The sequence below is a fragment of the Rhizobium sp. 768_B6_N1_8 genome (assembly GCF_051811225.1).
Classification (GTDB): domain Bacteria; phylum Pseudomonadota; class Alphaproteobacteria; order Rhizobiales; family Rhizobiaceae; genus Rhizobium.
The window spans coordinates 4,096,536-4,152,233 of record NZ_JBPWPV010000001.1 but is presented as its reverse complement, the minus strand read 5'-3'; the positions used below and the strand labels follow the sequence as shown (position 1 = coordinate 4,152,233).

Here is a 55,698-nt window from a genome sequence, read left to right as displayed (position 1 = left end):
ACCCTCGTCGACGAGCTCCTGAAACAGTCCGGTTCGTTCCGCGAGAACCAGCGCGTTGCAGAACGCGTGATGGACTCGAACGATCTCGAAAAGGAGCGCGGCATCACCATTCTCGCCAAGGCGACCTCGGTGGAATGGAAAGGTGTCCGCATCAACATCGTCGACACCCCCGGCCACGCCGACTTCGGCGGTGAAGTCGAGCGCATTCTTTCGATGGTGGATGGCGCGATCGTTCTCGTCGACTCCTCCGAAGGCCCGATGCCGCAGACGAAGTTCGTTGTCTCGAAGGCATTGAAGGTCGGTCTTCGTCCGATCGTCGCGATCAACAAGATCGACCGTCCGGATGGCCGCCATGAAGAAGTCATCAACGAAGTCTTTGATCTCTTCGCCAATCTCGATGCGACCGACGAGCAGCTCGACTTCCCGATCCTCTACGGTTCCGGTCGCGATGGCTGGATGAACGTCAACCCGGAAGGTCCGAAGGATCAGGGTCTCGCGCCGCTTCTCGACCTGGTGCTCAAGCATGTGCCTGAGCCGACTGTCGAAGAAGGTCCGTTCCGCATGATCGGCACGATCCTCGAAGCCAACCCCTTCCTCGGCCGTATCATCACCGGCCGCATCGCATCGGGCTCGATCAAGCCGAACCAGGCCGTCAAGGTCCTCGGCCAGGACGGCAAGCTGATCGAAACCGGCAGAATTTCCAAGATCCTCGCCTTCCGCGGCATTGAGCGCACGGCGATCGAAGAAGCGCATGCGGGCGACATCGTCGCGATTGCAGGCCTCTCCAAGGGTACCGTCGCCGACACTTTCTGTGATCCGGCCGTCTCGGAAGCCATGAAGGCGCAGCCTATCGATCCGCCGACAGTCACCATGTCCTTCATCGTAAACGACAGCCCGCTGGCGGGCACCGAAGGCGACAAGGTGACGAGCCGCGTCATCCGCGACCGTCTCTTCAAGGAAGCCGAAGGCAACGTCGCCCTGAAGATCGAGGAAGCCGAAGGCAAGGATTCGTTCTACGTGTCCGGCCGCGGCGAACTTCAGCTCGCCGTTCTCATCGAAACCATGCGTCGCGAAGGCTTCGAACTTGCCGTATCGCGTCCGCGTGTCGTGATGCACAAGGATGAAAGCGGCCAGCTTCTGGAGCCGATCGAGGAAGTCGTCGTCGACGTCGACGAAGAACATTCCGGTGTCGTCGTGCAGAAGATGTCCGAGCGCAAGGCCGAAATGGTCGAGCTGCGTCCGTCGGGCGGCAATCGTCTTCGCCTGCGTTTCTACGCACCGACCCGTGGCCTGATCGGCTACCAGTCGGAGCTACTGACGGATACGCGGGGCACGGCGATCATGAACCGCCTGTTCCACGACTACCAGCCCTACAAGGGCGTCATCGGTGGCCGCGTTAACGGCGTGCTGCTCGCCAACGCTTCCGGCGAAGCCGTCGCTTACGCAATGTTCAACCTGGAAGATCGCGGCCCGATGATCATCGAGCCGGGCGAAAAGGTCTATGCCGGCATGATTATCGGCATCCATTCGCGCGACAACGACCTTGAAGTGAACGTCCTGAAGGGCAAGCAGCTCACCAACATCCGCGCCGCCGGCAAGGACGAAGCGGTGAAGCTGACGCCGCCGATCCGCATGACGCTCGATCGCGCGCTCTCCTGGATCCAGGACGACGAACTGATGGAAGTGACGCCGAAGAACATTCGTCTGCGCAAGATGTATCTCGATGCCAACGACCGCAAGCGTTTCGAAAAGTCGAAGGCAGCTCTCTAAGAGCCTCGGCTACTCCTTTAAAACCCCGGCCTTCGCGCCGGGGTTTTTTATTGTGCGCTGCGTCGATTCCGACTTGTGACAATCGTTAAAAAAGCGTTAAATTTTGCCTGTCGTCCACATATCAAGTCTGTGGGCAATCGATCACAATGCGGTCGACGCATATGGTTAATTGCCTCCGGCAGGACCAGAGTAAGCGTTATGAAGACGTTGTCGATCGATGTCCGGCGGGCTGAACCGCATGATGCCCGAGCCATTTCGGAAGCCCATCGGCTTTCCTGGCAGCATACTTATGCGGGCATCATTCCGCATCGTGCTCTGAACCAGATGATCGAGCGCCGCGGTGAAAACTGGTGGCGCAAGGCAACTCGCGGCCCGGCGACATTGCTCGTTCTAGATGTGGCGGGGACCGTCGCTGGTTACGCGACCCTCGGCCTTAATCGCGCACGCGCGCTGCCTCAGGAAGGCGAAATCTACGAGCTCTATTTGCGTCCGGAATATCAGGGTATCGGCCTCGGCAAGCTGCTTTTTGGCGAAGCCCGGCGGCTTTTGAAATCTCTGGGCTGCAACGGCCTGGTCGTCTGGTGCCTGGAAGAAAATGAAACGGCCGCCGACTTTTATCGCGACCATGGCGGTATCGATTTCTGCGAAGGTATAGAAAATTTCGACCATAAGCAGATTAAAAAGATCGGCTTCATCTGGAACTGATCGCGGCTTCACAAGCGGCCCATTTCATACTGCAAATATTCCACCTTTGGATGTCTTCGCATATTAAGCATTGCTTGCGAGGCATGTTGCGTTGCGAGATGAAACCGATTAACTGGCTTCGAAGCAATTCAATCTTGCGGGAGTTTCCTATGCGCATCGATGCCGTTTCAATCGGTAAGAATCCACCTGAAGACGTCAACGTTATCGTCGAAGTTCCCGTCGGCGGTCATCCGATCAAGTATGAAATGGACAAGGAAGCCGGTACGCTGGTTGTCGATCGCTTCCTCTATACCCCGATGACCTATCCGGGTAACTACGGCTTCGTGCCGCACACGCTTTCCGAAGACGGCGACCCGATCGACGTGCTGATCGCCAGCACCCGTCCGCTGGTTCCGGGCTGCGTCATCAACGTCCGCCCGATCGGCGTTCTGAAGATGGAAGACAATTCGGGCAAGGATGAGAAGATCATTGCCGTTCCGTCGCCGAAGCTGACGCAGCGCTATGACAAGGTCAAGGATTACACCGACCTTCCGGAAATCACGCTGAAGCAGATCGAACACTTCTTCGAGCACTACAAGGATCTGGAACCCGGCAAGTGGGTAAAGATCTTCGGCTGGGGTGATTACAAGGAAGCCGGTGAGCTCATCCTCGAAGCGATCGAACGCGCCAAGAAGGAAAAGGCCTGAGCCTAGCTTTTACGCAATTTCGGACGCAAAACCGCTGCACAGTTTTGCTGGAATTGCTTTAGCCGAACAGCCCTTCGAGCTTTTTCATCACATCCTCCGGGTCGCCATCGATCCGGAGGATTTTTTTGCGCGACGTATCGCCGGAAGCAAGGCTGACCGAGGACTTAGGAATACCCAAAGACTTGGCGACGAGCGCTATCATTGCCTTGTTGGCTTTTCCCTTTTCCGGTACGGCGGTGACGCGCGCCTTCAAGAGCATGCCGCCTTCGCCATCTGGTTCGATGCCGTCGACGGCATCCCGCCCGCCATTCGGCGTCAGCCGTACAGCAAGACGGATGTGATCACCGGAAAGCCTCCAGGGGGGGTTCAAGCGACCAGCGAGAACAGGAAGGGCCTGATCGGATTGTTGAGTATGGCCTGTATGAATAGGATGATCAGCAGCAGGATAATCGGAGAGATGTCGATGCCACCCAGATTGGGCAGAAAGCGGCGTATGGGCCGCAATGCAGGTTCAGTCGCGTTATAGAAGAACATACCCAACTGGTTCACAAACTGGTTGTTCGAATTGATGACGTTGAATGCGTACAGCCACGAGAAAATGGCGCTGGCAATGATCACGTACCAATAGAGGTTCAAAGCCACATTGATGATTAGAAATATGGCTTCAAGAATTCCCGCCATTACCGTCTCCAGTTCGTTGTTGACAGATATGTAGACATTGGCGATTAAACGAGCAAGGGCCGTGTGGAGACGCACGGCAAATCATGTTTAACGGGTCGCTCCGCAGGCAATTCCGCACCCGCTTTCTCGGAAAAGCTTCATGTCGCTTTCGCCCACCGGAGACCGTTTTGCCGCGTTCCGGCATCCGTCCTATACACGCTTCTTCTTCGCGCGGTTCCTGCTTTCCTTCTCACAGCAGATCGTCAGCGTCGCGGTTGGCTGGCAAATGTACGACCAGACCGGGAGCGCCATCTATCTCGGTCTGATCGGGCTTGTGCAGTTCCTGCCGTCTCTTGTGCTCATCCTCGTCACCGGCTCGGTGGCGGATCGGCATAATCGCCGCGCCATCGCCTCGATCTGCTCGCTCGTCAGCGCGATCTGCACGCTCGCGCTGCTCGGAATGACGATCACCGGCAGCTTTTCACCGATCCCGGTCTTCATCGTGCTTTTGGTCTTCGGCATCGAGCGGGCGTTCATGACGCCGGCCGTGCAGTCGCTTGCGCCGAACCTCGTGCCGGAGAAGGATCTCTCCAATGCGATCGCATGGAATTCGTCCTCCTGGCAGCTGGCGGCCATCACCGGCCCTGTGCTCGGCGGTCTGCTTTACGGCGTCAGCGCTTCGACGGCCTATACGGTCGCCGTCATCTTTTCTGCGCTCGGTGCGATCCTGCTCTACATGATCCCCAAGCCGCCGCAGAAGACGATGGGCGAGGCCAGGAACTGGGACATGATCCTCGGCGGCTTCCGCTATATCCGGGAAGAAAAGGTGGTGCTTGGCGCCATCTCGCTCGATCTATTCGCCGTTCTGCTTGGCGGCGCTACCGCGCTGATGCCGATCTTTGCGCGCGATATCCTGACGCTCGGGCCGTGGGGTCTCGGCCTGCTTCGCTCGGCGCCGGGCGTGGGCGCCATCATCATGGCGATCTTCCTTGCCGCCTATCCGCTGAAGCATAAGGCCGGCATATACATGTTCATCGGCGTGGCGATCTTCGGCCTCGGTACGATCGTGTTCGGCCTCTCGACCAATACCGAGGTGTCCATCGCTGCGCTTGCCATCATGGGCGCTGCGGACATGATCTCGGTCTATGTCCGTGAAAGCCTGATCGCGCTCTGGACGCCTGATCATCTGCGCGGCCGTGTCAACGCGGTCAATACGGTGTTTGTCGGCGCATCCAACGAGCTCGGGGAATTCCGTGCGGGTACTATGGCAGCGGTTTTCGGCGCCGTCCCGGCCGTCATTATCGGTGGCATCGGTACGCTCGCCGTAGCCGCCATCTGGGCAAGCGGTTTTCCGAAACTCAGGAAGATCGATACGCTCGACGCGCCTATACGAGAAGCGGTGTAGCAGCTGCTGCCGTTTTGCCCTCGAAGACGATATCCAGGAAGTCGCCGAGCCACGCTTTAAGCGGCGCATCGAACAGCATGCGGCCTTCCAGATGCTCGCGTCCCTGCTGCGCGTTCGGCAGGATGAAGCGGTGCGCGCCGTGCACGACCCAGCGATGCATCATCACCCGTGTCAGCTCCGCATGGAATTGCAGGCCCCAGGCATTGTCGTTGTAGCGGAAGGCCTGGTTGGGATAGGCGTCGCCGGATGCCAGCAACTCGGCGCCATGCGGCAGTTCGAAACCTTCCCGGTGGAAGTGATAGACCATTTTCGGCCAACGCATCAGCCGCCGGCCTCTCTCGGTCGTATGCAGCGGATACCAGCCGATCTCTGTCGACCCGTCACTATTGGCGGCGACCTTGCTGCCGAGATTGCGAGCCAGCATCTGTGCACCGAGGCAGATGCCGAGATAGGGGCGATTTTCCCTGAGGGGGACATCTAGCCAGTCGATCTCCGCCTTGACGAATTCGTCTGGGTCATTGGCGCTCATCGGGCCGCCGAAAATCACTGCACCGGCATGGTTTTCAAGGGTGCAAGGCAAAGGGTCGCCAAGGACGGGGCGACGGATATCGAGATCATAACCTTTCTCGACGAGAAGCTGGCCGACACGACCGGGGCTGGAACGCTCCTGATGAAGAATGATGAGAATGGGGCGCCTGTCGCGTCTCATGCTTCTGTCAGTCAGTGTCATCCTGCACCACCTGTGCGTCCGTGACCCTGGCGGCCGCCTCCTGCCGCTTCTGAATGCGCTCACGGGAAGACACACCCAGGAGATCGGCAATCCGCCAGATCACATGGTCTTCCATTTCGCTTCGCTCGCCATCGGCATAGACGATATCCCAGAGAATACCGATCAGCTCCAGACGCTGCTCGGTATTGAGATGTCTCTTAAGATCGGAGGTGAAGCGGAAATAATCAACCGCCGAGCTTTCGGCTTCCAGCCCCGCGGCCATCAGCGCATCAAGCTGTTTGCCGTCGAGCGCATATTGCTCCTTCAGGAGTTTGCGCAGCCGCTTCTTTTCGCTGTCCTTGATCTGGCCGTCGGCCTCCATGACCTGCATACAGAGTGCAGCAACTGCGATGCGTGGGTCATCGGGGGCGAAGCCTGCCTTAGGGCGGTCGGCGGTCAGATTCTGGAAGAATGCCTGAAAGCGTTCGAACATGCGGTTTTTTGTTCCATTTTAGAAAAGGCGGAGCCGTGTCTTGGGTTCCGGTTCCACCTTGGGGTCGCGGACGCCCGGATCATCCGGCAGGCCGCCAAAGAAGGGTTTAGGTTCAGACGTAGCAGGAACCGGCCGGGAGGCGGACGGTTCGGCAGTTTTTGCCGGTGTGGGTGCCGAAGTTGCCGGGCGCACGGCTTCGGCAATCGTCGCTGCCCGTTCCAGCTCGATGATGCGGTGGTCGTTGACCACGCTTTCCGGCCGGGTTTCGCGCAGCGGCGGTAGTGTCTTCAGCGCCGTTTCGATAGAGGCGGTCGAACCTTCCTCGACCGGTCCTTCGAGCTGGCCGAAAGGTGCCTTCCATTCGAAGGCGTCGAGACGGCCGGTCACCGGCGAGACCGGCAGCCATTTGTCGGAAACGAAACCATCGGCAACCCAGGCCGGATCACGCGGCGCCTTCAGTGCCTGTGCCAGCCAATGGCGCACGCGACCCTGATCGCCGGTTTCCGCTTCCTCGATATCCGCAAGCAACAAGAAGGCCGCCTCGCGGGGCTCGATACGGGCGGCAGCTTCCGCCTTGGCGCGGGCCTTGGAGAATTCCCGTGCATCGAGCGCCGCCTGTGCGACGACGAGGAGAGATTCGACATTGTTCGGCCGCATGCCTTCCAGCCGCTCGGCGCGCTTCAGGCGGTCGAGCGTTGAATCCCCGCTGCGGGCGCGGACATAGACGCGGCCAATCTCGGGATGCGGTCCAGCCTTCCAGGTCTGTTCGAGAATGGTGGCAGCCTTGCGGATACCGCCTTCGCGGAAAAGCGCCTTTGCGGCAATCAGGGCGGCAGGTACAAAATCCGCCGACAGCTTCAGTGCCTGTAGGGCATCATCGCGGGCGCCGGCGGGATTGCTTTCCAGCTTGTCATCGGCACGGGCAGTCAGCAGCACAGCATGCAGGCGGTTTGCTTCGGCTTTTTCGACAACCTTGGCGGCCTTCTGCTGTTCCAGCAGACGGATGGCGTCGTCCCAGCGACCGGACTGACTGCGATATTCGAGCGTCGCCTGCGCGGCCCATGGCAGGTAAGGCGCGTTATCTGCGGCCTTTTCGGCGTACTGGCGGGCAGCTTCGTTGGCACCGAGGCGTTTGGCCTCCAGATAAAGACCACGCAGGCCAAGTTCGCGCGTTTCAGGATCGTTGGCCATGGCCTCGAATTTGGAACGGGCTTCATCATAGCGGCCTTCGATGAGAGCGGCCTGTGCTTCGAGAAGATTGATCAGCGGCTCTTGGTCGGCGCGGATGAGGCCGCGCGAGCGGGCGGCCATCTTGCGCGCGAGCAGGGCGTTGCCTGCGCCGGCGGCAATGAGGCCGGTCGACAGGGCCTGGTAGCCGCGATCGCGTTTGCGAGCGCGGAAAAAGCGCGTCACCGAATGCGGAGAGGTCCAGATCAGGCGGACGAACCACCAGGCCACCATGACGGCAGCGATCAGCGCAATGATGGCGCTTGCCGCGACGATCAGTCTGGTCTGGTAGATCTGGCCTTCCCAGATCAGCGATAGATCGCCGGGGCGATCGGCAAGCCAGGAGAAACCATAGGCGAGAACGAGGACGAGGAGCGCGAAGACAACCAGGCGGACCATGCTCATCCTTCCTTGCCGGTGCCGGAAATGGCCTTGGAGAGAGCACCGCCAACGAGATCCTCGACGCGGATACGAGCTTCGAGTGATTGCTTGAAGGCGGCGGAAGCCTGTTTTGCGGTCGCAGGCAGGCTGTTCCATTCGGTGGCTGCACCGGGCAGGTCGCCGTTCTTCACCTTGTCCTCCATGCGCGCGGCGATCGCTTCAACGCTTTCGCCTTCGACATTGCCGACGGGGCGGACCGAGACCAGAGATTTGGCGCTCGACATAAGCCGGTCCGACCAGCTCTGGTTCGGATCGGGCTGGTTGACGGATTCGACGATGGCGTTGGCGACATCGGGAACCTGACGGATCAGCTCGGCGCGTGATGGCACACCGGTCTCGGCAAAGCCGCGCAGATCAGTTGCAGCGGGATCATCGGGTGCTACGCCGGCAAATGTATCGAGTTCGGCGATGAAGGGGCCGCCACGGTCGATCGCGGCCTTGAGAGCTGCGGCTGCTATGGCGCGGGCAACGGCGACATCCTCGCGCGGTTCGTTCAGCTTCTTTTCGGCTTCGGCAAGGCGGCTCGTAATGTCGGCACCGTTTGAGGCCTGCTGTTCGGTGGTCTGCGCAAGGCTCGTCTTCAACTGATCAATCTGAGCTGTCAGATCTGCAATCTTCTGGTTGAGTGCTTCGACATCGGCCGAGTCGGTCGATATGCTGGGCGCCGGTGTCTGAGGGGCCGTTTCGAGAGCTGCGATACGCTTTTCGAGGGCACTGTTATCGACGGCTGGCGCCGGATTGGCGGCAAGGCTTGCGACCGATTGCTTGAGGCCTTCGATCTCGCCGGAGAGGTCGGCCACTTCGGCAGAGTTCGTCTGCTGGGTGGAGGAGCCCGGCAGATAACCGGCATATTGAATCGCGCCGGCGCCAAGCAAGGCGACAAGGCCGCCGAAAATGCCGGCGGCAATCAGGCCCGACGTGACCACGCCCTTCTGTGGCGGAGGCGGCTGTACCGGTTCCGATGGCAGGGGCTCCTTCGGGAGGGGCTCTTCTTGCGCGCCGGCAGCGCGGTCGCTCTCGTGTTCCGACAGCGGTTCACCGCCGGCTTCCGCAGCGGCTACGGCTTCGGCGACAGGTGCGTTATCGGCTGCTTGTGCGGCTTCTTCGGCAGGCTTTTCAGAATCAGCCGCCGAGGCGAAGTCCTGCGCGTCCAGGTCAATCGTGACCGGCTTGTCGGAGCTCTTCGAGTGGCGTGGCGGATTTCCCGATACCATGAGGTCCTCATTATCCTGCATTGCAACGAAACTAGACAGGGATGGCAATTAAGGGAAGAGGTTAGATCAAATTTGGGCGGCTAAGGCCTTCTAAGCAGCGACAAAAGGCTTTTTTCATCCGGCATCGGCGAAATCTCCAGGACTGTCCTCAAAACGGATGGAACAGCTTCTGCTACAGTGTTGCTGAGACAAATGAGACGGATTTTCGGCAGCTGCAGCAAAAGGGACTCTACCTGCGGGATATGAAAGAAATTTCCGGCCGTGTGGCGGGAATAGAAAAGAACAGCATCAGGAGGGTTGTTCGCCAGGAGAGCTGCGACGGTCTCGGGGCTGGGCGCGACAGGCTCCATCCGGTAACACTCGGCCACCGAGAAATACCGCCCGAGCTCCCTCAGACGCGTCTCGAAGGTCTCGGCGCGCGGACTGCCGGCGAGATAGAGAAGCCTATCGACCTTGTTTGCCGCGATCAGCTCGGCCAGCTCGCGGCCGCTGCCCGACGATGCTGTGACAGAATGAAACCCCAACTTGCGGGCCTCGTCGGCCGTCGTTTCGCCAACGGCAAAGAGACGGCGCGAAAAGTGAGGTGCCAGCGCCTCCCCCAGAGACTGCAAGGTGCGCACCGTTTCGGCGCTCGTTATGGCTATCGCCCCGATGGTTGTTTCCAGAGCCTGCCGAGCGGCCGCCATGTCGTGGACGGGACGGGTGAGCGGCAGCAATAGTGGCTCGTGACCCAGCTCGCGCAAACGTTGAGCGGTGCGCTCGCCCGAATGCGCTGGACGGGTGACGAGCACGCGCATGCAGGCTAGCTCCAGTCCTCGAAGAAGCTGCTACCGGCCCTTGCGCGCACGTCCTGTCCGGCGCGAGTGCCAAGTGCAGCGGCGTCGCGGCGGTTGCCGTCGATGGTGATCGCATGCTGGTGGCGGCCGTCAGGAGTGAGGATGAGGCCCGAGAAGCGGATCTGATCACCCTCGCAGACGGCGTAACCGCCGATCGGCGTGCGACAGGAGCCATCGAGGGCGGCAAGGAAGGCGCGCTCGCAGGAGACTGTGTCGAAGGTCGGCGCATCGTTGATCGGCGCCAGCAGCTCGTCGATCCTTGTGTCGCCGATGCGGCTTTCGATGCAGATCGCGCCCTGGGCAGGTGCCGGTGGGAAGCTGTCGGGGTCGAGGATATCGGTGATCACCTCGACCTTGCCGAGGCGCTTGAGGCCGGCAAGCGCCAGAAGCGTCGCATCGACCTCGCCTTCCTGCAGCTTACGCAGGCGAGTGTCCACGAGGCCGCGGAAAGTGATGACGTTGATGTCCGGCCGCATGCGGTGGATCAGGGCCTGGCGGCGAAGCGAGGACGAACCGACGGTCGCGCCATGCGGCAGATCGATCAGTTTCGGCGCGGTGCGGCCGATCACGGCATCGCGAATATCTTCGCGCGGTAGATAGGCCGAAAGGTAGAGGCCTTCCGGCAGGTTCGTTGCCATGTCCTTGCTCGAATGCACGGCGAAATCGAGGTCACCGGACACAAGCTTTTGCTCGAGTTCTGCCGTGAAAAGTCCCTTGCCGCCGATCTCGGCCAGCGAGCGGTCGGTGATGCTATCGCCCTTGGTGGTCAGCACGACGATCTCGAACATCTCCTGCGGCAGATTGTGGGCTGCCATCAGCCGGTCGCGGGCTTCGTGTGCCTGCGCGAGCGCCAGCGGGCTGCCGCGTGTGCCGATCCGGAAAGGTTTTGTTTGCATCCGCTTTGATCCGTTGTTACCGGAGTTCTCGTAAACAGGTTTAAACCCTATCGCAATCAACGAACAGGTTTCATGGCTCCCTTTCTGCGCATCCTCGGCATCGAGACAAGCTGCGACGAGACCGCCGCTGCGGTCGTCGAGCGCGATGCGGAAGGCCGCTCCAACGTGCTGTCGGACGTCGTTCTTTCCCAGCTGGACGAGCATAGTGCCTATGGCGGCGTGGTGCCGGAGATCGCCGCGCGCGCCCATGTCGAAGCGCTGGACGAGTTGATCGACGAGGCCCTGAAGCGCGCCAACGTGTCGCTCTCGGATGTCGATGCGATCGCCGCGACTTCAGGGCCTGGCCTGATCGGGGGGCTGCTTGTCGGGCTGATGACCGGCAAGGCGATCGCCAAGGCAGCCGGCAAGCCGCTTTATGCAGTCAACCATCTCGAAGGCCATGCGCTGACGGCGCGGCTGACAGACGGTCTTTCTTTTCCCTATCTCATGCTGCTGGTTTCCGGTGGCCATACCCAGCTCATCCTCGTGCGCGGCATCGGCGAGTACGAGCGCTGGGGCACGACGATCGACGATGCACTGGGTGAAGCCTTCGACAAGACGGCGAAACTGCTCGGCCTTCCCTATCCCGGCGGGCCGGCAGTGGAGCAGATGGCGCAGGGTGGCAATGCCGATCGTTTCAATTTTCCGCGGCCGCTCGTCGGCGAGGCACGGCTCGATTTTTCGTTCTCGGGCCTGAAGACGGCTGTGCGGCAGGCGGCGACCGAGATTGCGCCGCTGACGGATCAGGATGTCGCCGATATCTGCGCCTCGTTCCAGAAGGCGATTTCCCGTACGATGAAGGATCGCATCGGCCGCGGCCTGCAGCGGTTCAAGACGGAATTTCCAAACCTCCCGGAAAAGCCTGCGCTGGTGGTGGCTGGTGGTGTCGCAGCCAATCTGGAAATCCGCAGCACCCTTCAGGCGCTCTGCGACAAGAATGGCTTCCGCTTCATTGCGCCGCCGCTCCGCCTCTGCACCGACAATGCTGTGATGATCGCCTGGGCCGGGCTGGAGCGCATGGCGAAGGGTGTTGCGCCTGACGATCTCGATGTGCAGCCGCGTTCGCGTTGGCCGCTCGACTCCAGAGCCGTGACCATGCTCGGATCCGGAAAGCGGGGAGCCAAGGCATGAGCGAGCGCATCGCCGTCGTCGGATCGGGTGCTTTCGGAACGGCGCTTGCGGCCGTGGTCGCCCTGACCGGGCGAAATTCGGCGATCCTTGTTGGCCGCGATCCGTCGCTGATCGAAGACCTCAAGGCGGAGCGGCTGCATGATGCTGTTCTGCCTGGCATCCCACTGCCGGAAATACTGGAGTTCTCTGCTGAGGCGGATGCAATCGGCGATGCGGGCATCGTGCTCTTTGCCATGCCGTCACAGGCGCAGGCGGATGCCGCGCGGCAGTATGGTCCTTACCTGGCTAAGGACGCTATTGTGGTCACCTGCGCGAAGGGGATCGAACGGCCGACCGGTGCGCTTCTGACCGACATGCTGGAGCGGGAATTGCCCGATCATCCGGTTGGCGTGCTCTCGGGTCCAGGCTTTGCCGCTGATATCGCCAAGGGGCTGCCGACAGCCATGGCGATCGCTGCGGCTGACATGCAGGTTGCCGAGCGGCTGGCGCAGGCGATTTCCGGCCGCACCTTCCGGCTCTATGCCTCGGCAGACCGCATCGGCGTGCAGCTTGGCGGAGCATTGAAGAATGTACTGGCGATTGCCTGCGGTATCGTCGAAGGCCGCGGTATCGGCGATTCGGCGCGTGCGGCGTTGATTGCCCGCGGGCTTGCCGAGATGTCGCGCTTCATCGTCGCCAAGGGCGGCAATGCCGATACGGCGCGGGGGCTTTCCGGCCTCGGTGATCTGGTGCTGACGGCAACCAGCCATCAGTCGCGCAACCTGCGTTTCGGCATTGCACTCGGGCGCGGCGAAAAGGTCGACCCTTCGCGCGGCGAGTTGGTGGAAGGGGCTTTTGCTGCAGCGGTTGCCTCGCGGCTTGCCGAAGAGCTCGGCGTCGAGATGCCGATCACCGATGCGGTTTCAGCGATCATTGAAGGTAAGCTCGGCATATCCGAAGCCATCGAACAATTGATGACACGTCCGATTACGACCGAATAGGAGACAGACATGCTTTTCGCCCTTCTCTGCAAGGACAAGCCCGGCCATCTCAACGTGCGCATGGAAACGCGCTCGACCCATCTCGATTATCTCAACAAGCTGAATGCCGAAGGCAAGCTTGCCATGGCCGGCCCGTTCCTCGATGCCGAAGGCAAGCCGAACGGCAGCCTCGTGATGGTCCATGCCGAAACAGCTGATGATGCCAAGGCACTCGGCGCTGCCGATCCCTATGCACTCGCCGGCCTGTTCGAAAGCGTCGAGGTGAAGCCCTTTAACTGGGTCTTCAACAAGCCGGAGGCTTAAGCGGGATGGCGCACTGGCTTTATAAATCCGAGCCCGCAGCCTGGTCCTGGGAAAAGCAGAAGGCGGCTGGCGAGAAGGGTACCGAATGGACCGGTGTGCGCAACTACCTTGCGCGCAACAATATGCGGGCCATGCAGATCGGCGACAAGGGGTTCTTCTATCATTCCAATGACGGGCTGGAGATCGTCGGTATCGTCGAGGTCTGCGCGCTTTCGCATCCGGATTCGACGGCGAAGGGCGACGATCGCTGGGATTGTGTCGATATCCGTGCCGTCGTGGATGTGCCGAAGCCGGTGACGCTGAAGGATATCAAGGCAAACGAAAAGCTGTCCAAGATGTCGCTGGTCACCTCGATGCGGCTTTCCGTGCAGCCGGTGACGGATGACGAATGGGCCGAGGTCTGCCGCATGGGCGGTTTTGACAACCCGCCGCGCTGAGCAGCTTTGAAAACCGACCCGGAAACCTTCATCCGCGCCAATACCAGCCTGCTTGCGCCGCCGCATGTGCCGGAAATCCGGCTGTACCTGGCCAGCGAAGCCCACGAGCTCTGGCTGAAGACGGAAGACGAGCTGGAGGCGATCGGCCTGCCGCCGCCTTTCTGGGCATTTGCCTGGGCGGGCGGGCAGGGGCTGGCGCGCTATGTTCTCGATCACCGCGAAACGGTCAAGGGAAAGCGCATACTGGATTTCGCGAGCGGTTCCGGATTGGTGGGAATTGCCGCAAGCCAGGCAGGTGCGGCCAAGGCGACGGCCTCCGATATCGATCCGTGGTCACAGACGGCGGTGCGGCTGAATGCGGCCGCCAATTCGGTCTCGCTGGACTTCACCGGGGCCGATCTTATCGGTCAGAATGTCGATGCGGATGTGGTTCTCGCCGGCGACGTTTTCTACGACAAATCCTTCGCCGGTGCGCTGGTGCCTTGGTTCGAGACGCTCGCGGCCGGAGGCAAGGACGTGCTGGTCGGCGATCCCGGGCGCGCCTATTTGCCGAAAGACAGGCTGGAATTCTGCGCCGTCTATGAAGTGCCCGTCACCCGGGCGCTCGAAGACAGCGAGGTCAAGAAGACGACTGTCTGGCGGTTCAGGCCCTAGGGCCGGATAACACAGACATTGGCCTCATAAGAGCAGGGGTCATCGGCGATGCCGACATCGATCACCTTGGCCTTCGGGGCAAGGTTACGTTCCGGCGCAGCCAGACGATAGTACCCGTCGCCGCCGACATAGGTTCCGCCATCCGTCTGGTAGGCATAGGACGATCCGGCGTAGAGGCCGTTGCTCCCGTAGTTCTGGTCATAGCTCTGGGGCTGGGACGTAATGACGACGATGTTGCTGCGGCCATAGCGACTTGTCCCCGGATAGTTGAACTGCTTCAGAAAAGGGGTGCGCGGGTGATAGCGGATGACGTTGTCGCGTGTGAAGTGCAAGCCGCTATCCCAGTGGGTGCGCCTGCCGAGGAAGACGCCGTCATTAAAGCCGCCATGGCGCGGAAAGCGATGATCGAAGTGGCGCTCTCCGGCTGCTGCAGGCAGCGCTGTCAGCACCGCAAGGAGAGCAAGGATGGTCTTGGACAGACTGCGAAACATGGACCAAACTCCGAAACGCTAACAAATCGTTAACGCCAGATTGCGCCAAAAGGCGGGGCTTGTCCACGCAGCCGTGCGGTCAGCTTAAAAATTGAGCGAAAGAGACGAGTTTCATCGAGTTGAAAACTTCCCGGTAACGCGAATCGATTAAATTAAAAGCAGGCAGCAATTATGCTTGTCGTCAGGGGTTTCGGTGATTAAACGTCGACAATGATGCAACGCACACAGAATTTTGTCATTCGTGTGGTTGACTGAGAAATGCCCCTGACATCAAGGGCAAAGAGAAGACGCCGCGAGGTTCTGATGGCGAATGTGACAAACCGGCCCCTGTCGCCGCATCTACAAATTTACAAGCCAATTCCCACCATGGTCATGTCCATCGTTCACCGCATCACCGGTGGCGCTCTGTACTTCGGCACGCTGCTGGTCGCCTGGTGGCTGATCGCGGCTGCCAGCGGCCAGGGCTATTATGACTGGGCCAACTGGGTACTCGGCAGCATTATCGGCAAGCTCGTCCTGCTCGGTTACACCTGGGCGCTGATCCACCACCTGCTCGGCGGCTTCCGCCACTTCATGTGGGACCTCGGACATGGTTTCGAGAAAGAATTCTCGACCAAGCTCGCCATCGCCAATATCATCGGATCGCTCTGTCTGACCGTGCTGGTCTGGGTGATCGGCTTCATCATTCGCTTCTGAAGGTCGCACTCATGGATATGCGCACTCCTCTGGGCAAGGTTCGCGGCCTCGGTTCCGCCAAGGAAGGCACCGATCACTTTTGGCGCCAGCGCCTGACGGCCGTTGCCAACGTGCCCCTCATCATCTTTTTCGCGATCTTCATGATCGTCTATGCGGGTGCGCCTTATGCCGACGTGGTTCGCGCCCTCTCGAACCCGTTCGTCGCCGTCATCATGGGACTGATGATCATATCCGGCACTATCCACATGAAGCTCGGCATGCAGGTCATCATCGAAGACTATGTTCACGGCGAGATCGGCAAGCTGCTGCTCCTGATGCTGAACACCTTCTTCGCGGTTCTGATCGCCGGCCTCTGTCTCTTCGCCATTCTGAAAATTGCATTCGTAGGATAACCGTATCATGGCAACGTCTTCACCCGCTCAGAATGGGAAGGCCTACACCTATGTCGACCATTCCTATGACGTAATCGTCGTCGGCGCCGGTGGCGCCGGCCTGCGTGCCACGCTCGGCATGGCCGAACAGGGCTTCCGCACGGCCTGCATCACAAAGGTATTCCCGACCCGGTCGCACACGGTTGCGGCCCAGGGCGGCATCGCTGCCTCGCTGCAGAACATGACGCCGGATAGCTGGCAATGGCACCTCTATGACACCGTCAAGGGTTCCGACTGGCTCGGCGACGTCGACGCCATGCAGTATCTCACCATGGAAGCGCCGAAGGCGGTCTATGAGCTTGAGCACTACGGTGTGCCCTTCTCGCGTAACGAGGAAGGCAAGATCTACCAGCGTCCGTTTGGCGGCCACATGCAGAATTTCGGTGAAGGCCCGCCGGTGCAGCGCACCTGCGCCGTTGCCGACCGTACCGGCCACGCCATCCTGCACACGCTCTACGGCCAGTCGCTGCGCAACAATGCCGAATTCTTCGTCGAATATTTCGCGCTCGACCTCATCATGTCCGATGACGGCAGCCGTTGCACCGGCGTGATCGCATGGTGCCTGGACGATGGCACGATCCATCGCTTCGCGGCCAAGATGGTGGTGCTCGCGACCGGCGGTTACGGTCGCGCCTATTTCTCCGCGACCTCGGCCCATACCTGCACCGGCGACGGCGGTGGCATGGTCGCCCGTGCCGGCCTGCCGCTGCAGGATATGGAATTCGTGCAGTTCCACCCGACCGGCATCTACGGTTCCGGCTGTCTGATCACCGAGGGTGCGCGCGGCGAGGGCGGCTACCTCGTCAACTCCGAAGGCGAGCGCTTCATGGAGCGCTATGCGCCGTCTGCCAAGGATCTGGCCTCGCGTGACGTCGTTTCGCGCTGCATGACGCTGGAAATCCGCGAAGGCCGCGGTGTCGGCAAGAACAAGGATCACATCTTCTTGCACCTCGATCATCTCGATCCGGCCGTGCTGCATGAGCGCCTGCCGGGCATTTCCGAGAGCGCCAAGATCTTCGCCGGCGTCGATGTGACCCGCGAACCGATCCCGGTTCTGCCGACCGTTCACTACAACATGGGCGGCATTCCGACGAACTACTGGGGTGAGGTTCTCAATGCCGACAGCTCCAATCCGGAACGCATCATCCCCGGCCTGATGGCCGTCGGTGAAGCCGGCTGCGCATCGGTTCACGGCGCAAACCGTCTCGGCTCCAATTCGCTGATCGACCTCGTGGTCTTCGGTCGCGCTGCGGCGATCCGCGCCGGCGAGGTCATCGACCGCGCATCGCCGGTGCCGGCGCTGAACATCGCCGCCTGCGACAAGATCATGGATCGGTTCGACAGTCTGCGTCACGCAAGTGGCGGCACGCCGACGGCCGTGCTGCGCGAGAAGATGCAGCGCGCCATGCAGGAAGATGCGGCGGTGTTCCGTACGCAGGAATCGCTGGAATCCGGCTGCCGTCGTCTTTCGGAAATCTGGGGCGAACTCAAGGACATCAAGGTCACCGACCGCTCGATGATCTGGAATTCCGACCTCGTCGAAACGCTCGAGCTGCAGAACCTGATGGCCAATGCCATCACCACGATCTACGGCGCCGAAGCCCGCAAGGAAAGCCGCGGCTCGCATGCCCGCGAGGACTATACGTCAGGTCCGTTCGCAGGTCGCGACGACGTCAACTGGCGCAAGCACACGCTGGCCTGGGTGAACGAGGCTGGTGATGTGAAGCTCGATTACCGGCCTGTCCACACCGACCTCATCGCAGACGGCATCGATCCCCATAAGATCGAGCCGAAGGCCCGCGTATACTGATCAGAGGAACCTGACATGGTTGAACTCGCTCTCCCCAAGAATTCACAGATGCGCGAAGGCAAGGTGTGGCCGAAGCCGACGGGTGCCAAGAACACCCGTGAGTTCCGCGTCTATCGCTGGAGCCCGGATGACGGCCAGAACCCGTCGATCGACACCTTCTACGTCGATGTCGACGATTGCGGGCCGATGGTTCTCGATGCGCTTCTCTACATCAAGAACAAGATCGATCCGACGCTGACGCTGCGCCGTTCCTGTCGTGAAGGCATCTGCGGTTCCTGCGCGATGAATATCGACGGCACGAACACGCTTGCCTGCACCAAGGGCATGGACGACATCAAGGGCACGGTGAAGATCTACCCACTGCCGCATATGCCCGTGGTCAAGGATCTGGTCCCGGATCTCAGCAATTTCTATGCCCAGCACCGTTCCATCGAGCCCTGGCTGAAGACGGTTTCGCCGACGCCGGCCAAGGAATGGAAGCAGAGCCATGAGGACCGCCAGAAGCTCGACGGTCTCTATGAGTGCATCCTCTGTGCCTGCTGCTCGACCTCCTGTCCGAGCTACTGGTGGAACGGCGACCGTTACCTCGGTCCGGCCGTCCTGCTGCAGGCCTATCGCTGGCTGATCGATAGCCGTGACGAAGCGACTGGCGAACGTCTCGACAATCTCGAGGATCCGTTCCGCCTTTATCGTTGCCACACGATCATGAACTGCGCGCAGACCTGCCCGAAGGGTCTGAACCCGGCCAAGGCAATCGCCGAAATCAAGAAGATGATGGTCGAGCGTCGCGTGTGAGTGCTGACGCTTCAGCCGGCATTGAAGATTTTGATTCCGAGGCGGTCGCCGAAATCCGATCGCGGCTCGCCTCGGTGAAACAGCATGGTATACGCATCGGTTTTGCGATCGAAAGCGGAAGCCGCGCCTGGGGCTTTCCCTCGCCAGACAGCGACTATGATTGCCGTTTCGTTTATGTCCGTCCGGTCGCTGACCATATCGGACTGGTCTCGCATCGGGATGTAATCGAGTTTCCGATCGTGGGTGATATAGACACTGGCGGCTGGGATCTGCGCAAGGCGCTGCTGCTTGCCCTCAAAGGCAATGCCGTTGTCGTCGAATGGGTAAAATCGCCAATCGCCTATGAAGAAGAGCCCGGATTTCGCAGCCGTCTTTCCAGCGTGCTTGACGAGATCATGCTGCCGCAGAAGGTCGCGCTGCATTATGTCGGTCTGCTGCGCAGTCACTGGCAGATGCATGGGGACGGGCCAATCAAGCTCAAGAAGCTGCTATATGCGATCCGTCCGGCAATTGCGCTCGAATGGATGCGCTCGAATGAGTTTCAGAAGCTGCCGCCGATGAACATGATGCAGTGTCTGGCGGCAGTCACCATCGATGAGGGCTTGCGCAAGGCGATTCATGAATTGGTGATCGTCAAAAGCCAGACGCGCGAGATGGGCGAGGGTCTGCCGCCCAAGCGTATCCAATCCTTTCTCGCGACATCAATTGAGCGTTATCAGGACTTCGCCGAGCGAATCAAACTTGGTCAGGAAGCGGACGGTCGAGCACAACACCTTGCTGACATATTTTATCAGCAAGAAGTCCGGCGAGCGGTCGGTTGAATTGTGCCGGCCTTGCTATAGGTGTCACGAAGGCCGATTTGCGTTGTGCTGACTTGATTAACCAAAGTGAAATACGGTAATTCGAACCTACAATTGAAATATCTCTGCGGTTGAGACGGACATTCGGGAGCTTGATGATGCAGTTGCGATATGTGGTGACGGGTCTAACGGCCGCTCTGGCCTTGGCGGGATGCCAGCGCACCTCATATGATTACAGCAGTAACAACGCACCTCCGCCGTTGACCGCGCAGCCGGTACCCTCCGTGCAGGGCGGCCAGCTTCCGCCGCCGGCCGGGCAGTTTCCTGCCGCGCCGACCTCGACGGCGCCGATGGCTGGTGTTCAGCAGGGTGGCGCAGCACCCGCGACCTCTCTTGATGTCACCAAGGAATCGATGGTCGGCAGCTGGCGTGTCAACGGTACCTGCGACATGTTCCTGACGCTCACCAATCTCGGCAGCGGATCGCGCGGCGGTACGCGCGGTTGTGTTGGCGAGCTGACGGCTATGGGTTCCTGGGAAGTTTCCGGCAAGCAGGTTCTGCTCAAGGACCGCAGCGGCAACCAGATCGGTTCCGTCTACAAGGTTGCCGACAACAGCTTCAATGGCCAGACCTCGACCGGGCAGCCGATCACCCTCAGCCGGTAACTCAATCCGGCGGGGTTCCGCCGGTTGCGCATAGGCGGACAAGCCCTCATGCAGCCAATGCCAGACTATTCGCTCAGCGTCACCGAGCAGCTCAAATCGCTGACAGCTTCGGAGACGTTGCAGGTTGATTCCGCCCAGATGGATGTGGCCAAATGCCTCGACCGGGTGCTTGCCGCTCTCAAGCAGAAGCGGCCTGCCTCCAAGAGCAGCGCGCTCGGCTGGCTGTTTGCGTCCAAGAAGAAGACGGAGAGCGGCATCAAGGGCCTCTATATCCATGGCAGCGTCGGGCGCGGCAAGACGATGCTCATGGACATGTTCTTCCAAATGGCGCCCTGCCGGAAAAAGCGGCGCGCGCATTTCCATGAGTTCATGGCCGATGTGCACAATCGCATCGCTGCTCACCGGCTGAAGCTAAAGAACGGCGAGACGAAGCAGGCCGATCCGATGCCGCCGGTCGCCGCTGCCCTTTTCGAGGAAGCGGAACTGCTCTGCTTCGACGAATTCACCGTCACCGATATCGCCGATGCGATGATCCTGTCGCGGCTGTTTTCCGAGCTTTTCGCGCGCGGCTGCGTGCTGGTGGCGACCTCGAACGTCGAGCCCGACAATCTCTACAAGGACGGCCTCAATCGCGGGCTTTTCCTGCCTTTCGTCGGTCTCCTCAAAAAACATGTCGAGATCGTCTCGCTCGATTCGCCGACCGACTACCGGATGGAGAAGCTGAACAGTCAGCCGGTCTACCTCATCCCGATCGACGAGCGCACCGACATGGCGATGGATGCGTCCTGGACGCAGGCGCTGCACGGTCGCAAGGCGCAGCCGACGGACATTGCCATGAAGGGGCGGGCAATCCATGTGCCGCTCGCCGTCGACCGCATGGCGCGCTTCTCCTTCTCCGATCTCTGCGAAAAGCCGCTGGGTGCTGCCGATTTCCTAGCCATCGCCGAACGCTTCGATACGATCTTCCTCGATCACATTCCCTTGCTCGGCCCTGAAAAGCGGAACCAGATCAAACGCTTCATCATTCTGATCGATACGTTCTACGATCATGGCACCTGCCTCTATGCTTCCGCCGCCGCCATGCCCGAAAATCTGCTCGTCGAAAGACGCGGCACCGAAGGCTTTGAATTCGATCGTACGGCATCTCGTCTTTTTGAGATGAGAAGCGCGGAATATCTTGCGGCGCATCATGAACGGCGGGCTGCCGAGTAACACTTTGGTGACAATTGATCTTACGTTTACGTAAGAATTTTAATATCTAAACGATTGAAATTGCTGCACCAAAAATAATGGATTGCCATTTTTTGGCTTTAGGTCTATGCGATTGCGGCATTGGGCGATGCCCGCGCGTCGCCCGACGGATTTTGATCGCAAAGGAAAAGCGAAATGGCGCGTAACAAGATCGCACTCATCGGTTCTGGCATGATTGGTGGCACGCTGGCGCATCTCGCCGGCCTGAAGGAGCTGGGCGACATCGTCCTCTTCGACATCGCCGACGGTATCCCCCAGGGCAAGGGTCTCGACATCGCACAGTCCTCCCCGGTTGAAGGCTTCGACGCCAATCTGACCGGCGCCAGCGACTATTCCGCGATCGAAGGCGCTGACGTCTGCATCGTCACGGCCGGCGTTCCGCGCAAGCCGGGCATGAGCCGCGATGACCTTCTCGGCATCAACCTCAAGGTCATGGAGCAGGTCGGCGCCGGCATCAAGAAGTATGCCCCGAACGCTTTCGTGATCTGCATCACCAACCCGCTCGACGCGATGGTCTGGGCGTTGCAGAAGTTCTCCGGCCTCCCGGCCAACAAGGTCGTCGGCATGGCCGGCGTTCTCGACTCTTCGCGCTTCCGTCTTTTCCTCGCCAAGGAATTCAACGTTTCCGTTCAGGACGTCACGGCCTTCGTTCTCGGCGGCCACGGCGACACTATGGTGCCGCTCGCCCGTTATTCGACCGTTGGCGGCATTCCGCTGACCGACCTCGTCACCATGGGCTGGGTCACCAAGGAACGCCTCGAAGAAATCATCCAGCGCACCCGTGACGGCGGCGCCGAAATCGTCGGCCTGCTCAAGACCGGTTCGGCCTATTACGCTCCGGCCGCTTCCGCGATCGAAATGGCCGAATCCTACCTCAAGGACAAGAAGCGCGTTCTGCCCTGCGCTGCCCACCTCACGGGCCAGTACGGCGTGAAGGACATGTATGTCGGCGTTCCCACCGTCATCGGTGCCGGCGGCGTCGAGCGCATCATCGAGATCGACCTCAACAAGACCGAGAAGGAAGCCTTCGACAAGTCCGTCGGCGCCGTTGCCGGTCTCTGCGAAGCCTGCATCAACATCGCGCCCGCCCTCAAGTAACTGGTGCGCTGAAGTTATCGAAATAGGGATAAACCCATGAACATTCATGAATATCAGGCCAAGGCTCTGCTGAAGGGCTATGGCGCGCCGGTCGCGCAGGGTGTGGCGATCCTCAAGGTTGAAGAAGCCGAGGCTGCCGCCAGGTCGCTTCCCGGCCCGCTCTACGTGGTCAAGAGCCAGATCCATGCAGGCGGCCGCGGCAAGGGCAAGTTTAGGGAACTCGGCCCGGATGCCAAGGGTGGTGTCCGTCTCGCCAAGTCGATCGATGAAGTCGTTGCGCATGCCAAGGAAATGCTTGGCAATACGCTGGTAACCGCGCAGACCGGCGAAGCCGGCAAGCAGGTCAATCGCCTCTACATCGAAGACGGTGCCGACATTGCTCGCGAGCTCTATTGCTCGCTCCTGGTCGACCGTTCGGTCGGCAAGGTGGCCTTCGTCGTTTCGACCGAAGGCGGCATGGATATCGAAGCAGTCGCTCACGATACGCCTGAGAAGATCCACACGATCGCCATCGATCCGGAAGCTGGTGTGACGGCTGCCGACGTTGCAGCGATCTCCAAGGCGCTTCAGCTCGACGGTGCAGCTGCCGAAGACGCCAAGACGCTCTTCCCGGCGCTCTATAAAGCCTTCGGCGAAAAGGACATGGCCCTGCTCGAGGTCAATCCGCTGATCGTCATGAAGGATGGCCACCTGCGCGTCCTCGATGCAAAGATGTCTTTCGATGGCAACGCTCTTTTCCGCCACGATGACGTGAAGACGCTTCGCGACGAGACGGAAGAAGACGCCAAGGAAATCGAGGCCTCCAAGTGGGACCTCGCCTATGTCGCGCTTGACGGCAACATCGGCTGCATGGTCAACGGTGCTGGCCTTGCCATGGCGACGATGGATATCATCAAGCTTTACGGCAAGGAGCCGGCAAACTTCTGCGACGTCGGCGGCGGCGCCGGCAAGGAGAAGGTTGCTGCGGCCTTCAAGATCATCACCGCTGACCCCAAGGTGGAAGGCATTCTCGTCAACATCTTCGGCGGCATCATGAAGTGCGATGTCATCGCCGAGGGCGTCATTGCCGCGGTCAAGGAAGTCGGTCTCAAGGTTCCGCTCGTCGTTCGCCTTGAAGGCACGAATGTCGATCTCGGCAAGAAGATCCTGAACGAATCGGGTCTGGCGATCACGGCGGCTGACGATCTCGACGATGCGGCCAAGAAGATCGTCGCTGCGATCAACGGTTGAGAACGGTCATGGCTTTCCAGTCCACGCCCAGTGCTGCTCATCTCCGCCTCGATGCCTTTGCCGGTGTCTGGGAGGGGGAAGAGCATGTCGCGGCTTCGGCGTGGACAAAAGAAGGCAAGGCCAGCGCTTCGCTTTCTGGCGAGGCGCTGTTCGGCGGATTTTTCCTCGAGCAGCGTTACTGCCAGATGCGCGACGGCGAAGTTTCCTTCGAAGCCCGCAATGTTTTCGGCTTCGATAGTTCGGACCAGAGCTACAAACTCTACCAGTTCGACAGCGTCGGTTTTGCTCCGCCCACGCCGGCTTCCGGCGCGTGGAATGGCGATGAACTCGTGCTGATCAAGACTTCTCCGCGCGGAAGGCAGCGCACCGCGTTCACATTTGAAAATGAAGACTGCTACCGGATGGGCGTCAGCTTTTCGCCTGCAGGCAGCGATACTTGGCAGGAGGTCGTCAGCGGCATCTATCGTCGCGCGTCTCTTACGTCTTCCAACCTCTTCTAGACAAAGGCCCCGCATGTCTATTCTCGTCAACAAAGACACCAAGATCCTGGTTCAGGGTCTGACCGGCAAGACCGGTACATTCCACACCGAACAGGCGCTTGCTTACTACGGCACGCAGATGGTCGGTGGTATTCACCCGAAGAAGGGTGGCGAAACCTGGACCGGCTCCAAGGGCGAAAGCCTGCCGATCTTCGCAACCGTTGCCGAAGGCAAGGAAAAGACCGGCGCCAACGCGTCCGTCATCTATGTTCCGCCGGCAGGCGCAGCCGATGCGATCATCGAGGCGATCGACGCCGAGATCCCGTTCATCACCTGTATCACCGAAGGTATCCCGGTCCTGGACATGGTTCGCGTCAAGGCTCGCCTCGAGCGCTCCAAGTCGCGCCTGCTCGGCCCGAACTGCCCAGGCATCCTGACGCCGGAAGAATGCAAGATCGGCATTATGCCGGGCTCGATCTTCCGCAAGGGTTCGGTCGGTATCGTTTCCCGCTCCGGCACGCTGACCTACGAAGCTGTCTTCCAGACCTCCAACGAAGGTCTCGGCCAGACGACGGCTGTCGGCATCGGCGGCGACCCGGTCAAGGGCACCGAATTCATCGACGTGCTCGAAATGTTCCTCGCCGACGAAGCCACGACCTCGATCATCATGATCGGCGAAATCGGCGGTTCGGCTGAAGAAGACGCAGCGCAGTTCCTCAAGGACGAGGCCAAGAAGGGCCGCAAGAAGCCGATGGCGGGCTTCATCGCGGGCCGTACGGCGCCGAAGGGCCGCACGATGGGCCATGCCGGTGCTGTGGTTTCCGGTGGCAAGGGCGACGCTGAATCGAAGATCGCGGCGATGGAATCGGCAGGCATCAAGGTGTCGCCGTCTCCGGCTCGCCTCGGCAAGACGCTGGTTGAAGTCCTCAAGGGCTAAACCAACTTATATACCCCGGGCGGAGGAACGGCATCCTGGCCTCCGCCCGGCTCTCCACTTACTCAATGCGGATGCGCCGCGGACAGGCGGCAATCGGAATGCGGCAGCCGGCGATGAAGCCGGCAAATTCATCTAAGTCAGGAGGCGGGCGGAAGCGTCCGCGTAACACCATGGCACGGCAAGAAGCCAACGAGCAATTTCAGATCACCTCGTTTCTGGATGGCGCCAATGCTGCCTATATCGAGCAGCTCTACGCCCGTTATGAAGACGATCCCAACTCGGTCGACGATCAGTGGCGGTCCTTCTTCAAGGCGCTGGAAGACGATCCTGCTGATGTGAAGAAGGCGGCCAAGGGAGCATCCTGGCGCAAGAAGAACTGGCCGCTGCAGGCAAGCGGCGATCTCGTCTCGGCGCTCGACGGCGACTGGGGCATCGTCGAAAAGGTCATCGAGACCAAGGTAAAGGCCAAGGCCGAAGCCGCCGGCCAGCCGGCAGGCGCCGCCGACGTGCTGCAGGCGACGCGCGATTCCGTCCGCGCCATCATGATGATCCGCGCATATCGCATGCGTGGCCATCTGCACGCCAAGCTCGATCCGCTTGGCATCGCCGCCCCGGTCGACGACTATCACGAGCTTTCGCCCGAAAATTACGGCTTCACGGCTGCCGACTACGATCGCAAGATCTTCATCGATAACGTGCTCGGCCTCGAATATGCGACCCTCCGCGAGATGATCGAGATCCTCGAGCGCACCTATTGCTCGACCCTCGGCGTCGAATTCATGCACATTTCCAATCCGGAAGAAAAGGCATGGATCCAGGAACGTATCGAAGGTCCGGACAAGGGCGTTGCTTTCTCGGCTGAAGGCAAGAAGGCGATCCTCGCCAAGCTCGTCGAAGCCGAAGGCTACGAACAGTTCCTCGACGTCAAGTTCAAGGGCACCAAGCGCTTCGGCCTGGACGGCGGTGAATCACTGATCCCGGCACTCGAACAGATCCTCAAGCGTGGCGGCCATCTCGGCCTCAAGGAAGCCGTGTTCGGCATGGCCCATCGCGGTCGCCTGAACGTGCTTTCCCAGGTCATGGGCAAGCCGCACCGCGCCATCTTCCACGAGTTCAAAGGCGGCTCCTATGCGCCTGATGAGGTCGAAGGTTCAGGCGACGTGAAGTACCATCTGGGTGCTTCCTCCGACCGCGAATTCGACGGCAACAAGGTGCACGTCTCGCTGACGGCAAACCCGTCGCACCTCGAGATCGTGGACCCGGTCGTCATGGGCAAGGCGCGCGCCAAGCAGGACATGAGTGCCACCGTCTGGGACGGCGACATCATTCCGCTGTCGGAACGCGCCAAGGTTCTGCCGCTCCTGATCCACGGCGACGCGGCCTTTGCCGGCCAGGGCGTCATTGCCGAAATCCTCGGCCTGTCCGGTCTGCGCGGCCATCGCGTTGCCGGCACGATGCACGTCATCATCAACAACCAGATCGGCTTCACCACGAACCCGGCCTTTTCGCGCTCGTCGCCCTATCCGTCCGACGTCGCCAAGATGATCGAAGCACCGATCCTGCACGTCAATGGCGACGATCCGGAAGCCGTGGTCTATGCGGCGAAGATCGCGATGGAATTCCGCATGAAATTCCACAAGCCTGTCGTGCTCGACATGTTCTGCTATCGCCGCTACGGCCACAATGAAGGCGATGAGCCGTCCTTCACGCAGCCGAAGATGTACAAGGTCATTCGTGGTCACAAGACAGTCCTGCAGCTCTATGCAGACCGTCTCGTTCGCGAAGGCCTGCTCACCGACGGCGAAGTCGAAAAGATGAAGGCCGACTGGCGCGCCCATCTCGAGCAGGAGTTCGAAGCCGGTCAGCACTACAAGCCGAACAAGGCCGATTGGCTGGACGGCGAATGGTCCGGCCTGCGCACAGCTGACAATGCGGACGAGCAGCGTCGTGGCAAGACCGCTGTGCCGATGAAGACGCTCAAGGATATCGGCCGCAAGCTGTCGGAAATCCCGGCCGGTTTTAATGCGCATCGCACGATCCAGCGCTTCATGGAAAACCGCGCCAACATGGTCCAGAGTGGCGAAGGCCTCGACTGGGCGATGGCCGAAGCGCTGGCTTTCGGTGCGCTCGTGGTCGAGGGCCACAAGATCCGTCTGTCCGGTCAGGATTGCGAACGCGGTACCTTCTCGCAGCGCCACTCGGTTCTCTACGATCAGGAAACCGAAGAGCGCTACATTCCGCTTGCGAACCTGTCGCCGACACAGGCCCGTTACGAAGTCATCAACTCGATGCTTTCGGAAGAAGCCGTTCTCGGCTTCGAATACGGCTATTCGCTGGCTCGTCCGAATGCGCTGACGCTCTGGGAAGCCCAGTTCGGCGACTTCGCAAACGGTGCGCAGGTCGTGTTCGACCAGTTCATCTCGTCTGGCGAACGCAAGTGGCTGCGCATGTCGGGCCTCGTCTGCCTGCTGCCGCATGGCTATGAAGGCCAGGGTCCGGAACACTCGTCCGCCCGTCTGGAGCGCTATCTCCAGCTCTGCGCGGAAGACAACATGCAGGTCGCCAACGTCACGACGCCGGCGAACTACTTCCACATCCTGCGCCGCCAGCTGAAGCGCGATTTCCGCAAGCCGCTGATCCTGATGACGCCGAAGTCGCTGCTGCGCCACAAGCGCGCTGTCTCGACGCTTGCCGAAATGGCTGGCGAATCCTCCTTCCACCGTCTCCTGTGGGACGATGCGGAGGTCATCAAGGACGGTCCGATCAAGCTGCAGAAGGATGCCAAGATCCGTCGCGTCGTCATCTGCACCGGCAAGGTCTATTACGACCTGCTGGAAGAGCGCGAAAAGCGCGGTATCGACGACATCTACCTGCTGCGTATCGAGCAGCTCTATCCGTTCCCGGCCAAGGCGCTCATCAACGAGCTGTCCCGCTTCCGGAATGCAGAGATGGTGTGGTGCCAGGAAGAGCCGAAGAACATGGGTGCGTGGTCGTTCATCGACCCGTATCTGGAATGGGTGCTCGCCCATATCGATGCGAAGTACCAGCGCGTTCGCTATACGGGTCGCCCGGCCGCCGCTTCGCCGGCAACGGGCCTGATGTCCAAGCATCTGTCGCAGCTCGCCGCGTTCCTCGAGGATGCGCTGGGCGGCTAACAAAAAAGGGGGAGCGCGATGGCATATTTCTTCATGAGACTTGTGCCGCCGCGCTCCACATTCCCGCATGACGGGACCGGGGAGGAAATGGCGGCGATGAAACGCCATGCCGAATATTGGCACCAGAACGTTCTTGCAGGATCGGCGATTGCCGTTGGTCCTGTCTTCGAGGGTGAAGGGGCTTTCGGTATCGCGGTCGTCGAGGTTGCAGACCAGGCAGCAGCGCAGGCGCTTGCCGATGCGGACCCGATCATCACTTCCGGCTTCGGTTTTCGTTTCGACGTCTTGCCAATGCCCTCCGTCATTCTCCGGCCCTAAGCCGGGACCGCTGTCTAACACGATAACAAGCACAATCAGGATTTGAACAATGGCCACAGAAATCCGCGTTCCAACACTCGGTGAATCCGTCAGCGAGGCAACCGTCGGCACCTGGTTCAAGAAGGTCGGCGATGCCGTGAAGGCCGACGAGCCCATTCTCGAGCTTGAAACCGACAAGGTGACCATCGAAGTTCCGGCTCCGGCATCCGGCACGCTTTCGGAAATCGTCGCCCAGGCTGGCGAGACGGTTGGTCTCGGTGCGCTTCTCGGCCAGATCGCCGAAGGTGCGGCTGCCGCAGCTGCTCCAGCTGCGGCAGCCCCGGCAGCAGCACCTGCTGCACCTGCTCCGACGCCAACTGCTCCGGTTGCTGCCGCTGCTGCTCCGGCCGCCTCCGTATCCTCCATGCCGCCGGCTCCGGCTGCGGCAAAGATGCTGGCGGAAAACAATCTCTCGGCCGATCAGGTTGATGGCAGCGGCAAGCGCGGCCAGGTTTTGAAGGGTGATGTCATCGCCGCTGTCGCCAAGGCTGCAGCAGCTCCAGCCGCTGCACCGGCAGCGCCTGCCGCTCCGCGCGGTCCTTCGACGGTAGAAGATGCGGGACGCGAAGAGCGCGTGAAGATGACGCGCCTGCGCCAGACGATCGCCAAGCGCCTCAAGGATGCGCAGAACACGGCTGCCATGCTGACCACCTACAACGAGGTGGACATGAAGGCCGTCATGGACCTGCGCAACAAGTATAAGGATGTCTTTGAGAAGAAGCACGGCGTGAAGCTCGGCTTCATGGGCTTCTTCACCAAGGCCGTCACGCACGCGCTCAAGGAACTGCCGGCCGTCAACGCCGAGATCGACGGTACCGACATCATCTACAAGAACTACTGCCATGTCGGCATGGCTGTCGGTACCGACAAGGGCCTCGTCGTTCCCGTCATCCGTGACGCCGACCAGATGTCGATCGCCGAAATCGAGAAGGAGCTCGGCCGTCTTGCCAAGGCAGCCCGTGACGGCTCGCTCTCGATGGCCGAGATGCAGGGCGGCACCTTCACCATCACCAATGGTGGCGTCTACGGCTCGCTGATGTCTTCGCCGATCCTGAACGCGCCGCAGTCGGGCATTCTCGGCATGCACAAGATCCAGGAGCGCCCGGTCGCCATCGGCGGTCAGGTTGTCATCCGCCCGATGATGTATCTGGCCCTCTCCTACGACCACCGCATCGTCGACGGCAAGGAAGCCGTGACCTTCCTCGTGCGCGTCAAGGAAAGCCTGGAAGATCCGGAACGTCTGGTTCTGGACCTCTAAGCGGAGCGATCTGCCATGCGAGACCGGATCATGCGAGCGGCGGGCGCAGTGTTCTGCGCCACGGTTGCCTTCATGCCGGTCTCGGCTCTCGCCTTCGATGTGAACAAGGCGAGCAGCAATTTCGACTTCGTGTCGCTTGATGATGCCGAGCTTTCTGCACGCCACATCAAGACTGTCGACATGGGCAATGTCGAACTGACCTCGGGCCGTATCGTTGCCGCCGATCCGTTGGCACAGCCGGATCGGCGGGCATTGGCAAAGACGGTTCCTGTCGGTGAATATCCGGTACGGCTCTACGAGGCTTTCGGGCGGGTTGCGGCGTCAAGCATGCGCATTGCCGAGGGTAAGCCCGATCACTGGGAGCTTGCGACCATTCCGGGCCAGGATGTCGCTACGCTGAAGGATGACGAGATCTTCGGCTATCCCGTCGATGCCGGTCTCGGCAGCTACATGGATGCCGACACGCTTGATCTGATCGGGCAACGCGAGCAGCAGGTGCAGGCTGCAAAGCCGGATTCCGACGTGAACTACTATGACGTGGTCGCCTCCGAACTCGATGCCAACAAGGGGGTCTATGACCTGCACCGGCCGATCGCCGGCAAGAAGGGCAATGTGGCGATATTCTGGAGTGGCTGGGGCGATGGCTTCTATCCGGTATTTTGGGGACTGGACAAGGACGGGCGTCCGCTGGTGCTGCTGACGGATTTCCAGGTCACCGAGAATGCCGACGGGCGCAGGGAGCCGAACCACAAATGAACGGGCAGGGCACATGCTGACCAAGCAGAAAAGTGTAGTTGCGATGATGATCGCCGCGCTTTCCTGCGCGCCGGCTTCGGCCGTTGCCGCCGATTGCCAGCAGGGCAAGGCGATCTACGCTGATCGCGATGGCGCCTACGAACTGCGCTTTTCGCCGATTACGTCTGAAGCCGTGTCGTCAAGCCACCAGTTCAAGCTCAGCGCGCTCAAGACCTCAGTCGTCATGGATGGCTATGTCATGTCCTCGGACGATCCGGAGCGCACCATGGGCATGGTCCTGTTCAACTGCCCGGATGGCGATGTCACGGGTGCCGATCTCGATGGCTGCACGGTCTGGCAGGGCTTCGTCTATCGCGCAAGTGCCGATGGCGGGCTCGATAACCTGCAGTCCGGCGACAGCCCGGCAACCGAAAAGATCGTCTTTCCCGGCCTCGGCCCAGCGATCCGCCAGTCTTCCGCCTGGGGTGACGGCAAGGCGACCGTCGCTCCCTGGGACGTCCTCGATTTCAAGGGATGTGCACAATGACCGACAGTCCCGTTCTTCTCGTTACCGGTGGTAGCCGTGGCATAGGTGCTGCAGCCTGCCTGGCTGCCGCACGTCACGGCTGGCGCGTTGCGGTGAACTATGCCTCGAATGAAGAGGCGGCAAATGCCGTGGTCTCGGAGATCAAGAAGGCTGGCGGCAATGCGATCGCGATCAAGGGCGATGTCGGCAATGCCGCCGATATCGTCTCGATGTTCGAGGCGATCGATAGGCATTTCGGGCGGCTGGATGGGCTGGTGAACAATGCCGGTATTGTCGATTACATCGCACGTGTCGATGAAATGTCGGCCGAGCGCCTCGAGCGGATGATGCGGATCAATGTGACGGGTTCGATCCTTTGCGCCGGCGAGGCAGTGCGGCGCATGTCCACCCGGCATGGCGGACAAGGCGGCGCGATCGTCAATGTCTCCTCCATGGCGGCGGTGATTGGCGGGCCGGCACAATATGTCGACTATGCCGCATCGAAGGCAGCCATCGATACGTTCACGATCGGACTTTCCAAGGAAGTCGCGGCCGAGGGTATCAGGGTGAATGCGATCCGTCCCGGCATCATCGAAACGGATATTCATGCCTCCGGCGGGCAGCCGGACAGGCCGAAAGAAATGGCTTCATCGATCCCGATGAAGCGAACCGGACAGGCGGAGGAGGTGGCCGATGCGATCGTCTATCTGCTTTCGTCTTCGGCATCGTACATAACAGGCGCGATCCTCAATGTGAGCGGCGGGCGCTAGTCAATAACGCAAAGGGAAAAAGTAATGTCCTATGATGTGATTGTTATCGGAACCGGCCCTGGCGGCTATGTCGCGGCAATCAAGGCTGCGCAACTCGGCCTCAAGGTTGCCGTCGTCGAGAAGCGCGCCACTTACGGCGGCACCTGCCTGAATGTCGGCTGCATCCCCTCCAAGGCGCTGCTGCACGCTTCCGAGATGTTCCACGCAACGCATCACATGGAAGAGCTCGGCATCGAGGTCGCCGCTCCGAAGCTCAATCTCGAAAAGATGCTGGCGCACAAGGATGCGACGGTAAAGTCGAACGTCGACGGCGTTGCCTTCCTCTTCAAGAAGAACAAGATCGATGCCTTCCACGGCACCGGCAAGATCGTCTCCGCCGGCAAGGTCTCGGTGACCGCCGAAGACGGCACGGTTCAAGAAATCGAAGGCAAGAACATCGTCATTGCCACCGGTTCCGACGTCGCCGGCATTCCGGGCGTGAAGGTCGATATCGATGAGAAGATCATCGTATCCTCCACCGGCGCCATTGCACTGGAAAAAGTGCCGGAAACGATGATCGTCGTTGGTGGCGGTGTCATCGGCCTCGAGCTTGGTTCGGTCTGGTCGCGACTCGGTGCGAAGGTCACCGTCATCGAATTTCTCGACAAGATCCTCGGCGCGATGGATGCCGATGTCTCAAAGCAGTTCCAGCGCATGCTCGGCAAGCAGGGCATCGACATCAAGCTGAGTTCCAAGGTGACTGGCGTCGAGAAGGGCGACAAGGGCGCCAAGGTGACATTCGAGCCGGTCGCTGGCGGCGCTGCGCAGACGCTTGAAGCGGATGTCGTCCTGATTTCCACTGGCCGCATTCCCTACACGGCAGGCCTTGGTCTCGAAGAAGCTGGCGTCAAGCTCGACAATCGCGGTCGTGTTGAAATCGACAGCCACTTCAAGACCAATGTCGAAGGTATCTACGCGATCGGCGACGTCGTGACGGGTCCGATGCTGGCGCACAAGGCCGAAGACGAAGGTGTGGCACTTGCCGAAATCCTCGCTGGCCAGCACGGTCATGTGAACTATGACGTCATCCCGAGCGTCGTCTACACGCAGCCGGAGGTCGCCTCCGTCGGCAAGACTGAGGAAGAGCTGAAGGCCGCCGGTGTCGCTTACAAGGTGGGCAAGTTCCCGTTCACAGCAAACGGCCGCGCCCGCGCGATGCTGGCGACCGAAGGTTTCGTGAAGATCCTGTCCGACAAGGAAACCGACCAGGTGCTCGGCGGTCATATCGTCGGCTTCGGCGCCGGCGAGATGATCCACGAGATTACCGTGCTGATGGAATTCGGTGGTTCGGCAGAAGACCTCGGCCGCACCTGCCATGCGCATCCGACCATGTCGGAGGCCGTGAAGGAGGCAGCACTGGCCGCCTTCTTCAAGCCGATCCATCTGTAAGATTAAATATCAGCAATCATTCATAATGCCGCTTGCCTTCGGGCAGGCGGCGTTTTTATTTGGTGGGCAAGTTTCGCTAACTATTTGACGAAAGCCAAGAAAATGAATGATCGTGTCGTGTCCGGCTACAGTCTCTCCCAGCGTTTCCTTCACTGGGCGACCGTGCTCCTGGTCCTCTTCAACCTTCTTTTCCCTGATGGCATGAATGCCTGGTACCGGCTTATCCGCCATGGCGGCACGCCATCACCCGAACAGATCGCTTCGGCCAATATCCACGCCTATGTCGGTATCGCAATCCTGCTTATGACAATCCTGAGACTCGGCCTGCGCTTCGTGCAGGGCGTACCGCCTGAAGCCGCAGACGAACCGGCGATCTTTCGGCTCGCCGCACGGCTGGCGCATGCGAGCCTCTATCTGCTGCTGCTCGCCCTGCCGGCTTCAGGCATCGCGGTCTATTATTTGGGTGTGGAAGCATTGGGCGCGCTGCATGCCGACGTCCTGAAGCTCATCCTCTGGATCGTCATCGTCGCGCATGTCTTTGGTGCGCTGGTCCACCAGTTCTATTGGAAGACAGATGTATTGCGGCGGATGACGATGGGCTGAGAAGGACGACGGTCAGTTGACCGCGGTGACCGTGAAACCCTGCTGACGCAGCAGTTCGATGACACCATCCTTGCCTGGGAGGTGAAGGGCACCGACGGCCATGAAGACGTTGCCGTTGGCGAGGATGGGGGCGGCGCGTTCGGCCATCACCTTGTTGCGGTCGAGGATGATGCGCTGTTCGAAGGCGGCGTAATCGCTGCTCTCGTCGCTGCCTTCCGGCGATACGGTCTTCAGCATCGGCATGGTCATGCCGATATCGCCGGAGAGATAGATGGCGGTCATGGTTTCGACAACGTCGTTCATCTTGGCTCCGAGTTCCAAGGTTTCGATCAGCGACTTCAGATGAAATTCGATCGGCAGCTCGGCCATGGCCTGCAGCTGCTCGGCCAGGGTTTCCAGCCCCTTGACCTGCTTGCCCTCAGCGGCCGCATCGGCAGCGATCTTCTGGTCGAGGAACTGCACTCCCTTGGCCTTACGGGCGATCTCGCAGGCGGGAAGTGCGACAGCGCTTGCGATCATCCAGGGGCGCATGCGCGAAACGGCCGAGAGCGGGATGCCGCGCTGCTTCAATCCGGCTTCGAGGCGGGTATAGTCCTGAGGCGAAAGAAGCTTTTCGATGGTCGTGCCGTCCGTGAACATCATCAGGTCCGGCCTCATCAGAAGTGATGCAGTGGCCTTCTTCTCATCGAGGATTTCGTCGGACTCGATGACGACAGTATCGGCACCGTCATGGGCTTCCTGCGCGCGGGGCGGCAGGTTCAAGACGCGTGGATCGGTGACGTGCATGGTGCCGAGCAGCCAGGAAGTTTTGAGGCCGGGTTTTTCTATCTTCCAGAAAACGCCTTTGCCGTTCGGTGTGGCATCTGCCTCTTTCACCGCTTCGGCATACCGGCCCGGTTCGTTCTGCTGCAACTCCGTGAGCAAGTTCTTTCCGGTGCAGCTATCTTCGGCGGCATCGGCCGATGTGACGGAAAAGACGGCAGCGAGCAATGCGGCGGCAAGCAGCATGTGAAAAGCGGCGATCAGCCAGAGCAGGATACTGCCCGGCTGCGCGATATGGAAAGTGCGGTGGCCGATGGAGATCGTCATGATGGTAATCCGGTCACATGTGCTTCAAGCCTCATGCTCTACGCCGGGCTTGCGCATATTCCTTTAAGAGACAGCGTTAACGAAGGCTTACGCACGCGGATGCGCCCTATCATACACCTCCAGAAGCCTTGATGCATCGACGCCGGTATAGACCTGCGTGGTGGAAAGGCTGGCATGGCCGAGCAACTCCTGAATGGTGCGCAGGTCACCGCCGCCGGCCAGCAGATGCGTGGCGAAGGAGTGGCGCAGCGCATGCGGGGTCGCCGTTTCCGGCAGGCCGAAGGCACTGCGCAATTTCTGCATGGCGCGCTGGATGATGGCAGGCTGCAGCTTACCGCCGCGGGCGCCGCGAAAGAGCGGCTCGCCTTCGTCAAGATGAAAGGGGCAGAGCGCTCGGTATCTCTCAACCGCTTCGAAAACGATGGGCAACAACGGCACGAGGCGCGTCTTGTTGCCTTTACCGGTGATGCGCAGCGTGGTGGTGCCGGTCCTGATATCAGCAGGCGTCAGGTCGAGTGCTTCGGAAATGCGCAGGCCGCAACCATAAAGCAGCGTCATAACGGCGGCATCGCGCGCGGCAATCCATGGCTCGTCATGGAGCTGGGCTTCATTGCTGACTACGGTGATGGCCTGTCTGTCAGAGAGAGGCTTCGGAAGAGATTTCGGTTGCTTCGGGGATCGCACGGCGCCGGCGCCCGCGGCATTCACGAGGCCCTTCTTTTCAAGGTGACGCAGAAAGGAGCGAATGCCGGCGAGATTGCGAGCAACCGAGCGAGCGCCGGAGCCCTCTTTGCGCCGGGCGGCCAGAAAGGCGCGGAAGTCTGCCGGGCGCAGCGTTTCGATATCGCGCAGCGTCGTCGGGCCACCGAGATGACCGGTCATGAAGGTCAGGAACTGACGCGTGTCACGTTCATAGGCATCGAGCGTATGTTCGGAAAGGCGGCGTTCCCGGGCGAGGTTTTCGAGCCAGGCGCTGCGTTCCGTCATCAGGTGCGGATCGGCGATGATCAGGAGTTCATTCATGATTTTGGCTCTTGAATTTGCTTTTGGTGACGCCAATTCTGAAACAGTGGCGTTATGGAATTGCTAATGCTTGCCAAGCCCTTGTCATGTATCGATCATAATTCATTGAGATAGCTTATAGCTTCCGTAAAACAGGAATTTTCATGGCACGGCGCGATTCCATGACGGCCTTTGGACAGCTCGCGGAAGCGATTGCCCTGGTTTCACACGGAAAGCCCGGCCATATCGTCGATATGCTGATTGCCGAGCGCGGACAGAAGATCGTCCGCCATCCTCTGTGGCCGCTCATGCGGCCGTTTCTCTATACGCTGCTGCGCTACAACAAGGCGATCGAATTCGCCAATGACGTTGCCAACATGCCGGGCTTCCAGTCGTTCGAATATATGAGCAACCTGCTGAAGCTCGATATCAATGTCACCAATGCCGAGCGCATTCCGGCATCCGGCGGCTTCATTCTCGTCAGCAATCATCCAACCGGCATTGCCGATGGCGTGGCGGTGTTCGATCTCCTGAAGACGCGCCGGCCGGACATGATGTTCTTCGCCAACCGCGATGCGGTGCGCGTCAACCCACGCTTTGCGGAGATGATCATCCCGGTCGAATGGCGCGAGGAATTCAAGAGCAAGCTCAAGGCGCGCGAGACGCTGCAGCTCACCAACCTTGCGGTGAAGGAGGGCAAGGCGACCGTGCTGTTCCCTTCGGGCCGTATCGCCTATTGGGCAAATGGGCGATTGAACGAGCGGCCGTGGAAAACCTCTGCCGTCGGCCTTGCCCGTAAATACGGTCTGCCGATCCTCCCTGTTCACATGACAGCGCGCAATTCCGGGCTTTTCTACTGGTTTGCCAAATGGTCGACCGAACTGCGCGACATGACGGTCTTCTATGAACTTCTGAACAAGAAGAGTGACCGCTTCGATTTCGTCATCGGCAATCTCATTCCCGCAGAAGAGCTCGACGGCGACCTGAACGAGGTGACCAAGGCGCTCGAGAGGCACACGGTCTATGACATGGCTGTTGATGGCGACTCACGCTTCATGCCTGTGTCCCGGCAACTGGTTCCGGAGGCCGTTGCGGCCCATTCTTTTTAGCGTTGCTTTGCGCTAAAGCGGATGCATGCGTCTTCGCTCCATGTTTGCCAAGAATTACCGGTCACTGCGCTCGATCCGCATGGATCTGGCGGATACGACGCTGTTTCTCGGCGAGAACGGCGCCGGCAAGTCCAATCTCTATCGTGCGCTGCAGCTTGTGCAGTCGGCGGTTCGCGGGCGGCTGGCTTATGAACTTGCTGCCGAAGGCGGGATGCTCTCGGCTCTCTGGTCCGGGCCACGCCGCACATCCGATGGGCCAGCTCGAATCCGCCTGGAAGTTGAGATCCTCGACGAGGAGCGTGCCGTCACATTCCGATATTCTGTCGAAGCGGGGTTGCGCCCACCGAAGGCCGCTGCGGGCTTTGCGCTCGAACCGCAGATCAAAGCTGAAGAGCTTTCCGTCGAAACCGGCCGCCGCGCGGTGGCGATGATGAAGCGGTCCGGTCCGGGCATCTCCGTTCGCGATGGTGCTGGGCGCATGCAGACCTATCCAGACGAGGCGCTGACATCCGAAACGGCGATCGCCCTGCTCGGCGATGCCGGCCATTTCCCCGAGGTTGCCGCCTTCCGTCGCATCGTCAACAATTGGCGCTTCTTTCACGGTTTTCGCACTGACAGGGCTTCTCCGCTTCGCCATCCCTGCCTTGCCGTCACCAGTCCCATGCTAGATGAGGATGGTGCCAATCTCGCCGCCGTCTTTGCGACGATTGCCCACACGCGGCAGGATACGGCCGAGCTCGATCGCATCCTGGCATCGGCGCTCGGCGGCGCAAGGCTTGTCGTGCCTGAGCCGGGCGAGACAGCGGAGTTCGGCCTGATGCTTCCCGACTTCCCGCACCGCGTCTTTCATCCGCGTGAACTGTCTGACGGGCAGATCCGCTTTCTCGGCCTTGCGGCTGCACTGCTCTCCTACAGGCTGCCGGCGCTCATCGCTCTGAACGAGCCGGAGGCGAGCCTGCATCCCGATATGCTGGTGCCGCTCGCCGACATGATCGCCGAAGCGTCAAAGAGCAGCCAGGTCTGGATCGTCACCCATTCGGTGCAACTGGCAGAGGCGGTGCGCGAACGCTGCGGCGTTCGTCCGCGAAAGGTTATTCGTGAGAATGGCGCCACGTGGATCGAAGGCATGCGGTTGACGGGAACGATCGCTGGTGAAGACGATGATGATTAACCCTCATTGTCGGCGGGTTCCATTTTACGGCCGTTGCGGGCATGGTCTGCCGCGATGAGTATAGATTCGTCCGATCTCTTTGGCGCGCTTTTCGAAGCCCCGCCCGTGACCCGCACGGTTCCGGTGCTGGTACCGATGCCGGCGCCAAGGCCCTATTCCTATTCGGTGCCTGAAGGCATGGCAGTCGAGCCCGGCTCGGTCGTGCAGGTGCCGCTTGGGCCGCGCCAGGTGATCGGTGTCGTCTGGGATGGCGGCGAAGATGGTGTGGATCCAAAGAAGCTCAGGCCCATCACCCATGTCTTCGATTGCCCGCCACTGACCAAGGAGATGCGGGATTTCATCGACTGGGTCGCCGCCTATACGCTTTCCCCACCCGGATTGGTGGCGCGCATGGCGCTGAGGGCGCCGAATGCCTTCGAGCCGGAGCCGATGGTGGAAGGGTTGCGTTTCATCGGCGGTGAGCCGGCGCGGATGACACCGGCACGCGCACGCGTGCTCGACACCGCCGCGGACGGGTTGTCCTGGACGCGGACCGGTCTTGCCCATGCTGCCGGTGTTTCCACCAGCGTTGTCGACGGGCTGATTGCACAAGGCATTTTCGAGACGATCTTCCTACCGCCGCCACCTGTCGTCGCCGAGCCTGATCCGGACTTTACCGGTGCCCGCCTCGAAGGTCCGCAGAAGGAGGCGGCCGAAGAAATTCTGGACGAAGTGCGCAAGGGCGAATTCGCGGTTTCGCTGATCGACGGCGTGACCGGTTCCGGCAAGACGGAAGTCTATTTCGAGGCGATCGCCGAGACGCTGAGGCGCGGCAAACAGGTACTGATCTTGCTGCCGGAGATCGCGCTCACTGCAAGTTTTCTCGAACGCTTCCAGGATCGGTTCGGTGCGAAACCTGCCGAGTGGCATTCCGACCTTGCCCCGCGTATGCGCGAAAAGGTCTGGCGGCAGGCGGTAACGGGAGAGGTGCGGGTCGTTGCCGGCGCGCGTTCGGCGCTGTTCCTGCCTTTCGAAGATCTCGGCCTCATCATTGTCGATGAAGAGCATGATCCTGCCTATAAGCAGGAAGACCGCGTCTACTACAACGCGCGTGACATGGCGGTCGTTAGGGCGCGGATCGGCGATTTTCCCGTAGTACTCGTTTCGGCGACGCCTTCGGTCGAAAGCCAGGTCAACGGCCAGAGCGGTCGCTACAGCACGATCCATCTGCCGACGCGTTTCGGCGATGCCGCGCTGCCCGACCTGCATCTGGTCGACATGCGGCGCCATGCGCCGGAACGCGGCGGTTTTCTGTCGCCGGTACTGATCCGGGCGATCGGCAAGACGGTGGAAAAGGGCGAGCAGGCCCTGCTCTTCCTCAATCGCCGCGGCTACGCTCCGCTGACGCTCTGCCGTGTGTGCGGCCATCGTTTCCAGTGCCCGCAATGTTCGAGCTGGCTGGTGGAGCATCGCTTTCGCCGGCAGCTGCAATGCCATCAGTGTGGTCATTCCGAGCCGACACCGGAGGCTTGCCCGGAATGCGGAACGCTCGACCACCTCGTCGCCTGCGGGCCGGGTGTGGAGCGCATCGCGGAAGAGGTGGAGCGGCATTTTCCGGACGCGCGCACCATCGTGCTCTCCTCCGACATCATGGGCGGAGTGAAGCGGCTGCGGCTGGAGCTCGACGCCATCGCCAAGGGCGAGGCGGATATCGTGATCGGCACGCAGCTTGTCGCCAAGGGACACAACTTTCCGCTGATGACGCTGGTCGGCATTGTCGACGCGGATCTCGGGCTCGCGAATGGCGACCCTCGCGCAGCGGAGCGGACCTTTCAGCTTCTGTCACAGGTTACGGGCCGCGCCGGTCGAACGGGCCTGAAGAGCCATGGCCTGCTGCAGACCTATCAGCCGCAGCATCCTGTCATGCAGGCAATCGTCTCCGGCGATGCGCGGGCTTTCTATGATCGTGAAATCGGCGAGCGGGAACGCGCTGCCCTGCCGCCCTTCGGCAGGCTCGCCTCGATCATCGTATCGGCAGACACGCGGCAGGATGCGGAAAACCATGCGCGCGGCATGCGCAACGCCGCGCCGCAGATTTCGGGCATTTCCGTTCTAGGGCCGGCGGAGGCGCCGTTGGCGCTGGTGCGTGGGCGCCATCGTTTCCGCCTCCTCGTGCATGGGCGCCGGAATTCCGACATGCAGGCCTATCTCAGGGCATTGCTCGCACAAGCGCCGAAGGAGCGCGGATCGGTTCAGGTGCAGCTCGATATCGATCCGCAGAGCTTCCTGTAGATCGTTACAGCCTCAGCGTTTCCGGATGTCGCTGATCATGGCATAAACGCAGAATCAGCTGATGATTTGGGGTTGAGGCATGGAATTCTACTTTCCGACGGAATTTGGCGAGCAGCTTGCCTTTGGTGCTGCGGCCTTCACCGCGCTTGCTGGCTTCATCATCATGTTCGCCCCCGGTCTTGCCATGCGGGCCTTCGGTCTGGCGCCACGGGGCGAGCGGCGTGAGGGTTACAGCGAAGTTCGATCGATGGGCGGCCTCTATCTTGGTCTCGGGGTTGCCGCGATCATGCTGGCGCAGGACTGGACCTATCTGGCGCTCGGAGCTTCCTTCGCGATGGCTGCTTTTGCGCGCATCATCTCCATCCTTTCTGATAAGGGGAGTACGCTCCTCAATTATTTACTTCTGGTTGTGCAGGCGGTCATAGCCGCATTGCCCCTGCTTCATGTGTTCGGCTTCCTTCAGAGCTGATCCAGAGCTGAAAATAAAGCGTTTCGCAGGCCGCTTTCGGGCGTTTCGGCAATTTTGCTGATAGAAAATCATGCGAATGGCGTATTCGGGCGCTACGCGTGTTGCGAGTCCGGAGATCCTATGTTAGACGGACCCCGAATTTCGGAAGAAGCAAGAGGCTTCTCTTGCGATTTCTGGGGGAAATCAAAACGAATTCAAAGTCATAGGTTCGGCGCCCGCCGAAAGTCGGATTTTGAATTGAAATCAGGGAAATTTGTGCCCGTGGCAGACACGTCCCAGCTTACTTCTGGTGTTGCAGAGCGCTATGCCTCGTCGCTTTTCGAGCTCGCGCTCGAAGAAGGCGCCGTCGACAGCGTTACCGCTGATCTCGATCGTTTCCAGGCCATGCTGGACGAAAGCGAAGACCTGAAGCGCTTTGTCCTGAGCCCGGTCTTTTCCGCAGAAGATCAACTCAAGGCCATCATCGCTCTCAGCGAAAAGGCTGGTCTCTCTGGCTTCTTTGTCAATTTCCTGAAGGTCGTGGCGCGTAACCGCCGCCTGTTTGCCCTGCCGGGCATGATCAAGGCCTTCCGCATCATTGCCGCCAACCATCGCGGCGAAATTTCTGCCGAAGTCACTTCGGCCCATGCTCTCTCCGTAGAGCAGGAAAATGAATTGAAGGTGGCGCTGAAGGGCGTCACCGGCAAAGACGTGGCAATTGCTGTCACGGTTGATCCGTCAATTCTTGGTGGTCTGATCGTCAAGGTCGGGTCCCGTCAGATTGATACGTCTCTTCGTACCAAACTCTCTACCCTTAAGCTTGCATTGAAAGAGGTCGGCTGATGGATATCCGCGCTGCGGAAATTTCCGCAATTCTTAAAGACCAGATCAAGAACTTCGGCAAAGAGGCAGAAGTCTCGGAAGTCGGCCAGGTTCTCTCCGTTGGTGACGGTATCGCTCGCGTTTACGGCCTGGACAACGTCCAGGCTGGTGAAATGGTCGAGTTCCCCGGCGGCATCCGCGGCATGGCGCTGAACCTTGAATCCGACAATGTCGGTGTCGTTATTTTCGGCTCCGACCGCGACATCAAGGAAGGCGACACTGTCAAGCGTACCGGCGCGATCGTCGACGTTCCGGTCGGTCCGGAACTGCTCGGCCGCGTTGTCGACGCTCTCGGCAACCCGATCGATGGCAAGGGCCCGATCAATGCGACCCGCCGTTCGCGCGTCGACATCAAGGCTCCGGGCATCATTCCGCGCAAGTCGGTCCATGAGCCGATGTCAACCGGCCTCAAGGCCATCGACGCGCTCATCCCGGTCGGTCGCGGCCAGCGCGAGCTCGTCATCGGCGACCGCCAGACCGGCAAGACCGCGATCCTTCTCGACGCGTTCCTCAACCAGAAGGCCATCCATGACAACGGTCCGGAAGGCGAAAAGCTTTACTGCGTCTACGTCGCTGTCGGCCAGAAGCGTTCGACCGTCGCGCAGTTCGTCAAGGTGCTCGAAGAACGTGGCGCACTGAAGTATTCGATCATCGTCGCTGCGACCGCTTCCGATCCGGCGCCGATGCAGTTCCTGGCTCCGTTTGCCGGCTGCGCCATGGGCGAATATTTCCGTGATAACGGCATGCATGCGCTGATCGGTTATGACGACCTGTCCAAACAGGCCGTTTCCTACCGTCAGATGTCGCTGCTGCTGCGCCGCCCGCCGGGCCGCGAAGCTTATCCGGGTGACGTTTTCTACCTGCACTCGCGTCTTCTCGAGCGCGCTGCAAAGATGAACGACGACAAGGGCGCCGGTTCGCTGACCGCTCTGCCGGTCATCGAAACCCAGGGTAACGACGTTTCGGCCTTCATTCCGACCAACGTGATCTCGATCACCGACGGCCAGATCTTCCTCGAAACCGACCTGTTCTATCAGGGTATCCGTCCGGCCGTTAACGTCGGTCTGTCGGTTTCCCGCGTCGGTTCCTCGGCTCAGATCAAGGCCATGAAGCAGGTTGCCGGCTCGATCAAGGGCGAACTTGCCCAGTATCGCGAAATGGCTGCCTTCGCCCAGTTCGGTTCGGACCTTGACGCTGCTACCCAGCGCCTGCTGAACCGCGGTGCACGCCTGACCGAGCTCCTGAAGCAGCCGCAGTTCTCGCCGCTGAAGACGGAAGAGCAGGTCGCCGTGATCTTCGCAGGCGTCAATGGTTACCTCGACAAGCTGCCGGTCACTCAGGTCGGCAAGTTCGAACAGGGCCTGTTGTCCTATCTGCGTTCGGAAGGCTCTGCCATCCTCGATGCGATCCGCACGGAAAAGGCTATCAGCGACGCTACGAAGGGCAAGCTCGTTGCTGCTCTCGACAGCTTCGCCAAGTCTTTCCAGTAATCAGGCCCTAGGTTAGGACGGATAGCGGATGCCTTCACTTAAGGATCTGAAAAACCGGATCGCCTCCGTCAAGGCGACGCAGAAGATCACCAAGGCGATGAAGATGGTCGCCGCGGCGAAGCTTCGGCGTGCGCAGGAGGCGGCCGAGGCCGCCCGGCCTTATTCGCAGCGTATGGGTGCGGTCCTGGCGAATATCGCCAAGGCCGTTACCGATGCGGACGGCGCGCCGGTCCTGATGACCGGTACGGGCAAGGATCAGGTACACCTGCTCGTCGTCTGCACGGCCGAACGCGGCCTGTGTGGCGGCTTCAATTCGCAGATTGCTCGCTTTGCTCGCGATCACGTTCGCAAGCTGGTCGCCGAAGGCAAGACTGTGAAGATCTTCACCGTCGGCAAGAAGGGCTATGACATCCTGCGTCGCGAATTCGCGTCGCTGATCGTCGAGCGCAAGGAACTGCGCGAAGTCAAGAAGATCGGTTTCGAGAATGCCGATCAGATCGGCAAGCGTATCATCGAGATGTATGAAGCCGGTGAGTTCGACGTTTGCACGCTGTTCTACTCGGAATTCAAGTCGGTGATCAGCCAGATCCCAACCGCGCAGCAGCTCATCCCGGCCAAGGCTCCTGAAGCTGTCACCGAAGATGCAGCCCATGCTGGTGCCGTCTATGAATACGAGCCGGATCCGGCGTCGATCCTCGACGAGCTGATCCCGCGCAACATCTCTGTCCAGATCTTCCGAGCTCTCCTTGAGAACGTTGCGGGCGAAATGGGTGCCAAGATGAGCGCGATGGACAATGCGACGCGCAATGCTGGTGAGATGATCAACAAGCTGACGTTGAGCTACAACCGTCAGCGTCAGGCTCAGATCACCAAGGAACTGATTGAAATCATTTCGGGCGCGGAAGCGCTCTGAGGTTAGGAAAAGAGGGTCAGAAAATGGCTGAGGCAGCTACCCCCAAGACCGGCTCTGTCGGCAGAGTCACACAGGTTATCGGCGCCGTCGTTGACGTTGCTTTCGAAGGCGAACTGCCGAAGATCCTGAATGCGCTGGAAACCGACAACAACGGCAACCGTCTGGTTCTCGAAGTTGCTCAGCACCTCGGCGAAAACGTAGTCCGTACCATTGCGATGGACTCGTCCGAAGGTCTTGTTCGCGGTCAGAAAGTCACTGATACCGGTGCTCCGATCATGGTTCCGGTCGGTAACGAGACGCTCGGCCGTATCATGAACGTCATCGGTGAGCCGGTCGACGAAGCTGGTCCGTTGGTTACCGCTCACAAGCGTTCGATCCACCAGGACGCTCCGGCTTACGTCGATCAGTCCACGGAAGCGCAGATCCTTGTCACCGGCATCAAGGTCGTCGACCTTCTCGCGCCTTACGCACGCGGCGGCAAGATCGGCCTTTTCGGTGGTGCAGGCGTCGGCAAGACCGTTCTCATCATGGAACTGATCAACAACGTTGCCAAGGCGCATGGTGGTTACTCGGTTTTCGCAGGGGTCGGTGAACGCACCCGCGAAGGCAACGACCTCTACCACGAAATGATCGAATCGAATGTCAACAAGCACGGCGGTGGCGAAGGTTCCAAGGCTGCGCTCGTTTACGGCCAGATGAACGAACCGCCGGGCGCCCGCGCTCGCGTCGCTCTGACCGGTCTGACGGTTGCAGAACACTTCCGCGACCAGGGCCAGGACGTTCTGTTCTTCGTCGACAACATCTTCCGCTTCACGCAGGCTGGCTCGGAAGTGTCGGCTCTGCTCGGCCGTATTCCTTCGGCCGTGGGTTATCAGCCGACGCTCGCAACCGACATGGGTCAGATGCAGGAACGCATCACCACGACGACGACGGGCTCGATCACCTCGGTTCAGGCCATTTACGTTCCGGCCGACGACTTGACCGACCCGGCACCGGCAACCTCGTTTGCTCACCTGGACGCAACGACCGTTCTGTCGCGTTCGATCGCTGAAAAGGGCATCTACCCGGCCGTCGATCCGCTCGACTCCACGTCGCGCATGCTCGACCCGATGGTTGTCGGCGAAGAGCATTACGAAGTGGCCCGCAAGGTCCAGTCGACGCTGCAGCGCTACAAGGCCCTGCAGGACATCATCGCGATCCTTGGCATGGACGAACTGTCCGAAGAGGACAAGATTGCCGTTGCCCGCGCCCGCAAGATCGAGCGCTTCCTGTCGCAGCCATTCTTTGTTGCCGAAGTCTTCACCGGCTCGCCGGGCAAGCTCGTTGCTCTCGAAGACACGATCAAGGGCTTCAAGGGCCTCGTCAACGGCGAGTACGACCATCTGCCGGAAGCAGCCTTTTACATGGTTGGTTCGATGGACGAAGCTGTCGAGAAAGCCAAGAAGCTCGCAGCAGCTTGATGAGCGACGCTCGGGACGAGATATTCTGCTGCGACACCCTCAAAAGTGTCGTGGCAGAGCTTCCTGAACCGGCAGCGCCGACCATCTACCGTGCCGATAACGGCGTGATGATGATGGTCGTCGGGTTGGCTCAGAGCGAGGAAGGCCTCGGTTATCTCGACCATGCGATAATGCACTGCCCGTTCTGCGGGACCAAACTGCAAGATGCAGAAGCCATAGCCGAGAAGGTAAGTCACTGATGGCTGACAATTTCAACTTTGAGCTCGTTTCGCCGGAGCGTCTGCTGCTGTCGGAGATGGTGACCGAGGTCGTCATTCCCGCGACCGAAGGCGAAATGACTGTTATGGCCAACCATGCTCCGACGATGACGACCATCAAGCCGGGTATCGTGAGCGTGCGTTCCGGTTCCGGATCGAAGCAGGATTACGTCGTGTTCGGCGGTTTCGCCGACATCCTACCGACTGGCTGCACGCTGCTTGCCGAATCCGCTGTTCCGGTCCAAGAGCTCAACAAGGATGAACTCACTCGCCGCATCGAAGCTGCGAAGAAGGAACTCGAAGATGCCGAGCATCACGAGCACAAGTCCAGGCTAGAGCACTTCATCATGGAACTGACCCACCTGCGCGGTGTCGTCCAGCAAGACTGATCGGCTCGGCCCGAGATAAACACAGTGAGAAAAGCGGCTTTCAAGGCCGCTTTTCTTTTTGCTAAGCCGCTCTGAACGGGGCTCAGCCATTCGCCATGCAGAGAACCGCATGGAGGCGAGCTGAGACATCCTGGAAAGTTTCTTGATGCCGAGGAGGCAGTTCTTATCACGGCGAAGGCTGCTGTTTCCACCCGGACCACGGAAACGAAAACAGGCGGCTTTTGACTGCCTGTGCCGGAGATTTCCTTAGCAGGACCTTCTTAGAAGCCAGTGCCACCGCGTAGTTCGGACAGCAGCGTGCCGAACAGGATCTTCATATCCAGCCAGAGGCTGAAATTTCTGATGTAATAGATATCGCTGGCGATGCGGGCTCGTGCCTCTGTCGGGCGCCCTGTCGGACCGCGCCAGCCGCGCGTCTGGGCGAGGCCGGTAATGCCCGGCCGCATCAGATGGCGATAATGATATTCGGGCACCAGTTCTTCGTAGAGCATGCCGGCCGCGCGCATGTTGATAGCATGGCAGCGGGGGCCGACGAGCGACATATCGCCTTTGATGACGTTGAGGAGTTGCGGCAGCTCGTCGATGTTGGTCTTGCGCAGGAATGCGCCGATCCGCGTCACGCGCCGGTCATCCTTGACTGTCTGTTCGATGCCGGTGGGATCGCAGAGATCCGCACGCATGGAGCGGAACTTGTAGACGGTGATCTTGCTGCCCTTCAGGCCCCAGCGAATCTGCCGGAAAAATACCGGCCCGCCATCATCGATCACGATGAGAAGCGCAATCGTCAGAAGTACGGGAAACAGGATGACCAGCGCGCCTGTTGCACCGAAAATGTCGAAAGCTCTCTTCAAGCCGAGCTGAAGCCTGTTCCGGCCATCCAAAGAGACAAAGCTTTCCGGCTGGCGAATGTTGGAATTCGCTGCGTCGAGAGCCATCATCTTCACTGCTTTTGCAGAGAAGGCCGTGTCTTGGAGCTTATTTGAAGTAAACACGTTCATTAAGCAACGTCCGTGGAAATACTCGCATATTGCGTCGCGCTGGCACAAATACATGGACGGGATCGATTTGTCACCCGCTTCCTTAATGTTTTCGTAACCATAACAGAGCCAAATTTGGGAGTATTTCGAATATGTTCCTGATATTTTTGGTTGGTTGGGAATTAACTATATTGAGTAGTGGCTGAATTCTTGCGCGTTATGCGTGCGGCGCGCCGTATTGCCTGTCGTTCGACAGCGAAATAGCTGAAGCTTGCGAGAAGAAAAGTGATCGCCGTCGCAAAGATGCAGCCGATAAACCAGTCCCGTAGCGGATGATCTTCGCCGATGCCGAATATGGCTGGAGAGATCGTCTGCATCGAGGTTAGAACGATGTCCTGCCAGATATAGATGCCGAATGAGACGGTTGCCGTGAAGCGCATGAAGGTATTGTCGAGCAATGCCGCAAGCAGCACGGAGCGTGAGAGGGCCACAAGCGCAACAGCGATCATGGCCGGAAACAGCGGAAAGGCGTAGGGGATTCCGAGCCATCCATAGGCTTCCCAAGGTCCGCCTGTTGAAAGCGGCAGCTGGGAGCCGGCGGTGACCAGGCAGGCAAGCGCAACGATGTCGAACCAGATCTGATGCTTTCGCGGCAACATGATCTGAATGCCGGCTGCGAGCGTACCGAGCGCAAAGACGGCGAAGAAGCCGACGGGATTATAGTTCGGCATCCACTCCTTCGCGCCGCCCTGCATGCCATATTGCCAGCCACGATCAATCTCGTTGGGGGGAACAAGCGTACGGAAGGTCTCATGGGTAAGCAGCGTCACGGCAATGATGCCGAACCAGGCAAGGCGCGTGACGAGCGGAGAACGGCGTTTTTCCGGGATAGCGAAAAGCCAGAGGAAGCCAAGCGGCAGCAGCACGTAGCTCGTTACTTCGAAAGATATGGACCAGAGCGGGCCGTTGCCTTCGACAGGAAAAAAGGTGCGCCAGTGCCATTGGCTCATGAAGAAGAGACCGCTGACATAGCGCATAACAAGTTCCGGCGTCAGTGCGTGCCCGAGCAGAGTAATGCTGAGGATGAAGCCCGCCGTCAGAGCCACCCAATAACCGGGCACGATGCGGGCCGCGCGACGCAGCACGTAGGTGCGCAGGTCAGGCATGGCGCAACCGGCATCAAGGGAACGCCAGAACGGCAAGGCCAGCAGGAAACCGCTGAGGATGAAGAAGATGGCGACGCCGAAATTGCCGAAGCGCAGGGCGGTCAGCGTCGGCCGCAATCCCTCGGTCTTGTTGAGGTCGATGCGCAGAATGAGATGGTGGATAAGGACAAGCAGGCAGGCGGCTGCACGCAAGAAATCCGCTCCGGCCACCCGGTCCTGCTGCTGCATGTCACTCCCTCGCTCCTTGCCGGACTTTGCAGCGGAAAGCTGCTGCCGGCAAGGGCAGGGTCATCTCAGCCAAGCAGATCGTTGGTGTAATAGCCGGAAAAATCGGGCTTTTCCTTCAACGCCGCACCATTGGCATCGAGCAGGATGCCATGGTCGAACAGGAAAGCGCCGATCGCTTCGGCCTTGGCCGGATCGATGATGCCGATCGTGCCATTGTCGCCCTTGAGGAAATGGCCTTCGACCAGCGCCTTTTGCGATGCCTTGACCAGTTCGGTATTCAGCAACGCGCCGTTGCTGCCGGCAATCAGGAGGTCACAGGCCTCGTCCGGATTATCGACCGAATAGGCGTAACCCTTGAGCGTTGCCTGGATGAAGGCGCGGGCATTTTGCGGATTGGCCGAGAGATAGGCGTCACTGGAAGCGATCGCGGTCGTCTGTTCGTCAGGTATGCCGTAATCGCTATAGCGCCAGCGGCCGACCTGCCGGTTCTCCAGTTGGGCCGCGATGCCCTCCCAGGTGTAGATTTCCAGCGTGAAGTCCACGGCGCCGTTATCGAGCGCCTCATAGGCCGAGGTGCCGAGCGTGACATTCTGGAAGGTTCCCTTGCCGCCGTCGTTGCGGATCATCGCGGAGATGAGCGCCTCCTCCCATGCGCCGCCGAAGCCGCCATAGGTTTTTCCGTCCAGGTCCTTGGGGCTTTTGATATCGTTGCGGCCGCCCTTGAAGATCAGCCTGCCGGTTTCCGTCTGCACGACGGCATAGACGAGTTTCACATCAGCGCCGGCGGCGCGCTGGGTAAAGGTCTCGATCTCTCCGCAAATGCCGAAATCGGCAACGCCGTTCGCGACCAGCGTGCCAGCGCTGGTATCGGCATAGGGTAGGATCTCGACATCGAGGCCGGCGGCCTCATAGAAGCCCTTCGCCTTGGCGACATAGATGCCGATATGATTGGTGTTCGGCGTCCAGTCGAGCGCGATACGCACCTTGGCGGCGGATTGGGCGAAGGCAGCACGGCCGGCGAGGCTTGCGGCCATGGCGGCAAAAAGGGTTTGTCGGCGGGTGAGAAGCATCGGGACCTCCTCAGGTTCTTTGCGGATGCAGCAATGTTTGAAGAATTTCGGTTTCGATCGCCTGGGCGGCCGGGGAGCCGAGATCGGCAAGCGTGCGCGGCCTTTTCAGCGGCACTTCGAACTCCCTGATCACGGTCGCCGGGCGGGCAGAAAGCACATAGATGCGGTCAGACAGGAAAACGGCTTCCCGCACATCATGGGTGATCAGCAGGGCCGTCCAGCGATGATCGGTCCACATGCCCTGCAGCCATTCCTGCATCTGGGTGCGGGTCAGCGCGTCGAGTGCCCCGAAAGGCTCGTCGAGCAGCAGCATGTCCTGCCGCTGGATCACGGTGCGCAGCAGGGCCGCGCGCTGGCGCATGCCGCCTGAAAGGGCCGCGGGATAGTGATTTTCGAAACCGGCAAGGCCGAAGCGTTCAAAGAGAGGGGCGGCAACCGCTCGTGCCTGGCTGCGGCGCATACCGTGCACTTCGAGGCCAAGGATCGCATTGTCGATGACGCTTCGCCACGGCATCAGCGCATCGCGCTGGGGCATGAAGGCGAATGCGTGCGCCGCTTGCGAAAGCGACATGCCGTCAAAGAGAATGTGGCCTTTATCGGCCTGCAGCGCCTGTGTCAGCAAACGGAGGATCGTCGATTTGCCGGAGCCGGAGGGGCCGACGATCGAGACGAATTCTCCTCTGGCGATATGAAGAGAAATGTCCTTCAGCACTTCCATGCCGTCGAAGGACTTCGAGACGTTCTTCAGCTCAAGCATCCCGCTCATCGGCGTTTCTCCGCAGGAGATTGCCAGGGCATGACGAAACGCTGCACCGCCAGCGTGAGACCGAAGAGGCAGAGGGTGAGGAGGGCGCTCACGACGACGGCGGCAAGCACGAGGTCGGGCCGAAAATTGTTCTTGGCATTGAGGATATAGATCCCGAGGCCACGTGCGGCACCTGCATATTCGGCGAAGATAGCGCCGACCACGGCATAGGTGATCGAAATGCGCAGGCCGGCAAAGAAGAAGGGCATGGCGGAGGGAAGCCTCGCCAGGCAGAAGATGCGCCAGCGGCTTGCCTTCATGGAACTCAGAAGCTCGGCGATATCTCGGTCCGTCGCTTCATAGCCCTGAAGCAGGGCTACCAGCAGCGGAAAGAAAGTGACGAGAGCAACGAGCAGAAGCTTCGGCAGCAGCCCGAAACCGAACCAGAGCACGACCAAGGGGGCAATCGCGACCAGCGGTAATGTCTGGCTGACGATGAAGAGCGGCAGCAGCGCGCGGCGCATGAAGGGCACGAAATCCATCAGCACAGACGAGGCGAAGGCGAAGACCAGCGACAAAGCGAAACCGCCGAGCGTCGCGCCAAGCGTCGGCCAGGTGTTGTCGAGCAGCGCCTGCCTGTTCAGCCAGCCCTGTGTCAGGATGCGCGAAGGCGAGGGCAGAATGGAGGGCTTGATGCCGGAGAGATCGACATAGAGCTCCCAGACGGCCAGGAAGGCAAACACGGCAAGAATGGCGGGCAAGGCCCGCCTCAGTGGCGCAAATGTCGAATCCGGTTTCGATAAGGTCATTGCCGTCAAGCGTCTCAGGCTTTGCTCGGGCTGTTCGCGGAGACCGTGATATCCAGCGTCACATGGCCTTCGGGATCGCCAAAGCGATAGAAGGCTTCATGGATGGTCGCGAAGATCGCGCCGGCATCGCCGCGCAACTTGGTGCAGAAATTCTTGGAGCGGTCGAATGTGCCCGAGCGCTTCAGGAAATCGATGCAGCCGTAGATCTCGTCCATATGGGTGCCCGTTCCCATAACGTACAGAGAAAATTGGGCGGCCGTTGGCTGGCCGGTTTCTGTGGTGTCCTTGACTGCCGCGATCGCGGCTTCCACTCGCTCGGCGAGCGGCTCGGATCGGCTGGAAGACAGGCCGGCGCCACAGATCGCATCATCCGGTTCGCCGGGGCAGCCCCGCGAGATCGCGGCGGACAATACGCAATGCTCGCCGCTTGCGGCAGCCGAGACGAAGAGGTCGCGCATGGCGGCAAACAACACGTCGGGCGGGCCGACCATCAGCGTGGAAATATCGTCGGTTTCGATGCGAAGACGATCACGATAGGGATCGAGAGCCTTGATAGCGTCAAGGATGATGCCGACGAAATTGCCGGACATCGGATATAGAGACACTTGTGCGCCGGAAAACATTTGGACCTCGCTCCGCTGGCATTACCCAGATCAGCTTTGAAGGGTCCGGAGGCATGCGCCTCACATCTCAGCCCCGGCAATTCGGAGCTCCCCCGTGAAATTGTGGCGGAAGCTAGCACCGGGCCTGCGATACCGCAACCGTAAAATTCCTATCCGGCTACACGGTCGGAAAGGGCCAGGGCAGTTCGGACGCAGCTGTCAAGTGTTGGGAGGAACACCCGGACGGAGGTCCTGTCCGGGTGCCCAGCCGGTTCCGTACCTGCCAGAGACGGAATCGGATGTCGTTGTCTCAGGCGGCGATGCCGGCATAAGGAGTGTCGCTGCGGGCGGCGATCAGCGCCTCAGTCCACCATTGCAACTGGGCCATCATTCGGGAAAGCCGGCGCAACGTATCTTCCGTATCCTGCAGTCGGCCTTCATTGTCGAAACGGCGCCAGGGGGAACTGAAGCTGACGGCATCGCAAATCGTGACGGCGTGAAGCTCCGCAAAGACGAGGCGGAGCTGTTCGACCGCCCGCAATCCGCCGGAGACGCCGCCATAGCAGACGAAGGCGATCGGCTTGCCGTGCCACGGCTCGGCGAAGAGATCGATGAGGAATTTCAGGGAAGCGGTGAAACTGTGGTTATATTCCGGCGTGACGAGGATGAAGCCATCAGCCTGATGGAGCCTGTCAGCAAGCCGCCTTGCCTCCGGATGATGTGGTAGATGCTCTCGCGGCAGCGAGAATGCCAGGGGGTCGATGATGTCGATCTCGAATTGTGGAAAGCGGGTCAACTCTCTTTCGAGCCATTTCACAACCCTGTCGCAGATGCGCCCCTCACGCGTGCTGCCGTAGATGACCGCAAGCCTCATGGGTTTCTGCATGCATTGCTCCTTCTCGTTGCGGCTTTACGGCCTCGGGAGCGGAGTCTATAAAACCTCAACTAATATAGAGGTCAATAGGCGATGCAGCAAAATCCGGCATTCTCCTTGAGCAGGCTCCTGACGGTGGGCGAGGTGGCAGAGCGCAGCGGACTTGCGGTTTCTGCCCTGCATTTCTACGAGGCGAAGGGGCTGATCTCCAGCATCCGCACCCGCGGCAACCAGCGCCGATACGGCCGCGATGTGCTACGGCGCCTCGGCATTATCAAGGTGGCGCAACGGGTCGGCATTCCGCTTGCCGAAATCCAGACTGCCTTCGAAACTCTGCCGCAGAGCCGGACGCCGACAGTCGGGGACTGGCAGAAACTGTCTGCGCTCTGGAAGGATGATCTCGATGCGCGCATCAAGCAGCTGAGCCTGCTGCGTGACCATCTGACGAGCTGTATTGGCTGCGGCTGTCTCTCGATCGACGCCTGTCCGCTACGCAATCCCTTTGACGTGCTCGGCAGGCAAGGCGCCGGTGCGCGGCTTCTCGACCCGGGGGCTTAGACCTTCGGGCTTTCTTTTGGCCGATGGCCGCATATGTTAGGCCTGATAGCGCAAGCGGCGGGCCGGCCCGCAAGGAGGAGAGCTTCGTGTTTCATCCCAAATTGTTCGAAAACCGCAATGTCGTCGTGACAGGTGCAGGCCGCGGTATCGGCCTCGAAGTTGCCCGGCAGTTTCTGGATTGCGGTGCGCGCGTGCTTGTCCATACCGGGCGCGATGGGGAACGTGAATTGCCGGATTTTCTGCTGACCGCCGAATCGGAACGTCGGGCCCTGCTGTTGCCCGCAGATTTCCTGCAGCCGGGCGGGGCTGCGAAGTTTGCGGAAGAGGCGCTCGAATTCTTCGACAAGGTGCATGTGCTGGTCAACAATGCCGGCACGATGTATGGGCGTTTTCCCGCAGGTGAGTTGACCGATGCCGATTATGAGACTGTCGTGCGCCTCAACCAGACGTCGGTGGTGGAGTTGACACGAGCGCTGCTTCCGGCGCTCCGGGCGGCAGGGGGCGCTGCTATCGTCAACACCGTTTCGATTTCGGCGCTGACGGGCGGAAGCCCCGGTTCTGCAATATATTCCGCATCGAAGGCATTTGTTGCGACCTATTCGAAAGCGCTGGCCCGAGAGCTTGCGCCTGATGGTATCAGGGTCAACTGCGTCTCGCCCGGCACGATCGAAACCGATTTCCATGCACGCTATTCATCGCGTGAAAAGCTGGAGCAGACGCGCAAGTCGATCCCACTACAGCGGCTCGGAACAGCAGAGGATTGTGCCCCCGCCTATCTCTTCCTGGCGGCTCCATCACTCTCAGGTTACATCACGGGTCAAGTCCTGGAGATCAATGGTGGCCAGCTTATTTGCTGATTTGTTTGGACTTTTTTTGGCATTTCGCGACATTTGACGAATTCGCTTCTGCGAATATGATATTGTACTGATCTATCCTATTACCTCCTTCCGAGAAGCAAATGCCATTGCCTAAACCGAAGCCGGGCATGACCGGCCAGGACTTGCAGAAGCTTGCTGACAAAGCCCACGAGGCGAGCGATCTCCTGAAGGCGCTAGCCCATCAGACCCGGTTGCTCATCCTCTGTATCCTGTCGGAAGGGGAAAAGACGGTCGGCGAAATCGAGGATATCCTTGGAATACAGCAGGCTATGGTGTCCCAGCAGCTTGCGCGACTGAGGCTCGAAGGCCTCGTCAATACGCGGCGCGACGGGCGGCTTGTCTATTACAGCATGGGCAACGAAAGCGTCATGGCTTTCCTCGAATCACTTTTCAGTCTCTTTCCGGTTGCCGAGACGGGCTGAGCCTGCCAGCTCTTGCGAAGCCGGACGGCAAGCCGCAAAGATAGGCCTCATGCCCAATTCGGCAGGGAGGCCGGATGATCGACAAGCTGGAATTCTTCATCGCACTCGCTAATGAGAAACATTTCGGTCGTGCGGCAGAGGAATGCGGCGTCTCCCAACCCACGCTCTCGGCCGCCATTCGCCAGCTGGAAGATCAGCTGGGCGTCATGCTGGTGCAGCGTGGCTCCCGCTTTCAAGGATTGACGCCGGAAGGACAGCGTGTGCTCGAATGGGCGCGCCGCATCGTCGGGGACACGCGCACGATGCGCGAGGAAATGCGCGCCGCCCGCAAGGGTCTCTCCGGCCATCTGCGTCTGGCGTCCATTCCGACCGCGCTCGCGATGCTGTCGCGAATCACAACGCCCTTCCAGGAACGGCATCCCGACGTCACCTTCTCCATCGTCTCGCGCAATTCGCTGCAGGTGCTGAGCATGCTCGAAAACCTCGAGATCGATGCCGGCGTCACCTATCTGGAAAACGAGCCGCTCGGGCGCGTCACTTCTGTGCCCCTCTATGCGGAGCGCTATAATCTCATCACCGCCGCCGGCAGTCCGCTCTCGGATCGCGAGAGTGTGACATGGCGTGAAGTGGGTGATCTTCGGCTTTGCCTATTGACGGCTGACATGCAGAACCGGCGTATCATCAACCGGCATTTGGCCGAAGCAGGCGCAACAGTCCATCCGACACTCGAATCGAATTCGATGATCGTTCTTTTTTCGCACGTGCGGACTGGCCGCTGGGCAAGCAT

Annotated in this window: 60 protein-coding genes and 1 riboswitch (2 of these 61 running past the window's edge); of the genes, 42 read left to right on the top strand and 18 right to left on the bottom strand. The window is 60.2% G+C overall.

Translation table 11 applies throughout. The features are described from left to right. The 3 genes from typA to ppa all read left to right on the top strand — a co-directional run. On the top strand, positions 1–1,770 hold the 3' portion of the coding sequence (gene typA, locus AB8B33_RS21175; protein WP_097617978.1) for a translational GTPase TypA. The gene continues 51 nt to the left of window position 1, outside the view; only the last 1,770 of its 1,821 coding nucleotides appear in the window; the start codon falls outside the window, past its left edge; the stop codon is at positions 1,768–1,770. A gap of 198 nt (positions 1,771–1,968) precedes the next feature. After that, on the top strand, positions 1,969–2,475 hold the full coding sequence (locus AB8B33_RS21170; protein WP_113319748.1) for a GNAT family N-acetyltransferase: 507 nt from the start codon (positions 1,969–1,971) through the stop codon (positions 2,473–2,475). A 149-nt stretch (positions 2,476–2,624) separates the two neighbouring features. After that, positions 2,625–3,161, top strand: coding sequence for an inorganic diphosphatase (gene ppa, locus AB8B33_RS21165; protein WP_037101776.1), 537 nt, complete (start codon positions 2,625–2,627; stop codon positions 3,159–3,161). A 58-nt stretch (positions 3,162–3,219) separates the two neighbouring features. Here the strand turns inward: ppa and AB8B33_RS21160 are convergent, their stop codons facing one another. Next, a complete protein-coding gene (locus AB8B33_RS21160) occupies positions 3,220–3,531 on the bottom strand; it encodes a DUF167 domain-containing protein (RefSeq protein WP_439016784.1) in 312 nt (103 codons plus the stop codon). After that, positions 3,528–3,842, bottom strand: a complete 315-nt coding sequence (locus AB8B33_RS21155) for a YggT family protein (RefSeq protein WP_439016783.1) — start codon at positions 3,840–3,842, stop codon at positions 3,528–3,530. The genes AB8B33_RS21160 and AB8B33_RS21155 overlap by 4 nt, the downstream gene beginning before the upstream one ends. 139 nt (positions 3,843–3,981) lie before the next feature. Here AB8B33_RS21155 and AB8B33_RS21150 point away from each other — a divergent pair, with 139 nt between their 5' ends. Next, positions 3,982–5,226: an MFS transporter gene (locus tag AB8B33_RS21150; protein WP_439016782.1), complete on the top strand. Its 1,245-nt coding sequence runs from the start codon at positions 3,982–3,984 to the stop codon at positions 5,224–5,226. On the opposite strand, the gene AB8B33_RS21145 is transcribed toward AB8B33_RS21150, so the two are convergent. Genes AB8B33_RS21145 through hemC form a run of 6 tightly spaced genes read right to left on the bottom strand, consistent with a single transcriptional unit; the run spans position 5,207 to position 11,042 of the window. Beyond that, positions 5,207–5,956, bottom strand: a complete 750-nt coding sequence (locus AB8B33_RS21145; protein WP_439016781.1) for a glutamine amidotransferase — start codon at positions 5,954–5,956, stop codon at positions 5,207–5,209. The two genes, AB8B33_RS21150 and AB8B33_RS21145, sit on opposite strands and share 20 nt — an antisense overlap. After that, the gene (locus AB8B33_RS21140; RefSeq protein WP_439016780.1) at positions 5,943–6,428 is read right to left on the bottom strand and encodes a TerB family tellurite resistance protein; all 486 of its coding nucleotides are present in this window, start codon (positions 6,426–6,428) and stop codon (positions 5,943–5,945) included. Before AB8B33_RS21140 ends, AB8B33_RS21145 begins: the two co-directional genes overlap by 14 nt. 18 nt (positions 6,429–6,446) lie before the next feature. Continuing rightward, positions 6,447–8,054, bottom strand: a complete 1,608-nt coding sequence (locus AB8B33_RS21135; RefSeq protein ID WP_439016779.1) for a heme biosynthesis protein HemY — start codon at positions 8,052–8,054, stop codon at positions 6,447–6,449. Between the two features lie 2 nt (positions 8,055–8,056). Further along, positions 8,057–9,331 (bottom strand): COG4223 family protein, encoded by a 1,275-nt coding sequence (locus AB8B33_RS21130; protein ID WP_439016778.1) that lies wholly within the window; start codon positions 9,329–9,331, stop codon positions 8,057–8,059. A 59-nt stretch (positions 9,332–9,390) separates the two neighbouring features. Continuing rightward, complete coding sequence (locus tag AB8B33_RS21125) at positions 9,391–10,107, bottom strand: uroporphyrinogen-III synthase (protein WP_439016777.1); 717 nt, start codon at positions 10,105–10,107, stop codon at positions 9,391–9,393. Between the two features lie 5 nt (positions 10,108–10,112). Beyond that, positions 10,113–11,042, bottom strand: coding sequence for a hydroxymethylbilane synthase (gene hemC / locus AB8B33_RS21120; protein WP_439016776.1), 930 nt, complete (start codon positions 11,040–11,042; stop codon positions 10,113–10,115). 72 nt (positions 11,043–11,114) lie between these two features. Between hemC and tsaD the strand changes: the two genes are divergently transcribed. From tsaD to AB8B33_RS21095, 5 genes are read left to right on the top strand one after another with little or no spacing between them, the layout of a single operon-like run. Beyond that, complete coding sequence (gene tsaD / locus AB8B33_RS21115) at positions 11,115–12,212, top strand: tRNA (adenosine(37)-N6)-threonylcarbamoyltransferase complex transferase subunit TsaD (RefSeq protein ID WP_310385004.1); 1,098 nt, start codon at positions 11,115–11,117, stop codon at positions 12,210–12,212. Beyond that, positions 12,209–13,192, top strand: a complete 984-nt coding sequence (locus AB8B33_RS21110) for an NAD(P)H-dependent glycerol-3-phosphate dehydrogenase (RefSeq protein ID WP_439016775.1) — start codon at positions 12,209–12,211, stop codon at positions 13,190–13,192. The genes tsaD and AB8B33_RS21110 overlap by 4 nt, the downstream gene beginning before the upstream one ends. Before the next feature lie 9 nt (positions 13,193–13,201). Then, the gene (locus AB8B33_RS21105; RefSeq protein WP_007814473.1) at positions 13,202–13,495 is read left to right on the top strand and encodes a YciI-like protein; all 294 of its coding nucleotides are present in this window, start codon (positions 13,202–13,204) and stop codon (positions 13,493–13,495) included. A gap of 5 nt (positions 13,496–13,500) precedes the next feature. Beyond that, complete coding sequence (locus AB8B33_RS21100) at positions 13,501–13,932, top strand: EVE domain-containing protein (protein WP_113319736.1); 432 nt, start codon at positions 13,501–13,503, stop codon at positions 13,930–13,932. Positions 13,933–13,938: 6 nt separating this feature from the next. Then, positions 13,939–14,586 carry a class I SAM-dependent methyltransferase gene (locus tag AB8B33_RS21095; RefSeq protein WP_439016774.1) on the top strand — a complete coding sequence of 216 codons (648 nt, stop codon included), beginning with the start codon at positions 13,939–13,941 and terminating at the stop codon, positions 14,584–14,586. Here the strand turns inward: AB8B33_RS21095 and AB8B33_RS21090 are convergent. Beyond that, entirely contained in the window at positions 14,583–15,077 is a 495-nt protein-coding gene (locus AB8B33_RS21090; protein WP_439016773.1) for a hypothetical protein, read from the bottom strand. The genes AB8B33_RS21095 and AB8B33_RS21090 overlap by 4 nt on opposite strands. 303 nt (positions 15,078–15,380) lie before the next feature. Here AB8B33_RS21090 and sdhC point away from each other — a divergent pair, with 303 nt between their 5' ends. The 19 genes from sdhC (at position 15,381) to AB8B33_RS20995 (ending at position 34,101) form a co-directional block, all read left to right on the top strand. After that, complete coding sequence (gene sdhC / locus AB8B33_RS21085) at positions 15,381–15,773, top strand: succinate dehydrogenase, cytochrome b556 subunit (protein ID WP_439016772.1); 393 nt, start codon at positions 15,381–15,383, stop codon at positions 15,771–15,773. Positions 15,774–15,784: 11 nt separating this feature from the next. Continuing rightward, the gene (gene sdhD, locus AB8B33_RS21080) at positions 15,785–16,165 is read left to right on the top strand and encodes a succinate dehydrogenase, hydrophobic membrane anchor protein (protein ID WP_113324704.1); all 381 of its coding nucleotides are present in this window, start codon (positions 15,785–15,787) and stop codon (positions 16,163–16,165) included. A gap of 7 nt (positions 16,166–16,172) precedes the next feature. After that, positions 16,173–18,014, top strand: coding sequence for a succinate dehydrogenase flavoprotein subunit (sdhA, locus tag AB8B33_RS21075; RefSeq protein WP_113324705.1), 1,842 nt, complete (start codon positions 16,173–16,175; stop codon positions 18,012–18,014). 15 nt (positions 18,015–18,029) lie between these two features. Then, positions 18,030–18,809 carry a succinate dehydrogenase iron-sulfur subunit gene (locus AB8B33_RS21070; protein WP_113324706.1) on the top strand — a complete coding sequence of 260 codons (780 nt, stop codon included), beginning with the start codon at positions 18,030–18,032 and terminating at the stop codon, positions 18,807–18,809. Beyond that, complete coding sequence (locus AB8B33_RS21065) at positions 18,707–19,630, top strand: nucleotidyltransferase domain-containing protein (protein WP_439016771.1); 924 nt, start codon at positions 18,707–18,709, stop codon at positions 19,628–19,630. Before AB8B33_RS21070 ends, AB8B33_RS21065 begins: the two co-directional genes overlap by 103 nt. Before the next feature lie 137 nt (positions 19,631–19,767). Next, positions 19,768–20,274, top strand: coding sequence for a protease inhibitor Inh/omp19 family protein (locus AB8B33_RS21060; RefSeq protein ID WP_439016770.1), 507 nt, complete (start codon positions 19,768–19,770; stop codon positions 20,272–20,274). Positions 20,275–20,322: 48 nt separating this feature from the next. Continuing rightward, positions 20,323–21,486, top strand: coding sequence for a cell division protein ZapE (zapE, locus tag AB8B33_RS21055; RefSeq protein ID WP_439016769.1), 1,164 nt, complete (start codon positions 20,323–20,325; stop codon positions 21,484–21,486). Positions 21,487–21,660: 174 nt separating this feature from the next. Then, the gene (gene mdh, locus AB8B33_RS21050; RefSeq protein WP_007822364.1) at positions 21,661–22,623 is read left to right on the top strand and encodes a malate dehydrogenase; all 963 of its coding nucleotides are present in this window, start codon (positions 21,661–21,663) and stop codon (positions 22,621–22,623) included. Positions 22,624–22,659: 36 nt separating this feature from the next. Further along, entirely contained in the window at positions 22,660–23,853 is a 1,194-nt protein-coding gene (gene sucC, locus AB8B33_RS21045; RefSeq protein ID WP_439016768.1) for an ADP-forming succinate--CoA ligase subunit beta, read from the top strand. 8 nt (positions 23,854–23,861) lie between these two features. After that, the gene (locus AB8B33_RS21040; protein ID WP_439016767.1) at positions 23,862–24,353 is read left to right on the top strand and encodes a DUF1579 family protein; all 492 of its coding nucleotides are present in this window, start codon (positions 23,862–23,864) and stop codon (positions 24,351–24,353) included. A gap of 13 nt (positions 24,354–24,366) precedes the next feature. Then, positions 24,367–25,269, top strand: coding sequence for a succinate--CoA ligase subunit alpha (gene sucD, locus AB8B33_RS21035; RefSeq protein WP_310384981.1), 903 nt, complete (start codon positions 24,367–24,369; stop codon positions 25,267–25,269). Between the two features lie 170 nt (positions 25,270–25,439). Further along, a complete protein-coding gene (locus AB8B33_RS21030; RefSeq protein WP_113324711.1) occupies positions 25,440–28,424 on the top strand; it encodes a 2-oxoglutarate dehydrogenase E1 component in 2,985 nt (994 codons plus the stop codon). Between the two features lie 18 nt (positions 28,425–28,442). Continuing rightward, entirely contained in the window at positions 28,443–28,742 is a 300-nt protein-coding gene (locus AB8B33_RS21025; RefSeq protein WP_310384978.1) for a YciI family protein, read from the top strand. 49 nt (positions 28,743–28,791) lie between these two features. Further along, positions 28,792–30,039 (top strand): 2-oxoglutarate dehydrogenase complex dihydrolipoyllysine-residue succinyltransferase, encoded by a 1,248-nt coding sequence (gene odhB / locus AB8B33_RS21020; RefSeq protein ID WP_113324713.1) that lies wholly within the window; start codon positions 28,792–28,794, stop codon positions 30,037–30,039. A gap of 15 nt (positions 30,040–30,054) precedes the next feature. Beyond that, on the top strand, positions 30,055–30,795 hold the full coding sequence (locus AB8B33_RS21015; protein ID WP_439016766.1) for a DUF4241 domain-containing protein: 741 nt from the start codon (positions 30,055–30,057) through the stop codon (positions 30,793–30,795). A gap of 13 nt (positions 30,796–30,808) precedes the next feature. After that, complete coding sequence (locus AB8B33_RS21010) at positions 30,809–31,321, top strand: hypothetical protein (RefSeq protein ID WP_439016765.1); 513 nt, start codon at positions 30,809–30,811, stop codon at positions 31,319–31,321. Next, positions 31,318–32,070 carry an SDR family oxidoreductase gene (locus tag AB8B33_RS21005; protein ID WP_113324716.1) on the top strand — a complete coding sequence of 251 codons (753 nt, stop codon included), beginning with the start codon at positions 31,318–31,320 and terminating at the stop codon, positions 32,068–32,070. The genes AB8B33_RS21010 and AB8B33_RS21005 overlap by 4 nt, the downstream gene beginning before the upstream one ends. Before the next feature lie 24 nt (positions 32,071–32,094). After that, positions 32,095–33,498: a dihydrolipoyl dehydrogenase gene (lpdA, locus tag AB8B33_RS21000; protein WP_439016764.1), complete on the top strand. Its 1,404-nt coding sequence runs from the start codon at positions 32,095–32,097 to the stop codon at positions 33,496–33,498. A gap of 102 nt (positions 33,499–33,600) precedes the next feature. Further along, positions 33,601–34,101 (top strand): cytochrome b, encoded by a 501-nt coding sequence (locus tag AB8B33_RS20995; RefSeq protein ID WP_439016763.1) that lies wholly within the window; start codon positions 33,601–33,603, stop codon positions 34,099–34,101. Positions 34,102–34,113: 12 nt separating this feature from the next. Here the strand turns inward: AB8B33_RS20995 and AB8B33_RS20990 are convergent, their stop codons facing one another. Continuing rightward, positions 34,114–35,190, bottom strand: a complete 1,077-nt coding sequence (locus AB8B33_RS20990; protein ID WP_439016761.1) for a TraB/GumN family protein — start codon at positions 35,188–35,190, stop codon at positions 34,114–34,116. A gap of 87 nt (positions 35,191–35,277) precedes the next feature. After that, complete coding sequence (locus AB8B33_RS20985; RefSeq protein WP_439016760.1) at positions 35,278–36,213, bottom strand: tyrosine recombinase XerC; 936 nt, start codon at positions 36,211–36,213, stop codon at positions 35,278–35,280. 143 nt (positions 36,214–36,356) lie between these two features. Between AB8B33_RS20985 and AB8B33_RS20980 the strand changes: the two genes are divergently transcribed. The 10 genes from AB8B33_RS20980 to AB8B33_RS20935 all read left to right on the top strand — a co-directional run bounded on the left by AB8B33_RS20980 (position 36,357) and on the right by AB8B33_RS20935 (position 46,582). Continuing rightward, positions 36,357–37,301: a GNAT family N-acetyltransferase gene (locus tag AB8B33_RS20980; protein WP_439016759.1), complete on the top strand. Its 945-nt coding sequence runs from the start codon at positions 36,357–36,359 to the stop codon at positions 37,299–37,301. A 25-nt stretch (positions 37,302–37,326) separates the two neighbouring features. Continuing rightward, a complete protein-coding gene (locus tag AB8B33_RS20975) occupies positions 37,327–38,472 on the top strand; it encodes an AAA family ATPase (RefSeq protein ID WP_439016758.1) in 1,146 nt (381 codons plus the stop codon). Between the two features lie 54 nt (positions 38,473–38,526). Continuing rightward, complete coding sequence (locus tag AB8B33_RS20970) at positions 38,527–40,743, top strand: primosomal protein N' (RefSeq protein WP_310384958.1); 2,217 nt, start codon at positions 38,527–38,529, stop codon at positions 40,741–40,743. Between the two features lie 79 nt (positions 40,744–40,822). Then, entirely contained in the window at positions 40,823–41,212 is a 390-nt protein-coding gene (locus AB8B33_RS20965) for an AGROH133_08824 family phage infection protein (protein ID WP_113324257.1), read from the top strand. A 255-nt stretch (positions 41,213–41,467) separates the two neighbouring features. Beyond that, positions 41,468–42,034: a F0F1 ATP synthase subunit delta gene (locus AB8B33_RS20960; protein WP_310385471.1), complete on the top strand. Its 567-nt coding sequence runs from the start codon at positions 41,468–41,470 to the stop codon at positions 42,032–42,034. Continuing rightward, the gene (atpA, locus tag AB8B33_RS20955; protein WP_113324255.1) at positions 42,034–43,563 is read left to right on the top strand and encodes a F0F1 ATP synthase subunit alpha; all 1,530 of its coding nucleotides are present in this window, start codon (positions 42,034–42,036) and stop codon (positions 43,561–43,563) included. Before AB8B33_RS20960 ends, atpA begins: the two co-directional genes overlap by 1 nt. Before the next feature lie 28 nt (positions 43,564–43,591). Then, positions 43,592–44,476 (top strand): F0F1 ATP synthase subunit gamma, encoded by an 885-nt coding sequence (locus tag AB8B33_RS20950; RefSeq protein WP_113324254.1) that lies wholly within the window; start codon positions 43,592–43,594, stop codon positions 44,474–44,476. 23 nt (positions 44,477–44,499) lie between these two features. Continuing rightward, the gene (gene atpD / locus AB8B33_RS20945; protein WP_310384953.1) at positions 44,500–45,936 is read left to right on the top strand and encodes a F0F1 ATP synthase subunit beta; all 1,437 of its coding nucleotides are present in this window, start codon (positions 44,500–44,502) and stop codon (positions 45,934–45,936) included. Continuing rightward, complete coding sequence (locus AB8B33_RS20940; protein WP_439016757.1) at positions 45,936–46,175, top strand: hypothetical protein; 240 nt, start codon at positions 45,936–45,938, stop codon at positions 46,173–46,175. The genes atpD and AB8B33_RS20940 overlap by 1 nt, the downstream gene beginning before the upstream one ends. Continuing rightward, positions 46,175–46,582, top strand: a complete 408-nt coding sequence (locus tag AB8B33_RS20935) for a F0F1 ATP synthase subunit epsilon (RefSeq protein WP_113324251.1) — start codon at positions 46,175–46,177, stop codon at positions 46,580–46,582. Before AB8B33_RS20940 ends, AB8B33_RS20935 begins: the two co-directional genes overlap by 1 nt. A 260-nt stretch (positions 46,583–46,842) precedes the next feature. Here AB8B33_RS20935 and AB8B33_RS20930 read toward each other — a convergent pair whose 3' ends face one another. From AB8B33_RS20930 to AB8B33_RS20900, 7 genes are all read right to left on the bottom strand, one after another. Next, positions 46,843–47,580: a sugar transferase gene (locus AB8B33_RS20930; RefSeq protein ID WP_405049739.1), complete on the bottom strand. Its 738-nt coding sequence runs from the start codon at positions 47,578–47,580 to the stop codon at positions 46,843–46,845. A 161-nt stretch (positions 47,581–47,741) separates the two neighbouring features. Next, complete coding sequence (locus AB8B33_RS20925; protein ID WP_439016756.1) at positions 47,742–48,953, bottom strand: acyltransferase family protein; 1,212 nt, start codon at positions 48,951–48,953, stop codon at positions 47,742–47,744. Positions 48,954–49,018: 65 nt separating this feature from the next. Then, positions 49,019–50,023 (bottom strand): ABC transporter substrate-binding protein, encoded by a 1,005-nt coding sequence (locus tag AB8B33_RS20920; RefSeq protein ID WP_439016755.1) that lies wholly within the window; start codon positions 50,021–50,023, stop codon positions 49,019–49,021. A gap of 10 nt (positions 50,024–50,033) precedes the next feature. Then, positions 50,034–50,789, bottom strand: a complete 756-nt coding sequence (locus AB8B33_RS20915) for an ABC transporter ATP-binding protein (RefSeq protein ID WP_113324247.1) — start codon at positions 50,787–50,789, stop codon at positions 50,034–50,036. After that, on the bottom strand, positions 50,786–51,577 hold the full coding sequence (locus AB8B33_RS20910; protein ID WP_439016754.1) for an ABC transporter permease: 792 nt from the start codon (positions 51,575–51,577) through the stop codon (positions 50,786–50,788). The genes AB8B33_RS20915 and AB8B33_RS20910 overlap by 4 nt, the downstream gene beginning before the upstream one ends. A 14-nt stretch (positions 51,578–51,591) precedes the next feature. Beyond that, positions 51,592–52,200, bottom strand: a complete 609-nt coding sequence (locus AB8B33_RS20905; RefSeq protein ID WP_439016753.1) for a YkoF family thiamine/hydroxymethylpyrimidine-binding protein — start codon at positions 52,198–52,200, stop codon at positions 51,592–51,594. Continuing rightward, positions 52,191–52,304: riboswitch (TPP riboswitch) on the bottom strand. Its footprint overlaps the gene before it by 10 nt. A 185-nt stretch (positions 52,305–52,489) precedes the next feature. Beyond that, complete coding sequence (locus AB8B33_RS20900; protein ID WP_113324244.1) at positions 52,490–53,065, bottom strand: NAD(P)H-dependent oxidoreductase; 576 nt, start codon at positions 53,063–53,065, stop codon at positions 52,490–52,492. 81 nt (positions 53,066–53,146) lie between these two features. On the opposite strand from AB8B33_RS20900, the gene soxR reads away from it, so the two are divergent. From soxR to AB8B33_RS20880, 4 genes are all read left to right on the top strand, one after another. After that, entirely contained in the window at positions 53,147–53,611 is a 465-nt protein-coding gene (soxR, locus tag AB8B33_RS20895) for a redox-sensitive transcriptional activator SoxR (protein WP_113324243.1), read from the top strand. 86 nt (positions 53,612–53,697) lie between these two features. Continuing rightward, on the top strand, positions 53,698–54,468 hold the full coding sequence (locus tag AB8B33_RS20890; RefSeq protein WP_113324242.1) for an SDR family oxidoreductase: 771 nt from the start codon (positions 53,698–53,700) through the stop codon (positions 54,466–54,468). 101 nt (positions 54,469–54,569) lie between these two features. Continuing rightward, positions 54,570–54,911, top strand: a complete 342-nt coding sequence (locus AB8B33_RS20885) for an ArsR/SmtB family transcription factor (RefSeq protein ID WP_113324241.1) — start codon at positions 54,570–54,572, stop codon at positions 54,909–54,911. A gap of 74 nt (positions 54,912–54,985) precedes the next feature. Then, positions 54,986–55,698 carry the 5' portion of a LysR family transcriptional regulator gene (locus AB8B33_RS20880; protein ID WP_113324240.1) on the top strand. It continues 181 nt past the right edge of the window, so only the first 713 of its 894 coding nucleotides appear in the window; it begins with the start codon at positions 54,986–54,988; the stop codon falls past the right edge of the window.

Coding starts and splice junctions, on each gene's coding strand:
- AB8B33_RS21170 (WP_113319748.1), top strand. CDS start 1,969: ATGAAGACGTTGTCGATCGATGTCCGGCGGGCTGAACCGCATGATGCC.
- ppa (WP_037101776.1), top strand. CDS start 2,625: ATGCGCATCGATGCCGTTTCAATCGGTAAGAATCCACCTGAAGACGTC.
- AB8B33_RS21155 (WP_439016783.1), bottom strand. CDS start 3,842: ATGGCGGGAATTCTTGAAGCCATATTTCTAATCATCAATGTGGCTTTG.
- AB8B33_RS21150 (WP_439016782.1), top strand. CDS start 3,982: ATGTCGCTTTCGCCCACCGGAGACCGTTTTGCCGCGTTCCGGCATCCG.
- AB8B33_RS21145 (WP_439016781.1), bottom strand. CDS start 5,956: ATGACACTGACTGACAGAAGCATGAGACGCGACAGGCGCCCCATTCTC.
- AB8B33_RS21140 (WP_439016780.1), bottom strand. CDS start 6,428: ATGTTCGAACGCTTTCAGGCATTCTTCCAGAATCTGACCGCCGACCGC.
- AB8B33_RS21135 (WP_439016779.1), bottom strand. CDS start 8,054: ATGGTCCGCCTGGTTGTCTTCGCGCTCCTCGTCCTCGTTCTCGCCTAT.
- AB8B33_RS21130 (WP_439016778.1), bottom strand. CDS start 9,331: ATGCAGGATAATGAGGACCTCATGGTATCGGGAAATCCGCCACGCCAC.
- AB8B33_RS21125 (WP_439016777.1), bottom strand. CDS start 10,107: ATGCGCGTGCTCGTCACCCGTCCAGCGCATTCGGGCGAGCGCACCGCT.
- hemC (WP_439016776.1), bottom strand. CDS start 11,042: ATGCAAACAAAACCTTTCCGGATCGGCACACGCGGCAGCCCGCTGGCG.
- tsaD (WP_310385004.1), top strand. CDS start 11,115: ATGGCTCCCTTTCTGCGCATCCTCGGCATCGAGACAAGCTGCGACGAG.
- AB8B33_RS21110 (WP_439016775.1), top strand. CDS start 12,209: ATGAGCGAGCGCATCGCCGTCGTCGGATCGGGTGCTTTCGGAACGGCG.
- AB8B33_RS21105 (WP_007814473.1), top strand. CDS start 13,202: ATGCTTTTCGCCCTTCTCTGCAAGGACAAGCCCGGCCATCTCAACGTG.
- AB8B33_RS21100 (WP_113319736.1), top strand. CDS start 13,501: ATGGCGCACTGGCTTTATAAATCCGAGCCCGCAGCCTGGTCCTGGGAA.
- AB8B33_RS21090 (WP_439016773.1), bottom strand. CDS start 15,077: ATGTTTCGCAGTCTGTCCAAGACCATCCTTGCTCTCCTTGCGGTGCTG.
- sdhC (WP_439016772.1), top strand. CDS start 15,381: ATGGCGAATGTGACAAACCGGCCCCTGTCGCCGCATCTACAAATTTAC.
- sdhD (WP_113324704.1), top strand. CDS start 15,785: ATGGATATGCGCACTCCTCTGGGCAAGGTTCGCGGCCTCGGTTCCGCC.
- sdhA (WP_113324705.1), top strand. CDS start 16,173: ATGGCAACGTCTTCACCCGCTCAGAATGGGAAGGCCTACACCTATGTC.
- AB8B33_RS21070 (WP_113324706.1), top strand. CDS start 18,030: ATGGTTGAACTCGCTCTCCCCAAGAATTCACAGATGCGCGAAGGCAAG.
- AB8B33_RS21060 (WP_439016770.1), top strand. CDS start 19,768: ATGCAGTTGCGATATGTGGTGACGGGTCTAACGGCCGCTCTGGCCTTG.
- zapE (WP_439016769.1), top strand. CDS start 20,323: ATGCAGCCAATGCCAGACTATTCGCTCAGCGTCACCGAGCAGCTCAAA.
- mdh (WP_007822364.1), top strand. CDS start 21,661: ATGGCGCGTAACAAGATCGCACTCATCGGTTCTGGCATGATTGGTGGC.
- sucC (WP_439016768.1), top strand. CDS start 22,660: ATGAACATTCATGAATATCAGGCCAAGGCTCTGCTGAAGGGCTATGGC.
- AB8B33_RS21040 (WP_439016767.1), top strand. CDS start 23,862: ATGGCTTTCCAGTCCACGCCCAGTGCTGCTCATCTCCGCCTCGATGCC.
- sucD (WP_310384981.1), top strand. CDS start 24,367: ATGTCTATTCTCGTCAACAAAGACACCAAGATCCTGGTTCAGGGTCTG.
- AB8B33_RS21030 (WP_113324711.1), top strand. CDS start 25,440: ATGGCACGGCAAGAAGCCAACGAGCAATTTCAGATCACCTCGTTTCTG.
- AB8B33_RS21025 (WP_310384978.1), top strand. CDS start 28,443: ATGGCATATTTCTTCATGAGACTTGTGCCGCCGCGCTCCACATTCCCG.
- odhB (WP_113324713.1), top strand. CDS start 28,792: ATGGCCACAGAAATCCGCGTTCCAACACTCGGTGAATCCGTCAGCGAG.
- AB8B33_RS21015 (WP_439016766.1), top strand. CDS start 30,055: ATGCGAGACCGGATCATGCGAGCGGCGGGCGCAGTGTTCTGCGCCACG.
- AB8B33_RS21010 (WP_439016765.1), top strand. CDS start 30,809: ATGCTGACCAAGCAGAAAAGTGTAGTTGCGATGATGATCGCCGCGCTT.
- AB8B33_RS21005 (WP_113324716.1), top strand. CDS start 31,318: ATGACCGACAGTCCCGTTCTTCTCGTTACCGGTGGTAGCCGTGGCATA.
- lpdA (WP_439016764.1), top strand. CDS start 32,095: ATGTCCTATGATGTGATTGTTATCGGAACCGGCCCTGGCGGCTATGTC.
- AB8B33_RS20995 (WP_439016763.1), top strand. CDS start 33,601: ATGAATGATCGTGTCGTGTCCGGCTACAGTCTCTCCCAGCGTTTCCTT.
- AB8B33_RS20990 (WP_439016761.1), bottom strand. CDS start 35,190: ATGACGATCTCCATCGGCCACCGCACTTTCCATATCGCGCAGCCGGGC.
- AB8B33_RS20985 (WP_439016760.1), bottom strand. CDS start 36,213: ATGAATGAACTCCTGATCATCGCCGATCCGCACCTGATGACGGAACGC.
- AB8B33_RS20980 (WP_439016759.1), top strand. CDS start 36,357: ATGGCACGGCGCGATTCCATGACGGCCTTTGGACAGCTCGCGGAAGCG.
- AB8B33_RS20975 (WP_439016758.1), top strand. CDS start 37,327: ATGCGTCTTCGCTCCATGTTTGCCAAGAATTACCGGTCACTGCGCTCG.
- AB8B33_RS20970 (WP_310384958.1), top strand. CDS start 38,527: ATGAGTATAGATTCGTCCGATCTCTTTGGCGCGCTTTTCGAAGCCCCG.
- AB8B33_RS20965 (WP_113324257.1), top strand. CDS start 40,823: ATGGAATTCTACTTTCCGACGGAATTTGGCGAGCAGCTTGCCTTTGGT.
- atpA (WP_113324255.1), top strand. CDS start 42,034: ATGGATATCCGCGCTGCGGAAATTTCCGCAATTCTTAAAGACCAGATC.
- AB8B33_RS20950 (WP_113324254.1), top strand. CDS start 43,592: ATGCCTTCACTTAAGGATCTGAAAAACCGGATCGCCTCCGTCAAGGCG.
- atpD (WP_310384953.1), top strand. CDS start 44,500: ATGGCTGAGGCAGCTACCCCCAAGACCGGCTCTGTCGGCAGAGTCACA.
- AB8B33_RS20940 (WP_439016757.1), top strand. CDS start 45,936: ATGAGCGACGCTCGGGACGAGATATTCTGCTGCGACACCCTCAAAAGT.
- AB8B33_RS20935 (WP_113324251.1), top strand. CDS start 46,175: ATGGCTGACAATTTCAACTTTGAGCTCGTTTCGCCGGAGCGTCTGCTG.
- AB8B33_RS20930 (WP_405049739.1), bottom strand. CDS start 47,580: ATGAACGTGTTTACTTCAAATAAGCTCCAAGACACGGCCTTCTCTGCA.
- AB8B33_RS20925 (WP_439016756.1), bottom strand. CDS start 48,953: ATGCAGCAGCAGGACCGGGTGGCCGGAGCGGATTTCTTGCGTGCAGCC.
- AB8B33_RS20920 (WP_439016755.1), bottom strand. CDS start 50,023: ATGCTTCTCACCCGCCGACAAACCCTTTTTGCCGCCATGGCCGCAAGC.
- AB8B33_RS20915 (WP_113324247.1), bottom strand. CDS start 50,789: ATGAGCGGGATGCTTGAGCTGAAGAACGTCTCGAAGTCCTTCGACGGC.
- AB8B33_RS20910 (WP_439016754.1), bottom strand. CDS start 51,577: ATGACCTTATCGAAACCGGATTCGACATTTGCGCCACTGAGGCGGGCC.
- AB8B33_RS20905 (WP_439016753.1), bottom strand. CDS start 52,200: ATGTTTTCCGGCGCACAAGTGTCTCTATATCCGATGTCCGGCAATTTC.
- AB8B33_RS20900 (WP_113324244.1), bottom strand. CDS start 53,065: ATGCAGAAACCCATGAGGCTTGCGGTCATCTACGGCAGCACGCGTGAG.
- soxR (WP_113324243.1), top strand. CDS start 53,147: ATGCAGCAAAATCCGGCATTCTCCTTGAGCAGGCTCCTGACGGTGGGC.
- AB8B33_RS20885 (WP_113324241.1), top strand. CDS start 54,570: ATGCCATTGCCTAAACCGAAGCCGGGCATGACCGGCCAGGACTTGCAG.